Annotated in this window: 57 protein-coding genes and 1 pseudogene; 26 read left to right on the top strand and 32 right to left on the bottom strand. The window is 60.5% G+C overall.

All coding sequences use genetic code 11. The features are described 5' to 3' along the window. Positions 1–122 precede the first annotated feature (122 nt). From K3728_00290 to K3728_00270, 5 genes are all read right to left on the bottom strand, one after another. Positions 123–494 (bottom strand): hypothetical protein, encoded by a 372-nt coding sequence (locus K3728_00290; GenBank protein ID UWQ95720.1) that lies wholly within the window; start codon positions 492–494, stop codon positions 123–125. A 30-nt stretch (positions 495–524) separates the two neighbouring features. Beyond that, positions 525–1,298 (bottom strand): hypothetical protein, encoded by a 774-nt coding sequence (locus K3728_00285; GenBank protein UWQ95719.1) that lies wholly within the window; start codon positions 1,296–1,298, stop codon positions 525–527. Positions 1,299–1,364: 66 nt separating this feature from the next. Continuing rightward, positions 1,365–2,081 (bottom strand): hypothetical protein, encoded by a 717-nt coding sequence (locus K3728_00280; GenBank protein ID UWQ95718.1) that lies wholly within the window; start codon positions 2,079–2,081, stop codon positions 1,365–1,367. Further along, positions 2,068–3,801 (bottom strand): dihydroxy-acid dehydratase, encoded by a 1,734-nt coding sequence (gene ilvD, locus K3728_00275; protein UWQ95717.1) that lies wholly within the window; start codon positions 3,799–3,801, stop codon positions 2,068–2,070. The genes K3728_00280 and ilvD overlap by 14 nt, the downstream gene beginning before the upstream one ends. 123 nt (positions 3,802–3,924) lie before the next feature. Then, a complete protein-coding gene (locus K3728_00270) occupies positions 3,925–4,221 on the bottom strand; it encodes a hypothetical protein (GenBank protein ID UWQ95716.1) in 297 nt (98 codons plus the stop codon). A gap of 144 nt (positions 4,222–4,365) precedes the next feature. On the opposite strand from K3728_00270, the gene K3728_00265 reads away from it, so the two are divergent. From K3728_00265 to K3728_00245, 5 genes are all read left to right on the top strand, one after another. After that, entirely contained in the window at positions 4,366–5,247 is an 882-nt protein-coding gene (locus tag K3728_00265) for a CPBP family intramembrane metalloprotease (GenBank protein ID UWQ95715.1), read from the top strand. Between the two features lie 73 nt (positions 5,248–5,320). After that, entirely contained in the window at positions 5,321–6,295 is a 975-nt protein-coding gene (gene accD / locus K3728_00260; GenBank protein UWQ95714.1) for an acetyl-CoA carboxylase, carboxyltransferase subunit beta, read from the top strand. A gap of 121 nt (positions 6,296–6,416) precedes the next feature. Then, positions 6,417–7,682: a bifunctional folylpolyglutamate synthase/dihydrofolate synthase gene (locus K3728_00255; protein ID UWQ95713.1), complete on the top strand. Its 1,266-nt coding sequence runs from the start codon at positions 6,417–6,419 to the stop codon at positions 7,680–7,682. 44 nt (positions 7,683–7,726) lie between these two features. Continuing rightward, positions 7,727–8,242 (top strand): hypothetical protein, encoded by a 516-nt coding sequence (locus tag K3728_00250; protein UWQ95712.1) that lies wholly within the window; start codon positions 7,727–7,729, stop codon positions 8,240–8,242. Beyond that, a complete protein-coding gene (locus tag K3728_00245) occupies positions 8,242–8,868 on the top strand; it encodes a chloramphenicol acetyltransferase (GenBank protein ID UWQ95711.1) in 627 nt (208 codons plus the stop codon). Before K3728_00250 ends, K3728_00245 begins: the two co-directional genes overlap by 1 nt. Before the next feature lie 8 nt (positions 8,869–8,876). Here K3728_00245 and K3728_00240 read toward each other — a convergent pair whose 3' ends face one another. After that, positions 8,877–9,962, bottom strand: coding sequence for an AFG1 family ATPase (locus K3728_00240; protein UWQ95710.1), 1,086 nt, complete (start codon positions 9,960–9,962; stop codon positions 8,877–8,879). A 143-nt stretch (positions 9,963–10,105) separates the two neighbouring features. Here K3728_00240 and K3728_00235 point away from each other — a divergent pair, with 143 nt between their 5' ends. Further along, positions 10,106–11,353 (top strand): MFS transporter, encoded by a 1,248-nt coding sequence (locus K3728_00235; GenBank protein ID UWQ95709.1) that lies wholly within the window; start codon positions 10,106–10,108, stop codon positions 11,351–11,353. A gap of 108 nt (positions 11,354–11,461) precedes the next feature. On the opposite strand, the gene K3728_00230 is transcribed toward K3728_00235, so the two are convergent. The 4 genes from K3728_00230 to K3728_00215 form a co-directional block, all read right to left on the bottom strand. Continuing rightward, positions 11,462–12,370 carry an ornithine cyclodeaminase gene (locus K3728_00230; protein UWQ95708.1) on the bottom strand — a complete coding sequence of 303 codons (909 nt, stop codon included), beginning with the start codon at positions 12,368–12,370 and terminating at the stop codon, positions 11,462–11,464. Next, the gene (locus K3728_00225; GenBank protein UWQ95707.1) at positions 12,367–12,990 is read right to left on the bottom strand and encodes an HAD family phosphatase; all 624 of its coding nucleotides are present in this window, start codon (positions 12,988–12,990) and stop codon (positions 12,367–12,369) included. Before K3728_00225 ends, K3728_00230 begins: the two co-directional genes overlap by 4 nt. Next, complete coding sequence (gene fghA / locus K3728_00220) at positions 12,990–13,823, bottom strand: S-formylglutathione hydrolase (protein UWQ95706.1); 834 nt, start codon at positions 13,821–13,823, stop codon at positions 12,990–12,992. Before fghA ends, K3728_00225 begins: the two co-directional genes overlap by 1 nt. 103 nt (positions 13,824–13,926) lie before the next feature. After that, complete coding sequence (locus tag K3728_00215; protein ID UWQ95705.1) at positions 13,927–14,865, bottom strand: AEC family transporter; 939 nt, start codon at positions 14,863–14,865, stop codon at positions 13,927–13,929. Between the two features lie 141 nt (positions 14,866–15,006). On the opposite strand from K3728_00215, the gene K3728_00210 reads away from it, so the two are divergent. After that, entirely contained in the window at positions 15,007–15,627 is a 621-nt protein-coding gene (locus K3728_00210; protein UWQ95704.1) for a TetR/AcrR family transcriptional regulator, read from the top strand. 177 nt (positions 15,628–15,804) lie between these two features. Here the strand turns inward: K3728_00210 and K3728_00205 are convergent, their stop codons facing one another. The 3 genes from K3728_00205 to K3728_00195 all read right to left on the bottom strand — a co-directional run bounded on the left by K3728_00205 (position 15,805) and on the right by K3728_00195 (position 17,848). Continuing rightward, on the bottom strand, positions 15,805–16,524 hold the full coding sequence (locus tag K3728_00205) for an NYN domain-containing protein (protein UWQ95703.1): 720 nt from the start codon (positions 16,522–16,524) through the stop codon (positions 15,805–15,807). Positions 16,525–16,578: 54 nt separating this feature from the next. Further along, positions 16,579–17,349 carry a hypothetical protein gene (locus K3728_00200; GenBank protein ID UWQ95702.1) on the bottom strand — a complete coding sequence of 257 codons (771 nt, stop codon included), beginning with the start codon at positions 17,347–17,349 and terminating at the stop codon, positions 16,579–16,581. A gap of 70 nt (positions 17,350–17,419) precedes the next feature. Next, positions 17,420–17,848, bottom strand: coding sequence for a hypothetical protein (locus K3728_00195; GenBank protein ID UWQ95701.1), 429 nt, complete (start codon positions 17,846–17,848; stop codon positions 17,420–17,422). A 183-nt stretch (positions 17,849–18,031) separates the two neighbouring features. Here K3728_00195 and K3728_00190 point away from each other — a divergent pair, with 183 nt between their 5' ends. The 6 genes from K3728_00190 to infB all read left to right on the top strand — a co-directional run bounded on the left by K3728_00190 (position 18,032) and on the right by infB (position 24,476). Then, entirely contained in the window at positions 18,032–18,337 is a 306-nt protein-coding gene (locus K3728_00190) for a hypothetical protein (GenBank protein ID UWQ95700.1), read from the top strand. 96 nt (positions 18,338–18,433) lie between these two features. Beyond that, positions 18,434–18,808: a hypothetical protein gene (locus K3728_00185; protein ID UWQ95699.1), complete on the top strand. Its 375-nt coding sequence runs from the start codon at positions 18,434–18,436 to the stop codon at positions 18,806–18,808. 151 nt (positions 18,809–18,959) lie between these two features. Continuing rightward, complete coding sequence (gene rimP / locus K3728_00180) at positions 18,960–19,559, top strand: ribosome maturation factor RimP (protein ID UWQ95698.1); 600 nt, start codon at positions 18,960–18,962, stop codon at positions 19,557–19,559. Between the two features lie 3 nt (positions 19,560–19,562). Next, on the top strand, positions 19,563–21,335 hold the full coding sequence (gene nusA, locus K3728_00175; protein ID UWQ95697.1) for a transcription termination factor NusA: 1,773 nt from the start codon (positions 19,563–19,565) through the stop codon (positions 21,333–21,335). A 22-nt stretch (positions 21,336–21,357) separates the two neighbouring features. Beyond that, on the top strand, positions 21,358–21,990 hold the full coding sequence (locus K3728_00170) for an RNA-binding protein (GenBank protein UWQ95696.1): 633 nt from the start codon (positions 21,358–21,360) through the stop codon (positions 21,988–21,990). Then, the gene (gene infB / locus K3728_00165) at positions 21,987–24,476 is read left to right on the top strand and encodes a translation initiation factor IF-2 (GenBank protein UWQ95695.1); all 2,490 of its coding nucleotides are present in this window, start codon (positions 21,987–21,989) and stop codon (positions 24,474–24,476) included. The genes K3728_00170 and infB overlap by 4 nt, the downstream gene beginning before the upstream one ends. 144 nt (positions 24,477–24,620) lie before the next feature. Here the strand turns inward: infB and K3728_00160 are convergent, their stop codons facing one another. Both K3728_00160 and K3728_00155 read right to left on the bottom strand, forming a co-directional pair. After that, positions 24,621–24,947, bottom strand: coding sequence for a hypothetical protein (locus K3728_00160; GenBank protein UWQ95694.1), 327 nt, complete (start codon positions 24,945–24,947; stop codon positions 24,621–24,623). Between the two features lie 383 nt (positions 24,948–25,330). Next, entirely contained in the window at positions 25,331–27,274 is a 1,944-nt protein-coding gene (locus K3728_00155) for a lytic transglycosylase domain-containing protein (protein UWQ97395.1), read from the bottom strand. Positions 27,275–27,424: 150 nt separating this feature from the next. On the opposite strand from K3728_00155, the gene dapA reads away from it, so the two are divergent. From dapA to K3728_00110, 9 genes are all read left to right on the top strand, one after another. Beyond that, positions 27,425–28,297 carry a 4-hydroxy-tetrahydrodipicolinate synthase gene (dapA, locus tag K3728_00150; GenBank protein ID UWQ97394.1) on the top strand — a complete coding sequence of 291 codons (873 nt, stop codon included), beginning with the start codon at positions 27,425–27,427 and terminating at the stop codon, positions 28,295–28,297. A 59-nt stretch (positions 28,298–28,356) separates the two neighbouring features. Beyond that, positions 28,357–28,833 (top strand): SsrA-binding protein SmpB, encoded by a 477-nt coding sequence (smpB, locus tag K3728_00145; GenBank protein UWQ95693.1) that lies wholly within the window; start codon positions 28,357–28,359, stop codon positions 28,831–28,833. A 158-nt stretch (positions 28,834–28,991) separates the two neighbouring features. Further along, the gene (sseA, locus tag K3728_00140) at positions 28,992–29,855 is read left to right on the top strand and encodes a 3-mercaptopyruvate sulfurtransferase (GenBank protein UWQ95692.1); all 864 of its coding nucleotides are present in this window, start codon (positions 28,992–28,994) and stop codon (positions 29,853–29,855) included. Further along, positions 29,852–30,409: a GNAT family N-acetyltransferase gene (locus K3728_00135; protein ID UWQ95691.1), complete on the top strand. Its 558-nt coding sequence runs from the start codon at positions 29,852–29,854 to the stop codon at positions 30,407–30,409. The genes sseA and K3728_00135 overlap by 4 nt, the downstream gene beginning before the upstream one ends. Next, positions 30,409–31,593 carry an aspartate/tyrosine/aromatic aminotransferase gene (locus K3728_00130; protein ID UWQ97393.1) on the top strand — a complete coding sequence of 395 codons (1,185 nt, stop codon included), beginning with the start codon at positions 30,409–30,411 and terminating at the stop codon, positions 31,591–31,593. The genes K3728_00135 and K3728_00130 overlap by 1 nt, the downstream gene beginning before the upstream one ends. Positions 31,594–31,677: 84 nt before the next feature. Further along, positions 31,678–32,295, top strand: a complete 618-nt coding sequence (locus K3728_00125) for a queuosine precursor transporter (GenBank protein UWQ95690.1) — start codon at positions 31,678–31,680, stop codon at positions 32,293–32,295. Positions 32,296–32,593: 298 nt separating this feature from the next. Then, positions 32,594–33,013 (top strand): aminoacyl-tRNA hydrolase, encoded by a 420-nt coding sequence (arfB, locus tag K3728_00120; GenBank protein ID UWQ95689.1) that lies wholly within the window; start codon positions 32,594–32,596, stop codon positions 33,011–33,013. A 52-nt stretch (positions 33,014–33,065) separates the two neighbouring features. Further along, positions 33,066–33,311 (top strand): type II toxin-antitoxin system ParD family antitoxin, encoded by a 246-nt coding sequence (locus K3728_00115; GenBank protein ID UWQ95688.1) that lies wholly within the window; start codon positions 33,066–33,068, stop codon positions 33,309–33,311. Next, a complete protein-coding gene (locus K3728_00110; GenBank protein UWQ95687.1) occupies positions 33,308–33,595 on the top strand; it encodes a type II toxin-antitoxin system RelE/ParE family toxin in 288 nt (95 codons plus the stop codon). Before K3728_00115 ends, K3728_00110 begins: the two co-directional genes overlap by 4 nt. Positions 33,596–33,646: 51 nt before the next feature. Here K3728_00110 and K3728_00105 read toward each other — a convergent pair whose 3' ends face one another. The 4 genes from K3728_00105 to arsH all read right to left on the bottom strand — a co-directional run bounded on the left by K3728_00105 (position 33,647) and on the right by arsH (position 37,445). Continuing rightward, a complete protein-coding gene (locus tag K3728_00105; protein ID UWQ95686.1) occupies positions 33,647–34,489 on the bottom strand; it encodes a putative phage abortive infection protein in 843 nt (280 codons plus the stop codon). Beyond that, a complete protein-coding gene (pncB, locus tag K3728_00100) occupies positions 34,486–35,778 on the bottom strand; it encodes a nicotinate phosphoribosyltransferase (GenBank protein ID UWQ95685.1) in 1,293 nt (430 codons plus the stop codon). The genes K3728_00105 and pncB overlap by 4 nt, the downstream gene beginning before the upstream one ends. Before the next feature lie 61 nt (positions 35,779–35,839). After that, positions 35,840–36,559: an NAD(P)H-dependent oxidoreductase gene (locus K3728_00095; GenBank protein UWQ95684.1), complete on the bottom strand. Its 720-nt coding sequence runs from the start codon at positions 36,557–36,559 to the stop codon at positions 35,840–35,842. Between the two features lie 172 nt (positions 36,560–36,731). Further along, positions 36,732–37,445: an arsenical resistance protein ArsH gene (gene arsH / locus K3728_00090; GenBank protein ID UWQ95683.1), complete on the bottom strand. Its 714-nt coding sequence runs from the start codon at positions 37,443–37,445 to the stop codon at positions 36,732–36,734. 66 nt (positions 37,446–37,511) lie between these two features. Here arsH and K3728_00085 point away from each other — a divergent pair, with 66 nt between their 5' ends. Further along, on the top strand, positions 37,512–38,633 hold the full coding sequence (locus tag K3728_00085) for a class I SAM-dependent RNA methyltransferase (protein UWQ95682.1): 1,122 nt from the start codon (positions 37,512–37,514) through the stop codon (positions 38,631–38,633). A 59-nt stretch (positions 38,634–38,692) separates the two neighbouring features. Then, positions 38,693–39,125: pseudogene (locus K3728_00080) on the top strand (hypothetical protein). On the opposite strand, the gene K3728_00075 reads toward K3728_00080, so the two are convergent. After that, positions 39,126–39,650 (bottom strand): DUF421 domain-containing protein, encoded by a 525-nt coding sequence (locus K3728_00075; protein UWQ95681.1) that lies wholly within the window; start codon positions 39,648–39,650, stop codon positions 39,126–39,128. A 448-nt stretch (positions 39,651–40,098) separates the two neighbouring features. Here K3728_00075 and K3728_00070 point away from each other — a divergent pair, with 448 nt between their 5' ends. Further along, on the top strand, positions 40,099–40,752 hold the full coding sequence (locus tag K3728_00070; protein UWQ95680.1) for a MarC family protein: 654 nt from the start codon (positions 40,099–40,101) through the stop codon (positions 40,750–40,752). A 60-nt stretch (positions 40,753–40,812) separates the two neighbouring features. Here the strand turns inward: K3728_00070 and K3728_00065 are convergent, their stop codons facing one another. Genes K3728_00065 through pncA form a run of 3 tightly spaced genes read right to left on the bottom strand, consistent with a single transcriptional unit; the run spans position 40,813 to position 43,363 of the window. Continuing rightward, positions 40,813–41,922 (bottom strand): serine/threonine protein kinase, encoded by a 1,110-nt coding sequence (locus K3728_00065; GenBank protein UWQ95679.1) that lies wholly within the window; start codon positions 41,920–41,922, stop codon positions 40,813–40,815. Between the two features lie 14 nt (positions 41,923–41,936). Then, positions 41,937–42,764 carry a nucleotidyltransferase domain-containing protein gene (locus K3728_00060; GenBank protein UWQ95678.1) on the bottom strand — a complete coding sequence of 276 codons (828 nt, stop codon included), beginning with the start codon at positions 42,762–42,764 and terminating at the stop codon, positions 41,937–41,939. After that, entirely contained in the window at positions 42,761–43,363 is a 603-nt protein-coding gene (gene pncA / locus K3728_00055) for a bifunctional nicotinamidase/pyrazinamidase (protein UWQ95677.1), read from the bottom strand. The genes K3728_00060 and pncA overlap by 4 nt, the downstream gene beginning before the upstream one ends. Positions 43,364–43,443: 80 nt before the next feature. On the opposite strand from pncA, the gene K3728_00050 reads away from it, so the two are divergent. Continuing rightward, a complete protein-coding gene (locus tag K3728_00050) occupies positions 43,444–44,343 on the top strand; it encodes a rhodanese-related sulfurtransferase (GenBank protein UWQ95676.1) in 900 nt (299 codons plus the stop codon). Between the two features lie 75 nt (positions 44,344–44,418). On the opposite strand, the gene K3728_00045 is transcribed toward K3728_00050, so the two are convergent. The 9 genes from K3728_00045 to dnaA form a co-directional block, all read right to left on the bottom strand. After that, positions 44,419–45,597, bottom strand: a complete 1,179-nt coding sequence (locus K3728_00045) for an MFS transporter (protein UWQ95675.1) — start codon at positions 45,595–45,597, stop codon at positions 44,419–44,421. A gap of 229 nt (positions 45,598–45,826) precedes the next feature. Beyond that, on the bottom strand, positions 45,827–46,192 hold the full coding sequence (locus K3728_00040; protein ID UWQ95674.1) for a hypothetical protein: 366 nt from the start codon (positions 46,190–46,192) through the stop codon (positions 45,827–45,829). A gap of 83 nt (positions 46,193–46,275) precedes the next feature. Then, the gene (locus K3728_00035; GenBank protein ID UWQ95673.1) at positions 46,276–46,686 is read right to left on the bottom strand and encodes a hypothetical protein; all 411 of its coding nucleotides are present in this window, start codon (positions 46,684–46,686) and stop codon (positions 46,276–46,278) included. A 161-nt stretch (positions 46,687–46,847) separates the two neighbouring features. Then, positions 46,848–47,282 (bottom strand): hypothetical protein, encoded by a 435-nt coding sequence (locus tag K3728_00030; GenBank protein UWQ95672.1) that lies wholly within the window; start codon positions 47,280–47,282, stop codon positions 46,848–46,850. A 786-nt stretch (positions 47,283–48,068) separates the two neighbouring features. Further along, positions 48,069–50,486 (bottom strand): DNA topoisomerase (ATP-hydrolyzing) subunit B, encoded by a 2,418-nt coding sequence (gene gyrB / locus K3728_00025; GenBank protein ID UWQ95671.1) that lies wholly within the window; start codon positions 50,484–50,486, stop codon positions 48,069–48,071. A 73-nt stretch (positions 50,487–50,559) separates the two neighbouring features. Further along, positions 50,560–51,075 carry a DUF1697 domain-containing protein gene (locus K3728_00020; protein UWQ95670.1) on the bottom strand — a complete coding sequence of 172 codons (516 nt, stop codon included), beginning with the start codon at positions 51,073–51,075 and terminating at the stop codon, positions 50,560–50,562. Further along, positions 51,072–52,163 (bottom strand): DNA replication/repair protein RecF, encoded by a 1,092-nt coding sequence (gene recF / locus K3728_00015; protein ID UWQ95669.1) that lies wholly within the window; start codon positions 52,161–52,163, stop codon positions 51,072–51,074. Before recF ends, K3728_00020 begins: the two co-directional genes overlap by 4 nt. A 47-nt stretch (positions 52,164–52,210) precedes the next feature. Further along, positions 52,211–53,329, bottom strand: a complete 1,119-nt coding sequence (gene dnaN / locus K3728_00010) for a DNA polymerase III subunit beta (protein UWQ95668.1) — start codon at positions 53,327–53,329, stop codon at positions 52,211–52,213. A gap of 125 nt (positions 53,330–53,454) precedes the next feature. After that, positions 53,455–54,891 (bottom strand): chromosomal replication initiator protein DnaA, encoded by a 1,437-nt coding sequence (gene dnaA, locus K3728_00005; GenBank protein ID UWQ95667.1) that lies wholly within the window; start codon positions 54,889–54,891, stop codon positions 53,455–53,457.

Genomic DNA, 54,891 nt, shown 5'->3' with positions numbered 1-54,891 from the left:
ACACCTCCGGGGGTCTGCGCATCCCTTGGATGCGCAGAGGGGGCTGGCCCCCTTCCACAGAAAACCAAGCGCGCAAACGCCGCCAATATTCCCCAAGACGAAATGAAAGACGCCAGACAGGCCTAATCCTGCGCGGTATCCACGCAATGGCGGCGGAACGCGCGTTTGAGCATTTCCAACTCTTCGCGCAGCAAGGTCAACTCGCCTCGGATGTCGTCATCCATGGCCGAGCCGGACATCAGCGTCAGCCGGTCCAAAACTTCGCCCGTTGCCGTGGACCGCAGGCCCACCACTTGCACGCCGTCACTCAGCACATCGGTGGGCAGGTCCAGCGCGACATGCATCGCGCCCGCCTCACTGGGGTGCTCGGTAATCTGCGCCACACCCACGATGCGCCCCTTGTGGAGCGCTTCAATCTCTGTCTGTCCGGCACCCGTCAGCACGCCCTCATAGCGCCCTGCTTGCAGTGTCGTGCGCACCAATGCTTCTGCCATAATCCGTCAGTTCCTTAAGGTTCGGGCGTCCTAGAAATCGGCTCTGGGCGCGCGCAGCAGGACCATGTCCCAAAGGGCGATCCGGGTCATTTTGGGCCCTTCCACGATCAAATCCAACCAGGCTTTTTCAAGCCGTTTCTCGTTGATCTTGGTATAGGCGAGGTCAAATTCAGCCTGCCCCGTGGTCCCATCAAATTCAATCTGGCGGACCATTTGTTCCACATTCGGCCCGTGTTGAATGTTCAGGCGGGCGTAGATTTCCACCGGCTGTTCCCGGTCCGCCACAAGATTGACCGCGATGAAGTGGTTACGTGTCAGCCCCACCATCGCCTCAGGCGGGAGGTCTTGCACGAAGGAAACGAAGGACCCGTCCGAGCGATACACCTCTAGCACCAAACCGAAATTGGCCCCCCGCGCCCAATGGGGGGCGCGTTCCTGGCGAAGGCTCATCTCGGCGTGGTTGGCATCGTGGAAAACCGTCGCCCCCCCACTCAATGGCTGCGGAGAGTTCAGCCCGACAATGCCCTTCGGCCGCATTTCTTCGCGCCAAACGGCAGGTCTTGTGACCCAATCACATTGGTCCGGGCGGTCAATGCCATCATCGCCCACGGCGCGTGACAGAATGGCAGAACGCGATTGCGCTGCCATCGTGTCCAAACGATCGCGCATGCCCTGAATATCGCCATTCATGCGTTTGAGTTCCGCCAAGGACAGATCTTTTGGCGCGCGCAACGCGCGTTGCCAGCGCTTCAGGGTCTGACCAAGGCCAAACCCTCCAAAAATTCCGGGAAATTCCTGACCCATGACTGCTGTCCCTTGCACCCTCACCCCGCCGTGGCATCCTTGTAGCAGATGTCTCTTGGCAATCGGTTACCGGAATATCCGCTGAAAAAGGCCGGTACGGAAGGGGGTTGTTAACTCTTCGTTAACACCCTGTGGCACCTCTGCCGCGCCACTGGCGGTGTTGGCACTCTGCACGGCAGCGGCAAATTGTGTTAAAGTTGCAAGCGCTTGGGCGTCATCAACCTGGGCATCGTCCAAGGTAAGCACGGACAAGGTCGCCAAGCGGGGCCCGATGGCCATATAGGCACGCCAGTAGTCCGAAGCCGTGCCAACCATCTCTCCGGCGCTGCTGTCACGGGCGTGAAGTAGGAACATGCTCGATTGAATACGCGTATCCAAAATCTGTACCGATTCCGGATCTCCGGACCGGCTTAACAAGGCGCGCCCATCCTCGGACAGGAAGAACACCTCTAACGCGGCAAGGTTGGCGGTCAGGCTCGCGCCGGAAGAGGGCGCAGAAACCGCTGCTGTCAGAAGGGCAGGCACATCCGGTTGCGCCGCGCGGGCCGAGCCCGAGATGGCAGCACAATTACCCAGAAGCACAAAGCCTGTGTCATCGGTGTTGCGCGTCGCGGTTGGATCTACGCAGAAGCCAGCAGGCCCGGTGATCGTGACCGCATCCGCAGTGACCTGCACCTGACGGGGCGCGTTTTCATAGTCGCCGCCCCCGCCAAAACCCAATCCGCCGACACAGCCCGCCAGCGCCAGAGACGCCAGCGGGCTGAGCCATTTAGATATCCGCATAGACGTGCTTTTCCGCTTTGCCACCGGGATGGGTTACCGCGCCATAGCGGGCCTCGCCCACAAGCTGCGCGTATTTCCACAACGCGCCCGAGGCGTACATTGTCTCACGCGGGCCTTTCCAATTGGCGCGGCGGGTTGCCAGCTCATCATCGGACAGGGCCACAGACAGCTCGCCGGTCAGCGCGTTGATGGTGATGACATCGCCATCCTCCAGCAAGCCAATCGGTCCACCCACGGCGGCCTCTGGTCCTACGTGACCAACGCAGAAACCCCGCGTCGCACCCGAGAAACGGCCATCGGTAATCAGAGCCACCTTCTTGCCCATGCCTTGGCCGGACAGCGCCGCCGTCGTGGCCAGCATTTCGCGCATGCCGGGGCCGCCCTTGGGGCCCTCGTTGCGGATGACGATCACTTCGCCTTCCTCATAGCCCCGTGCCTTCACGGCCTCGAACGCATCTTCTTCGCATTCAAACACGCGCGCCGGACCCGTGAACACTTGCTGTTCCTCGTCCATGCCCGCGACCTTCACGATCGCGCCTTCTTCGGCAAGGTTGCCGCGCAGACCGACAACACCGCCCGTGGGCGTCAGGGGGTTGGCAACGGTGTGGATCACACGGCCATCGGCCTCGCCTTGGATGCGGTCCAACGCCTCGCCCATGCTTTCGCCATTGGCGGTCATGCAATCTTCGTGGATCAGGCCCGCTTTGCGCAGTTCCTTCATCACAACAGGCACACCGCCGACCTCGAACAGGTCTTTCGCCACGTATTGCCCGCCGGGCTTCATGTCGACGAAGTAGGGCGTATCCTTGAAGATTTCGCACACGTCAAAGAGGTCGAAGTCGATCCCCGCTTCGTGGGCAATCGCCGGAAGGTGCAGACCTGCGTTGGTGGAGCCACCGGTACAAGCCACAACGCGCGCGGCGTTCTCAAGGCTTTCGCGCGTCACGATATCACGGGCGCGAATGTTCTTTTCCAACAGAGTCATAACGGCGCGGCCTGCGGCCTCTCCGTATTCTTTGCGGCCCTCGTAGGGGGCGGGCATCCCGGAAGAGTTCATCAGCGCAAGGCCAATCGCCTCGGACACACAGGCCATCGTGTTGGCGGTAAACTGGCCGCCACAGGCACCGGCGCTTGGGCAGGCGACACGCTCCAGGATCGCCAATTCCGCGTCGGACATCTGGCCCGCTTGGTATTTGCCCACGGCCTCGAACATATCTTGAACTGTGATGTCCTTGCCTTCGTGCTGACCCGGCAGGATCGAGCCGCCGTACATGAACACGGAAGGCACGTTCAAACGCACCATCGCCATCATCATCCCGGGAAGGGATTTGTCGCAGCCCGCAAGGCCCACCAGCGCGTCATAGCAATGGCCGCGCATCGTCAGCTCCACCGTGTCGGTGATCGCATCGCGCGACGCGAGGGATGAACGCATGCCCTCGTGGCCCATCGCGATGCCGTCGGTGACGGTGATCGTGGTGAACTCGCGCGGGGTGCCGTTTGCTTCTTTCACGCCGCGCTTCACCGATTGCGCTTGCCAGTTCAGGGCGATGTTACAAGGCGCGGCCTCGTTCCAGCAGGTGGCGACGCCCACGAAAGGCTGGTCGATCTGCTCTTGCGTCAGGTCCATGGCGTAGAAGTAAGACCGATGCGGCGCGCGTTCGGGCCCCTCGGTCACATGGCGGCTTGGCAATTTGGATTTGTCTGGCCGATTGGCGGTCATGGCGCGTCTCCCTGAAACTTGGCTTTGGCTTGGGCCGAGATTTGGCTTTGCCATGGGATAGAGCGCTGCGCGAAAAGGGGCAAGAGAGGCAGGCACCGGTTCTTCGGACCCTGCCTGCGATGTTCAGGCCAAAGGCGATCCGTCCGAGCCCAGAAAGCTCACGTTCGTGACCTGCCCGGACGACGTGACCATGCAAGACCAAATGCCCGTGCCCCCGACTTGCAACGTGTAGTCCTGAACGCCGCCGCGCGGGTCGGACCCCAGAACCACAACGTCGTGGTTGTTAGTCTCGACCTCGACGGCCTGAATGCAGGCAGAAGACATGGTGGCTTCTGCATTTGCCACGGGCGCTTGCGTGGTGACGCATCCCGCTGCTGTGATGGTCAAAGCAGCTGCTCCGAGTATCTTGAATGATTTCATGAATTGTCCCCTCAATATTCTATAAATTCCCTTGGAATAGGCTGGCGTGTCTTTCTTGTTCGGTCAACCGCGTCTCCCGCTGATTGCGAAGCCGCCTAGGGCGCGATAGGCTAAGAATAACCGCCGAAACAACAAGGCACCCCGATGCAGTACCCCGCTCATATCGAGTTCGTTGCCCCGGCCCGAACCCACCCACAAATCTGGCGGCTCCTGCTTGGGCTGTTGCTGGCAATGGTCATCTATGGCCTCGGCATCGCCTTGGTCTTCGGCGTCATCTTCCTGGTGTCCGGCCCCCAAGGGATGGAGCAATGGGCCTCGGAAATGGTCGAGGCGACAGGCCCGACCGGCACGCTCTTGGTGATGGCCACTTTCGTCGGCATGGCGCTAGGCCCGATGATCGCGGTTCTGGTGCTGCACCGTCGCCGCGTCCGAAGCCTGTTCGGACCGCTGCCGAAAGTGTTTCGGCACTTTCTGATTGCCGCGGCTGTTTGTGCACTTGTCTATGGGGCGTCCTTCTTGATCCCCAATGACGTGGCCATAGAACCAGCGATGGAGAGGGCACTGTGGCTTTCCTTCCTGCCGATGGCCTTGGCGGGTGTCTTCATCCAGACCGGCGCGGAAGAGGTGCTATTTCGCGGCTACCTCCAGCAGCAATTGGCCGCGCGGTTCAAATCGCCGCTTTGGTGGATGGTTCTGCCGTCGATCCTGTTTGCCTCCCTGCATTATCAACCTTCTGTCATGGGCGATAACGCGCTCTATGTCGTGGCCGCCGCCGGGCTGTTCGGCCTTCTGGCGGCTGACCTGACCGCTAAGACAGGCTCTATCGGCGCGGCTTGGGGCTTCCATTTCGCGAATAATGTCGTGGCTATCCTGATTGTCGCCCTCGATGGCCCCCTCTCGGGTCTTGCGCTTTATGTGGCACCAATTTCAGCGGCGGCCGCCGAAATCAGGCCCCTGATCCTTCTGGATATGGGGACGACGGTGGTCACATGGATCATCATCCGCGCCGCCGTGGCCCGCACATGACCGATGGGTATTTGCAATTTGGCCAATTGCACAATATCTCGACTCCAAGCCCAATGACCGGATTTTTGCGACCATGAACTGGATTTCCAACTACGTCCGCCCTCGGATCAACTCCATCTTCTCCCGTCGTGAGACGCCCGAGAACCTGTGGTCGAAGTGCAGCGAATGCGGCACGATGCTGTTCCACCGGGAACTGTCGGACAATCTTAACGTCTGCACCAACTGCGATCACCACATGGCCCTGTCCCCGCGTGACCGCTTCACGGCGTTGTTCGACAACGGCATCTTCACCGAGATCTCCGTGCCCGAACCGGTCGCCGACCCGCTGAAGTTCCGTGACCAAAAGAAATACCCGGACCGCATGAAGGCCGCCCGCGCCAACACGGCCGAGGCCGAGGCGATGTTGGTTGCCGAAGGCGAAATGGGCCGCACACCTATTGTCGCTGCCGCACAGGATTTCTCTTTCATGGGCGGCTCCATGGGCATGTTCGTGGGCAACGCCATTATCGCCGCTGCCGAACGCGCGGTTGCCCTGAAACGCCCCCTCATCCTGTTCTCCGCCGCCGGCGGCGCTCGGATGCAGGAAGGCATCCTGTCGCTGATGCAGATGCCCCGTACAACCGTCGCGGTGCAGATGCTCAAGGAAGCGAACCTTCCCTACATCGTGGTCCTGACCCACCCCACAACGGGCGGCGTCACCGCGTCTTACGCGATGCTCGGTGATGTCCACATCGCCGAACCCAACGCGCTGATCTGCTTCGCAGGCCCCCGTGTGATCGAACAAACCATCCGTGAAAAACTGCCCGAGGGCTTTCAGCGCGCTGAATATCTCCTCGACCACGGCATGCTGGACCGTGTCACCCACCGGGCTCAGATGCGCGAAGAACTGATCACCATCACCCGGATGCTCATGGGCCATTCCCCCGCTGTCGTCGGTGACCTGCCCGCGCCCGACAAAACCCCGGCCGCAACCCCAGAGGCCGCGTCTGGCGCAGCGCCAGAAGACACCTCGTCACCCGGCCCTGACACGCCCCCTTCGGCCGATTAACACGCGCCGCTTCCCCTTCATCTTGGCCAATACAACTCATGCACCCCGCCTGAGCCCGGTATAACGCCAAAGGGGGAGCCTTTCGCCCCCTCCCATCGGTGCCTTGCCCGCAGGATTTGCCATGACGCCTCAATCGGATCACCTGCTCGCGCGCATGATGGCGCTGCACCCCAAGATCATCGACCTGACCCTCGATCGGATGTGGCGCATCCTCGCCGCGCTCGACCATCCCGAACGGCGCATCCCCCCCGTGATCCACGTGGCGGGCACCAACGGCAAAGGCTCCACCCAAGCGATGATTCGGGCGGGCCTCGAAGGCGCAGGCCTTACCGCCCACGCCTATACTTCGCCCCACCTGGCACGGTTCCACGAACGCATCCGCCTAGCCGGAACCCTGATCGACGAGGATCACCTCTCGACAACCCTCGACATCTGCCTCAGTGCCAACGGCCCCGATCCGATCACTTATTTTGAGATCACAACCGCCGCTGCTTTCCATGCCTTCGCAACCACGCCAGCCGATTACACGCTGCTGGAAGTGGGCCTCGGCGGCAGGCTCGACGCCACCAACGTGATCGACACGCCTGCCCTGTCCGTCATCACTCCCATTGATCTGGATCACCAACAGTTCCTTGGCGATACGCTGGCGGAAATCGCGACCGAAAAAGCGGGCATCATCAAACGTGGCGTGCCCGTTATCGTCGGGCCCCAGAAAGACGCCGCCCTAGAGGTGATCGAAGATAGAGCCGCCCGCCTTGGCGCGCCGGTCATCGCCCATGGTCAGCACTGGCATGTCTCCGCCGAACGTGGCCGCCTGATCTTCCAGGACGAAACCGGGCTGCTCGATCTGCCCATGCCCGCCCTCGCCGGGCCGCATCAAATCCAGAATGCGGGCACTGCTTTGGCGGCTCTGCGTACCCTAGGCGTCGGCAACCCCGATGCCGCGATGGAGAACGCCACCTGGCCCGCGCGGATGCAGAAACTCCGCTCCGGCCCCCTGGCGGACACGGCCCCCATGGCCGAGCTTTGGCTCGACGGCGGGCATAATCCCCATGCGTCCCGTGCCATTGCCGCCACGCTAGAGACTTTGCCGAAGCGCCCCACGTACCTGATCTGCGGGATGCTCAACACCAAAGACGTGACCGGCTACATGGCCCCCCTTCGCCCCTGGGCAAAATCCCTTACGGCGGTCTCCATTCCGGGCCAAACGGCAACGCTCAGCGCCGAAGACACCGCTTCGGCCGCCCAAGCCGCCGGGTTAGAAACCCACATCGCGCCGAGCGTGGATGAGGCGTTGGCCCAAATCATCGCCACCGACCCAACCGCCCGTGTCCTGATTTGTGGTTCTCTCTATCTGGCTGGTGAGATCCTCAAAACCAACGGCTGACGCCAATGGTTGACCTGCGCCGACGCGCACGCCACCTTTGCCCCATGGTTCACCGCGCCTCCTTCCTCACCGCCCTCCTCCTCACAACCGCGCCCCTGAATGCGGCGCAGTTTCAGTTCTGTTGGGTCGGGGCCAATGGATACACGATGGAAGGTCACATCGGCTTTCCTGATGCCCTTCTCGACAGCGGCCTTATCACCCAAGATCAAGTCACCGATTTCCAGATCATCGGCCACATAGACGGCGTCGCCATCGGCTCTTGGAACCTGACAGAGGTCACGACTGACACTTCTTGGTTACTGAGGTTCGATACCACCACCCTGCAATTCCCCACTGGCGGCATCAGGGCGGAGAATTCATATCAGGAATGGAACGCCAACGGCCAAGTGAACAACTGCGGTGCGCAGGCGGGTTTTGGCTGGAACGGCGGCAATTACGCCCAGGACGTGTGCATCAATAACCTCTGGATCGAAGACAGCTCGATCGACCCCAACACGCCGCTTTTCGTGCAACCGATGGATGTCGCGCTTATCTGCGAATCCACAATACCGGTAAGCTGATGGAACACCCCGTAGATCTTTCCACATGGCCCCGTGCCGCGCAGTATCACTTCTTTCGCACCTATGATCGCCCCCACTTTGCGGTCACCTCTCGGATCGACGTGACCGATCTAATGGTGCACCTGAAACCTTCTGGCGTGTCGCCCTATCGCGCTAGCCTCTTCGCCATAGGTGCTGGCATCCACGGGGTGCCTGAGTTGTTGATGCGGTTTCGCGGCGATCGTGTCATCCGCCACGATGCCGTGGAAATGTCGATGACCGTGCCCACGGATACAGGCAGTTTCACCTATGCCTATGTGCCCTTTGATCCCGATTTCTTCCGCTTCGACGCAACGGCCAAATCCCTGATCGACGCTGCGGCGAAGTCCGGCAACCTCGCGGCCAATTTTAACGAGCGCGATGACCTGTGCTATATGTCCTGCCTGCCTTGGCTGGATTACTCTTCAATCACCAATGCGATGCCCGGCCCTGATGACTGCATCCCCCGTGTCAGTTGGGGCAAGATAGTCGAGAACGGCGGGCGCTGGTCCATGGCCATGACCCTCGAGGTGCACCACGCCTTGGCCGATGGTGCCCATGTCGGGGCCTATTTCACAGCAGTGCAAGCGGCCTTGGACGGGCTGTAGAGCGGGGCCTATCCCGCTGCCAGCGCGCCCCATTCCGCACCCTGCATTTCGCGCAAACGGCTGGCGGTGCGTTCAAATTCAAAGACGCCCGCGCCTTCAACGTAAAGCGCCTCTGGCTCGGCCTCTGCGCTGGCGATCAGGCGCACATTGCCTTCGTATAGCGTGTCAATCAGCGTCACGAATCGCTTGGCTTCATTGGCATTGCCGGGGCCCATCTTTGGGATATCTTCCAGCACCAACACGTTGGCCGCCCCCACCAAGGCAAGGTAGTCAGCTGGCCCCAAAGCGGTGCCACAAAGCGCTGCAAAACTGGCCCTTGCCTGCCCCGCCCAGAACCTTGGGATCACCACATCGCGGCCTTTCACCTCTAGCGTCAACGGCTCATCCCGCCCGCCGGTCAGGTCGCGCCAAATGACATCAATCGCCCGCTTTGCATTGGCGTCGGCAGGGGTGAACCAAACCGGCTCTCCGGACAATCGGTCTTGGCGATAATCAGTCTCTGCATCGAGCTGATAGACCTCCATCCGATCTTCCAGAAGCTCGATGAAGGGCAGAAACAACTGCCGGTTCAACCCGTCCTTATAAAGGTCTGCTGGTGGCCTGTTCGAGGTCGTGACAACCACAACGCCCGCCTCAAACAACCTCTCGAACAAGCGCCCCACGATCATCGCATCGGCGATATCGGTGATCTGCATCTCATCGAAACACAGTAACTTCAGGTCGCGGGCGATATCTTCGGCCACCGGCTTGATCGCGTCGTCCACGCCGGTTTTTCGAGCTTCATGCAGCGCGGCCTGAACCTCTTGCATGAAGGCATGGAAATGGACCCGGCGCTTCTCGGCGATGCCCGCGTGCTGAAAGAACAAATCCATCAACATGGATTTTCCGCGTCCTACGCCGCCCCAAAGGTATAGCCCCCTCGAACCGGTCGGTTCTGCCTTCCGAAACCTTGCCAGAAAGCCCTTGGGCTGCGGCGCATCAAGGGTGGCACGCACCTCTTCCAAACGCGCCATAACGGCACGTTGCGCAGGGTCAGGGCGCAAAAGCCCCTCAGAGACACGGGTATCGTAAAGCAAGGTAAGCGGCTGAGACATGGCGTCGTTCTATCGGAAACCTAGGGCGTTTGCCCATAGAAATCAGCGCCTTCAAGGAATGTGAACCGATAGGTCACAAGCACTGATTTGACGCGCCACCTCCGGCCCGTCACAGTCGCCCTGAAACCCGGAAAGAGTCCCCAATGGATCGCCAAAACAACTTCTTCACCCCCGTCCTGATCGGCGGATGTGCCATCATCCTGATCAGCTTCGCGATCCGGGCCAGCTTCGGCGTGTTCCAGATCCCCATCGCAGCAGAATTCGGCTGGCTAAGGGCGGAATTCAGCATGGCGATTGCGGTGCAAAACCTTGCATGGGGCATCGGTCAGCCGGTCTTCGGCGCAATTGCCGAGAAGTTCGGCGACCGCAAAGCGATCTTCCTGGGTGTCGCGCTTTATGTGGTGGGCCTAGTGGTATCGGCCTATGCGATCACCCCCGGCCAGCACCAATTGCTGGAGGTGCTGGTGGGCTTTGGCATTGCGGGCACAGGTTTCGGCGTGATCCTCGCTATGGTCGCCCGTGCCGCGTCTGACAAAAACCGCTCCATGACACTGGGCGTGGCGACCGCCATGGGCTCTGCCGGGCAAATCATCGGCCCCCCCATCGCCGAGGCGCTTTTGGGCGCCTTCCCCTGGCAAACAGTGTTCCTGATCTTCGCGGCCCTGGTCTTCGCTTCGCTCCTGTTCCTGCCGCTCCTCCGCGCGCCAGAGCGCCCGTCCTCGCCGCAATTGGAAGAGACATTGGCGCAGATTCTCGGCAAAGCGATCCGCGATCCCTCTTTCACCCTGATCTTCATCGGGTTCTTCTCCTGTGGCTACCAACTGGGCTTCATCACAGCCCACTTCCCGGCCTTTATCACCGAATTCTGCGGCCCCATTGCCCCCGGCGGCGTCCTGCACTCGTTGGGTGTCACCACGACCTCTGCCCTTGGCGCCATGGCCATCGCGGTGATCGGCGCGGCTAACATCGGGGGCACACTCCTCGCGGCCTACCTCGGGAACACCTACTCGAAAAAGAACCTCCTAGCCGCCATCTACACAGGCCGCACCATCGCGGCCGCAGCCTTCATCCTGCTTCCGATGACACCCACCTCGGTCCTTGTCTTCTCTGCAGTGATGGGGTCCCTCTGGCTCGCGACTGTTCCCCTCACCAGCGGCCTTGTCGGCTACATCTACGGCCTCCGCTACATGGGCACGCTCTATGGCATCGTCTTCTTCAGCCACCAGTTGGGCAGCTTCATGGGCGTCTGGCTTGGCGGAGAACTCTTCGATGCCTACGGCGACTACACTGCCGTCTGGTGGGTCGGCGTCGGCGTCGGTGCCCTAAGCGCCATCATTCACCTGCCAATCAAGGAAACACCCCTCGGCCAACGCGCGGCCCTCTCGGCCTAGCTCCCCTTCATCTTGGCCTTACACCTCCGGGGGGTCTGGGGGGCAGCGCCCCCCAGTTGCCGGGTCTGCCCCCCCTAATTGGTCGTGCGCAACGCGCGCGAAATAAGCCTATCCGGCTCGCACCGCGTCCAGAATATAGCGGGCCACCATCAAATCCAGATGCGCCCCTCCGCCATTCTTGCACAGCGTAATTTCCGTGTCCGAGGCCCGTGTCACCGCTTCCATCTCGTAGAAATCCGCCACTACATCGCTCTCAAAGAAAACCCCTGCCTCCAAGGGTATCTTCAACTCTCCGATATGCCCCAGCGTTGTGGCCCGGCTGTCCACAAAAACCCGAGACCGCCTCAAGGCATCATCGTCGGCTTCCCGCATGTCTGGCCGATACGCCCCGATCAGGTCCAGGTGCGTGCCCGGTGCCAGCCACTTGCCCATAATCACAGGCTCCGTCGCCATTGTTCCGGTGCCGATGATATCGGCCTCGCCCACGGCGGTCTCCAGATCTCGGGCAATCTCCATGCCCTCATAGCGTGCTGCAAAGGCGGCGGCTTTGGCAAGGCTTCTGTTCCATATAGTGAACTGCGCGTCAGGGAATGCCGCCGAATAGGCATGATACAGCGACTCCGCCACGCTGCCCGCCCCCACAAGCAGGATGCGCTTCGCGTCCGGCCTCGCCAGCTTCCTCGCCGCCAAAAGACTGTCGCCCGCTGTCTTCCACTTGGTTAGCAAATGGAAATCTATGATCGCCTCCAGCGTGCCGTCCCGGTCCGAGAACAGACACACGCCGCCGTTGATCGCAGGCTTTCCCAGATCCTTGTTGCCCGGAAAGATCGTGGCGGTCTTCACCAATTGGCCCAACCCGTCGATCCACGCCGCGCGGCTAAGCAGTGTATCTTCGCCGCGATATAAGAATGTGTCGTCGATCTGCGCGCGCGGCATCCGGTGGCCCGCCTCTATGGCGTCACTCAAAGCGATCCAGTCGAGCGAGGCTTCCGCCTCAGGTCCGATAATCAGCGTCATAACCCTGCTTCCTCCTTGCTCAACAGCCCTTCTTGTACCAGCCGTTCGGCCCATCCTTTAGGGCCATCAAACAGATGCGTTTGCCATCCGCGCTTGGTGGCGGCTTCAATATTATCGACCCTGTCGTCGGCGAAAAGCAGGCTCTCAGGGGCTAGGCCACAATCCGCCTCCACCTGCGCATAAATCTGCGGATCGGGCTTTGTGATCCCCATATGGCCCGAGATATAGGACCGGTCGAATTCACCCAAAAACGGATATTCCGGCAGGGCGATGTCAAAGGTCTCCACCCCGAAATTTGACAGCGCAAACACGGCGACGCCACGACGACGCAATTGGCGGAGGAGTGCCACCGACTGCGGAATAGAAGGAGAGGCCATGTGCAGCCAATCGTCGTGCCACAGCATGATTTCATCGTGAAACGCGGGGTAGGCGGCGGCGCATTCCTGCACCATCTCCAAAAAGTTCTCTCCCTGATCCACGCGGTCGTTCATGGCGTGCAGGTCCACGGCGGCGAACATCTCGCGCCGCCGGACCTCTCCGATCACACGGTCATAATGGCGCTCGGGTTGCCACTCGATCAGCACATTGCCGATGTCAAAGATGACGGCCTGAACCGCCATCAGGCGGAATACAGGGCTTCGGCGTGGAAGGTGATGTGGTCTTCCATGAAGCTCGACACGAAGAAATAGGAATGGTCGTAACCCGGCTGCATCCGCAGTTGGATTTCCTGGCGGCGCAGGGCCGCGGCGTGGGCCAGTGCTTCGGTTTTCAGAAGATCGCCAAACTGGTCGTTTGTGCCCGTGTCGATCAGCATCGGCCCGTCAAAACCGGCGGCGTGCATCAATAGCGTGGCATCATGGGGCGCCCATATTTCTTGATCGTCGCCCAGATAGGCGGTTAGCTGTTTGCGGCCCCACTCACTTTCCGTCGGGTTACAGATCGGCGCAAAGGCAGAGACCGAGGCGAAGCGATCGGGGTGGCGCATGGCAATCGTCAACGCGCCGTGTCCGCCCATGGAATGTCCGGTAATCGCCTGGCGGTCCTGATCCAGCGCAAAATTCTTGAACACCAGCGAGGGCAAATCATCGACGATGTAATCCCACATGTTAAAATGCGGGGCCCAAGGTTTCTGGGTGGCGTTTACATAGAAGCCAGCGCCTTGCCCAAGGTCATAGGCCGGATCATCGGCCACATCTTCGCCGCGTGGCGAGGTGTCGGGGAAAATCACCGCGATGCCTTGTTCGGCGGCCCACCCTTGGGCGCCGGCTTTGCTCATGGCGTTCTCGTGGGTGCAGGTCAGGCCCGACAGATACCACAGGATTGGCACAGGGCCGTCTGCGGCTTCACCGGGCATGAACAAACCAAAGGTCATGTCCCCGCCTGTGGCGTCGGATTTATGGGTGTAGACGCCCTGCGTGCCGCCAAAGGCTTTGTTCTCAGAGATGGTTTCCATGGCTCGGTGCCCCCAGTTGTTTTGAATGGGTTAACGCGCCAGCGGGTTGTGGCGCAACGGTTTCATCGCGTTTGCCGCAGTTTACGTGCCCGTAACGCGGGGATCACACACCGGAGATCGGCGCCAACCAAGCGATGACGGCAGACACGGTCAGGATAGACAGCGCGGTAGACACAAGGATCGCGGCAGATACCCGTTGCGGGGCCACGCCATAGTGCTGCGCGAGGATATAGACGTTCCCCGCCACGGGCAAAGAGGCCGCGGCGATCATCACGGCGGCGTCGTAGGGCGGCACATCGAAGATCAACAGAGCGGCGACCGCCACGGCTGCCGGGTGCAGCACCAGTTTGCAGAATGTGAGCCACCCCGCGACAGACATCCGCTCGGCTGACTTTCCGGCCAGCGATGCGCCAATGGCGAACAAGGCGCCCGGCGTCGCGGCAGCGCCCAGAATCGCGGTGAACTCATTCACCGGGCCGGGCAATGTCCAACCGGTACTGGACCACGCCAGCCCCAAAACGATCGACACGATCATCGGGTTCTTCAGCAGGCCGATCCCCACCGTGCGCAGCACCCCAAGCGACATGCGCCCATCGCGGCTTCCCGTCACGATAATCACGATCAGGCTGGAGAACACGATCAGATCCAGGGACAACACCAGCAACACCGGCCCCGCCGAAGCCTCGCCCAACAGCACAACCAGCATCGGCACGCCGAGGAAACCGACATTGCCGATCACGGCGCATTGGGCCTCGAACGCGGCCTCTGTCACGGGGCGTTTGCGCACCATCGCGACGGCGGTGGCAATGAAATAGACCACGAAACAGCCCGTCAAATAGGCACCCACGAACTGCCAATCAAAGATTTCGGCCAGCGAAAGATTTGCCGCGAACCGAAACAGCATCGCCGAGAGGGCAAAGTAGAAGACGAACTTGGTCAGGTAAGCTGCGGCCTCCGAGGTGAAGAACCCCGTCCGACAGGCTTGGAAACCCAGAGCGATGAGGGCAAAAAACGGGAGCGTCTTCAGGAAAATTTCAAGCATGGCAAAGGGCTAAGCCAAGCGCTTGGAACTGTCCAGACGCCGGGCGCGGGTGGCCCTTTCCCTCAGGTCCAACTTGCCGAAACTAAACTATTCAGTTTACAATATCTGTCAGGAGAGGGACGCCACCCCCATGCAAAAATCATGAACGCTGAGATGCAGATCAAGAAGGGTCGCAAGTACGACCAAGTGATTGGCGGCGCCCGCGCTGTCTTCATGCGTGAGGGTTTTGAAGGCGCGTCCGTGGATGAAATCGCCCGCGATGCCGGCGTGTCGAAGGCGACGCTTTACAGCTATTTTCCCGATAAGCAGCATCTGTTTTTGGCTGTCCTGAAGATGGAATGCACCGCCCAATCCGAGGTGGAAGTGTTGTTCGAGCAATCGGGCCTGAGCGTCGAAGAAAAGCTGGTCGTGATCTGCAAAAAACTAGTCACGTTTTTCCTGAGCGATTTTGGTCAAGACATGTTCCGCGTCTGCGTGGCCGAGGCCAAGCGCTTCCCGGAATTGGGCGTGACCTTCTATGCCAGCGGCCCCAAGAACTGGGGCGAAAAGATCGCGGGTTTCCTGTGCACCGAAAAGGCCCGTACGGTGTTGGACATCGAAGACCCGCTCCTTGCCGCTGACCAATTGGCGCAGCTTTGCCGCTCGGACCTGATGCTTAAGGTCATGTTTGGCATCGAAAAAGACCCCTCCGAGGATGAGCTTTCCCGCGTCGCGCATGAGGCAGTGCGGACTTTCCTTGCCCGTTATCGCCGCGTTTCCTAGGCCACGCTAAAGCGGTAATCGCGGGCCACGTCATCGTCCTGATAGCGTAACTTTGCGCCCCCATGCAGATCGCGGCGGTTCCCAGACCTTGCCCCCTGAAAGTGGGATAGACCCAGCACCCTGCCATCTCAAATTCCAGATCGGGGTCTTCAAGGGCCCGCCAGACCCGCAGACCCATTAATCCAGCCTGCGCACCAGAAGCTGGTTGCCCTGCCCACGAGTGACTTCCAGCATCTTCAGGCTCTCCACCAAATCGCTCAGCTTGCGGGCGCCATAGGTGCGGGTGTCAAAGTCTGGATTGGCGGTGGTCATGTATTGGCCCAGTTGCCCCAGAGAATACCAGTCGTCGTCCTGCTCAATCGCCTCCATCGCACGGAAAATCAGGTCGCGGGCCTCGTTGATAGGCCGGGCTTCAGGCTTGGGGTCTGCCTTGGTGGCGGGGGTGTCTTTGGGCTGCTCGGGCAGGATGTTCTCGATAAAGATGAACCGCTTGCAGGCCTTGCGGAACGCCTCGGGGGTTTTTTGCTGGCCGATGCCGTAGACGTCCAGACCCTGTTCGCGGATACGGCTGGCCAACCGCGTGAAGTCACTGTCTGACGACACCAGCACAAAACCATCAAAGCGGCCCGAATGCAGCACATCCATCGCGTCAATCACCAGCGCGATGTCGCTGGCGTTCTTGCCCACGGTATTGGCGGGTTGGTGAAATGGGACGATCCCGTATTCCGCCTGAACCCCGGACCAGCCCTTCATGTGGGTGGAGCTGAAATCCCCGTAAATCCGCCGGACAGAGGCTTCGCCAAAGCGCGCAATCTCATCAAAGATCGCTTTGGCATGCTTGTGGGATGTGTTGTCGGCATCAATCAGGACGGCAAGAAGTGGCGTATCATTAGCCATGGCGTTTCCCCTTTTTTCCTTGTGTGGCACATCGAGGCAGGAAGGGGAACGCCGCTAATCCTCACAAGGGATATCGCCCCGAATACGGGCGGCCAAGGTCTCGGCCTCGGCCATGTTGTAAGAGCCGCTGATGGAGATCGTGCCGCCGGTAATGGGTTCCATCACCCGTGGGGCGGTGATGACCTCTTGGCAGATGGAAAGCTCAATCTGCTCTCCGATATGTTCGCCCGTTTCCGTCGCCAACCATGCGGCAAGGCCGGGGCCGAAGGTGAGGTTAATCGCGATGGAGCCGGTTTCTGGAACCGTTGCAGCACGAGCCTCCATGATTTCCTCGGCCAGCGCTTCGTAAGTGTCCGACGGGCTGCGCAGAACGGGGCCGTGGATCGGTGCAAGGGTCGGCGAGAGAGATGGCAGCAGACTTGTGTCGCCAGCGTCCTGCGTGGGGCCTTCAAAGCTGTCGCAAGTGGCTCGCCCAGTCAGCACGTCTGCTGCAAGCGTTGCTACCGCAGGGTCACCAAAGGGGATGACAAGGCGGCCCGTGGCCATGGAAGATGTGGGATAGAAGTTGGCAAATTCCATGCCGCAAAACGACAGGCTTAGTCCCTGCGGTGGCGAGTTCTCCACGTAGTAGGCCAGGTCTGGCCAGGCCTCTGTGTAGGTAGTTAACACAAGGTTTGCGCCGTTGGTCGAAATCTCCGCAAAGGCGTCAGCTTCGAAAATGAAGACCTCCCAAGGCAGGCCAATGTGCAAAGGCCCATTTAGTTGCGCCGCGGCGGCCGACGGGACACCTGCGAGGAGCGCAGCGAGGAGGGGGTGGAGCCGCAAATTGATCTCTCCGAGTCAAAGGAAAGGGCCACCCGCAAGGGTGACCCGGATCGCTGCAAAGCGGGGTGGCTTATTTGGTGCCGCCGGGCGTGGGTACAGGCTGTGGCACAGACGCGCCGGGCACGCCGTTGCCTTCCACGACTTCGTCCCAGATATCGCCTAGGCGATCCGCAATCGTTTCACGCGCATCGCTGTCGTCATCAACGTTATAGACCACCAGGAACGGCGCCACGAGGCCCGATTCGTCGGCGCAGATGAACAACCCGTCCACCACTTCGCCACGCAGGTCATAGCCGCCAATGGTCCAGTTCGACCGTCCGGTAAAGCCGTCACCGCCAAAGCGCGCGCGGTAGGTATCAAATGTCGTTTCCGCGTAGTTCATGCAGGTGTCACGGTCCGAGATCGAGGAGAAATCCGTCACGGTCCATCCCTCGGCCTGCGCCGCGCCTGCGGCCGCAAGCGTCATGGCTGCGGCTGTCATAATAGGTGTGAGTTTCATGTGGGGGTCCTTCCTTTGATCATTCGCGGGCAATCTCGGATCATTCAAATAACGCCTGATCGGATCATCCTCTTGTATTTCTGGGGCGACATCGCGCCGATACGCCTTGCTTGTTGTTTCCAGCCAACTTGGCTTCTCGGTAGAGATTGTGCCAATCTCGGATACAAAGCAACGGAGGATACCATGACCTTCCGAACCGATATCGGACCCACAACATGCCGTGTGTTCGCCGTGGCTCTCGCCTTTGGGATGGCGCCTCTTGCCGTTCACGCGCAGGCACCCGACACCTGTAACCGAACGCCGATGGAAGAGGTGATCGGCCAAACAACCTTCTTCGCCATGAACGTTGTCTACGAGATCGCGGCATACGCCCCGGAGCAAATCGTTCGCATTTTGCGGCCCGGCGAAGATCCGGGGTTCGCACGGCCCACGCGAATGACCATTTACCTCGACAGCGACGGCCGCGTCCGCGAAGTGCGTTGCGATTAAGGCCGACCTACGGGAATCCTACAGTGAGGGCACGGGCGCTTTGGGGTAAGGTAGCGGCCATTATCTAACGCTCTTTTCCCCTTCGGAGTAATTTTCATGTCCCTTACGACCAAGGCAATTTTCGCCGCCCTCACCCTGTCCCTCGCGCCTGCAATGGCGTCTGCGCAAAGCTTTTCCTTCACCAGCCCCGGTGGCGGTTACGGGATCAATCTTGGCATCAACCCCTATGCCGGCATCCCCGGCGTGCCGATGCGCCCGCATCTTCCGGTGCGGCCCGTTCAGGCCCAGGATTGTGGCGCGCAACAGTATCAGAGCCTTGTGGGCCACCATGTGTCCGTGGCCCATAGCTATGGCGTTCAGGCCCGGTATTTCACGCCCGACAGCCCCTATGGCACGATGGATTACCAACCCCATCGCCTGAATGTCAGCACCGATGGCAGCTATATCATCGACCGGGTTTATTGCGGGTAATCGCCGCTGCGGGCGGGCGGCCTTGCGTCGTCGCCCGATTCCCCCTATATCCCCCTCAACAGCGGCGCCGACACGATGGCACCACCGACATTCTCAGCGGGCCGCACGGCCCGCTTTTTTGTTTCTCGGGTCCATTTTCTTGAGGGGACGCATGTCTGATCTGATCGCCAAGACCTCCATGGACCGCCGGATGGCGGAAATCGTCTCGCCCTCGATCGAGGCGCTGGGGTTCGAGGTTGTGCGCATCCGTGTGATGGGCGGCAAAACCAACACCCTGCAAATCATGGCCGAACGCCCCGATGGCGGCATCGACGTGGATGAATGCGCCCAGATTTCCAACGCGATCTCTGTGTTGCTGGATGTCGAAGACCCGCTTGAAGAAGCCTACGCCCTGGAAGTTTCCAGCCCCGGCATCGACCGCCCCCTGACGCGCCTCAAGGATTTTGAGACGTTTGAAGGGTATGAAGCCAAGCTGGAAACGACCGAGATGATCGGCGGTCAGCGTCGCTTTAAAGGTGTGCTTGCTGGCGTGGAAGATGGCGAAGTTCTGGTCAATCTGGAACAGGGCAATGAAACGGTGACCGTCGGCCTCAACTTCGAATGGTTGAGCGACGCCAAGCTGGTCCTGACGGACGAGCTGATCAAAGAAATGCTGAAACAACGCAAAGATGCGGGCCTCATCAACGAGGCCGACTTTGACGACATTGAAGAAGAGCCCGGCGACGATGACGCCGCTGGCGCGAAGGAGTAAGACATGGCCATTACATCAGCCAACCAGCTGGAATTGCTGCAAACCGCGGAAGCCGTGGCGCGCGAAAAGATGATCGACCCCGGTCTTGTGGTCGAGGCGATGGAAGAATCCCTCGCACGGGCGGCAAAGTCCCGCTACGGCTCCGAAGTCGATATCCGAGTCTCCATCGACCGGAAGACAGGTCGCGCCACCTTTACCCGTGTGCGCACCGTCACCGACTCTGACCTGATCGAGAACGAAAAGGCCGAGCTTTCCTTGCGCGAAGGTATCTCGACCGTAAAGCTGGAGCGCCCGAATGTTGTGGTCTTGAACGCCAAGGCCCACACCTACGACGAAGAAGGCGAGATCGTGGAAACCCGCGACGTGCGCCGTTTTGTGTTGCGTAAGCCCAACGACAACGACCGCATCATGATGGAAGGTGTCGATCAAACGACAGACCCCGTTGTGGGCGACCTGATCGCTGACGAAGTGCCGCCCGTTGAAATGGGCCGGATCGCTGCGCAATCGGCCAAGCAGGTGATCTTGCAGAAGGTCCGCGAAGCCGAGCGGGATCGTCAATACGCCGAGTTCAAGGACCGCGTGGGCGAGATCATCAACGGCGTCGTCAAGCGCGAAGAATACGGCAACATCATCGTCGATGTGGGTGCCGGCGAAGCGCAACTGCGTCGCAACGAAAAGATCGGCCGCGAAGCCTATCGCAACGGCGACCGCATCCGCTGCTACATCAAAGATGTGCGCCGCGAGAATCGCGGTCACCAGATCTTCCTGTCGCGCACCGCGCCAGAGTTCATGCGTGAGCTGTTCAAAATGGAAGTGCCAGAAATCTACGATGGCATCATCGAGATCAAGGCCGTTGCCCGTGATCCCGGCTCCCGCGCCAAGATCGCCGTTATCTCCTACGATAACGGCATCGACCCCGTGGGTGCCTGCGTTGGTATGCGCGGCTCGCGCGTGCAGGCCGTTGTGAACGAGTTGCAGGGCGAAAAGATCGACATCATCCCGTGGAACGAAGACGCGCCGACCTTCCTGGTGAACGCACTTCAGCCAGCGGAAGTCTCCAAGGTTGTTCTGGACGAAGACGCCGGCAAGATCGAAGTCGTGGTTCCCGATGAGCAATTGAGCCTTGCCATTGGCCGCCGGGGTCAAAACGTGCGCTTGGCCAGCCAGCTGACCAACCTCGATATCGACATCCTCACCGAGGAGGAAGAATCCAAACGCCGTCAGGCCGAGTTCGAAGAGCGTACGAAGCTGTTCATGGACAGCCTCGATCTGGACGAATTCTTCGCACAGCTTCTGGTTTCCGAAGGCTTCACTGCCTTGGAAGAAGTCGCCTACGTCGAAGCGGACGAACTTTTGGTCATCGACGGCGTGGACGAAGCCACAGCCGAGGAGTTGCAGGCCCGTGCCCGCGACTACCTGGAGGCCCAGAACAAAAAGGCGCTGGAAACCGCAAAAGAACTGGGTGTGGATGAGACCCTCATTGCATTTGACGGCCTGACACCCCAAATGTTGGTGGCTCTTGGTGAAGATGGCGTGAAAACGCTGGAAGACTTCGCCACCTGCGCCGATTGGGAACTGGCCGGTGGCTGGACGACCGATGGCGGAGAGCGCATCAAAGACGACGGTGTTCTAGAGCCCTTCGAGGTCTCGCTTGAGGAAGCGCAAAACATGGTAATGACGGCACGCCTGCAACTGGGTTGGGTCACAATCGAGGAACTGGAAGCCGACGCCGCCGCCGAATCTGAAGCAGCCGCTGAGGAGGGGGCAGAGGGCTAAGGCCCTCGGCCCGGATCCGCGAATGTCTCGTGGTGGCCAACATAAGGACCGAAGTGACGGTCCCGAGCGGAAGTGCATCGCAACCGGGGAAATCGCGCCAAAGCGCGGTTTCATCCGCTTTGTGGTGTCTCCCGATGGGCAGGTTGCAGCGGACACGCTGGAAAAGCTGCCCGGCCGTGGCATGTGGGTCAGTGCGGATCGTGCCGCGCTGGAACTCGCGGTGAAGAAGAACCTGTTCTCGCGCGCCGCAAAGCAGCCTGTGCAAGTGTCCCCGGACCTTGTGGAGCTGGTTGAAAAGCAATTGACGCGCCGCGTGACCGATCTGATCGCGCTGGCTCGCAAGAGCGGAAAAGCGGTCGCGGGATTTGAGAAAGTGAAAGACTGGCTGGCGAATGAAAACGTCGGCGTGCTGCTTCAGGCCTCCGATGGGTCGGAACGTGGCAAATCGAAACTGTGGACCCCGGAAGGGGCCAGATACTTCGGCATCCTGACCGCCCAGGAATTGGGTTTGGCTTTCGGACGCCAAAGTGTGATACATGGCGCGCTTGCCGCTGGTGGATTGGCCCCTCGTGTTGTAGAGGAAGCCCGGAAACTCCAGGGACTGCGCATCGCAGACGGTGGCCAGACCACCGAGAAGGACAGACGGAACGCATGAGCGACGAAGACGGAAAAAAACCCCTTGGCCTCTCCGGTGGGGCGCGGTCAGGCCGCGTAAACCAGAGCTTTTCACGGGGTCGCACCAAATCTGTGGTGGTCGAAACCAAACGCAAGCGCGTGATGGTGCCCAAACCCGGTGCGCCCTCTGCTGCGATGCAAAACGCCGAAGGCGGCAAACGCGACAAGTCGGTGCCAGACGCCGAGATGGAGCGGCGCCTGAAGGCGTTGCAGGCCGCCAAGGCCCGCGAAAGCCAGGAAGCCGAAGAGCGTGTCAAAGCCGAGCGGGAGCGTGAAGAAGAACGCAACCGCCGCCGCGCCGATGCCGAAGCCAAAGAGCGTGAAGAACGCGAGCGTGTAGAAGCGCTGAAGGCCAAGGAAGAAGAAGACGCCCGCCGCAAGGCCGAAGAAGAAGCCCGCCGCAACGCGCCGCCCGAAGCGGCTGCACCTGCTGCGGCTGCCGCTGATCCAGCGGCTGCGCCTTCCGGTCCCCGTGGTGGTGGCAAAGCCGCCCCCGCCCGCCGCGAGCCCGAGCGTGACAACAAGCGTAACGACCGTGGTAACCGCGGCAATGACGCCGGTGGCCGTCGTTCCGGCAAGCTGACCGTAAACCAGGCGATGTCTGGTGGCGAAGGTGGCCGTCAGCGCTCCATGGCCGCGATGAAGCGGAAACAAGAACGTCAGCGTCAAAAGGCGATGGGCGGCTCAGTTGATCGTGAAAAGGTTATTCGCGACGTGCAGATTCCAGAGACGATCATCGTCTCGGAACTCGCCAACCGGATGTCTGAGCGTGTGGCCGATGTTGTCAAATCGCTGATGAACAACGGCATGATGATCACGCAGAACCAACCGATTGACGCGGATACTGCGGAATTGATCGTGGAAGAATTCGGCCACCGCGTACAGCGTGTGTCCGATGCCGACGTGGAACAGGTCATCGACACGGTCGAAGATGATGAAGGCAAGATGCAGCCGCGTCCCCCGGTCATCACGATCATGGGTCACGTCGACCACGGCAAAACATCGCTTCTTGACCGTATCCGTCAGGCCAACGTGGTCTCTGGCGAAGCGGGCGGGATCACGCAGCACATCGGGGCCTATCAGGTCACAACCGAATCCGGTGCGGTTCTGTCGTTCCTTGATACTCCCGGCCACGCGGCGTTCACGTCGATGCGGGCGCGCGGTGCTCAGGTAACGGATATCGTAGTGCTGGTTGTTGCGGCGGACGATGCCGTGATGCCGCAGACGATTGAGGCGATTGCCCACGCCAAAGCGGCAGAAGTGCCGATGATCGTGGCGATCAACAAGATTGACCGTCCCGCCGCTGATCCGATGAAAGTGCGTACAGACCTTCTGCAACACGAAGTCATCGTGGAAGCGATGTCTGGCGACGTGCAGGATGTTGAGGTATCGGCCATGACCGGCCAAGGCCTGCCAGAACTGCTGGAAGCCATCGCGCTTCAGGCGGAACTTCTGGAGCTGAAAGCCAACCCTGATCGCGCCGCCCAAGGTGCCGTGATCGAGGCGCAGCTTGACGTGGGTCGCGGTCCTGTCGCCACCGTTCTGGTGGAAAAAGGCACACTGCGCCAAGGCGATATCTTCGTCGTGGGTGAGCAGTGGGGTAAAGTTCGCGCGCTGGTCAACGATCAGGGCGAACGCGTAAAGGAAGCCGGTCCTTCGGTTCCGGTTGAGGTTCTTGGCCTCAACGGTACGCCCGAAGCGGGTGACGTCCTAAACGTCGTCGATACCGAAGCCCAAGCCCGCGAGATCGCTGAGTATCGCGAGCAAGCCGCCAAAGATAAACGCGCTGCCGCCGGTGCCGCCACAACCCTCGATCAGCTGCTGGCAAACGCCAAGGCAGACGAGAACGTGCGCGAATTGCAGGTGGTGATGAAGGCCGACGTGCAGGGTTCTGCCGAGGCCATCGTTCAGGCGCTTGAGAAGATCGGCAACGACGAAGTTCGCGTCCGCGTGCTGCACTACGGTGTCGGCGCGATCACGGAATCGGATATCGGTTTGGCCGAAGCCTCTGGCACCCCGGTTATCGGCTTCAACGTTCGGGCCAACGCGCCTGCGCGGAACGCTGCGAACCAAAAGGGCGTAGAGATCCGGTATTACTCGGTGATCTATGACCTCGTAGACGACGTGAAAGCGGCAGCTTCCGGCCTTCTGGGCGCGGAGATCCGCGAGAACTTCATCGGCTATGCCAACATCAAAGAGGTCTTCAAGGTCTCCGGTGTTGGCAACGTCGCAGGTTGTCTTGTCACCGAAGGCGTCGCCCGACGCTCTGCCGGTGTGCGCCTGCTGCGCGACGATGTGGTCATCCACGAAGGTACGCTCAAGACGCTCAAGCGCTTCAAGGACGAGGTCAAAGAAGTCCAGTCTGGGCAAGAATGCGGTATGGCGTTCGAGAACTACGAAGATATCCGTCCGGGCGACGTGATCGAAATCTTCGAGCGGGAAGAGGTTGAGCGGTCGCTCACCTAATCCCAGCACTTAGTTAGGAAAAAGGGCGCCCTTGCGGCGCCCTTTTTTGTTTGTCGGTCTCATAGCACGGCCCGGTTCCCCGCATACGAAAAGGGCGCCCCAATGGGACGCCCCTGATCTGGGAGAGATCAATTTCGCTACGACTTAGTTGTCGTCGTCAGCCGCGGCCAGACGGTCGAAGATGTCCGAACCGTAGGAAGGCGTGCCGGAAACAACAGTGGCGCCGTTTTGGCCAGTCAGCTCATCCGCGGAGTCTGCGGATTGGTTGAAGATTGCGAAGGCTTCGGCCAGTGCGGAAGTCCCTTCGGTGGAGACGCGAGTGCTGTCGTTGCCGCGGAAGTCTACAACATCAGAAGCAGCGTCTGCCGACTGGTTGAAGTGGGCGATTGCGAAGGCAGTAGAGGTCGACTGCGCAACAGCAGGGGCGGCGATGGAAGCGGCGAGAGCGGCGATGATTGCGATATTTTTCATAACGTTAGTCCTTTGTGTGTCTTGGATAGGTCGCGTTTTTTCGCGGCCCTTGGGTTGGTTTGTTTTAGGGGAGCGAAGCGTTGTGCTCCGTTCCGATGACACAGATATGGACCTTTCCATCACGTGTTTCCATACACGTAATCGGGAGATTCGTGAAATATTGGTGCGTAAATGCACGATACTGCGCGTGCGCCGCACCAAGCCCACGGCCCCGTGAAGCTTCGTCTCGCGACCGTGAAAATCAGGGCGAATTCTGCAACATTTCCCCCCGGTAGCGACCAGATTGGGGATTCGGACAAAGGCAACAAAAAACAAAAAAAGGGGACACCTCACGGCATCCCCTCAAATATTTCGTCACTTCACTGCCCTTACGTGGGCGTGGCCTATTGAAGGAGCCGCTCGCTCAACCCCAGGGTCGGAAGCTCTCCGGTCAATTGCGCTTCATAGATCGGCAGGCTCTCGATCACGCGCATGATGTAGTTGCGGGTTTCCGTGAATGGCACGTCTTCAATCCAGTCTAGGATATCGTCGGCCTCCCTTGGGTCGCCGAACCGCTCCACCCACTGCCGCACCCGACCGGGGCCCGCGTTGTACCCGATTGAAACGAGCACGGGGTTGCCGTCATAGGCCTCCAACAACCCGGCGATATAGTTCGATCCAAGCAGCACATTATATGCGGGGTCGTTACGCAAGCGCGTTTCCGAGAAGTCGATGCCCAGTTCACCGGCCGAATCGCGCCCTGTGCCGGGCATGACCTGCATCAGGCCCATCGCCCCGGCACCCGAGACGACCACGGGATCAAACTCGCTCTCGCGCCGGGCGATGGCCAAGGCAAAGGCCCGGGGGATCGGCAGAGAGACATCCTCCAGATCCGCAAGGGGATAGTAGGCGGGGAAAATCTCGTGCCCCGATTGCGCGGCCCGTTTAGCGACCAGAAGCGCGTAGTGCGGCTCCCCCAGTTCCAACATCAGGCTGCCCATCATTCCGGCTTCGGTTTCGTCCAACCGTTCAGTGATGTGGGTAAAGAAGCGTTCGGCCAAGTTGATCTCTCCGGCTTCATGCAGAAGCATGGCGGCGTGGAAAACATCGAGGTCGGCAAAGCTGGAGTTCCGCCAATCGCCGTAATCGCGCGTGCCAAGGAACTCCGGATCTACGGGAAGCCCGCCACGTTCCTGCGCCAACTGGCCGTAGAAACTGGACTGATACTCTGCTCCTAGTGCGTAGCCCGCTGCGGCGGCCTCGGCATTGCCTGCGGCTTCATGGGCGCGCCCCAGCCAATAGCCTGCCCGCCCGACCGAGATCGGAGAGAACACAACCTCACGGAACTGCTGGAAGTGCATCGCGGCAATTTCCGCCCGGTCCAGTTGCAGCGCGCAATAACCCGCTATCCATTCCAGATCAGAGTAGCGGATATAATCTTCATCGGGATCAATATGGTGATTGGCGGCATAGGTATAGCAAGTCTCGTGATCGCCTTCACGCATCACGTCACGGGCCAGATCGGCGCGACGGCGGCCCCATTCGGCGGGGCGTCCCAAGCTGGCCGCAGAGGTGGAGCGTTCGACCATCAGCTCTCCGGCGGTGTCCCAATAGCCTTCGCGCATGCGCCAGATGAAGCGTTCATAGGCAAGGCCCGGGTCCCCTTGAAGGGCGGCAGGTATCGCGTCGATCAAGGCGTTCACGCCGGGGGCTTGGTCGCGCAGAGCCAGACGGGCCTCGGCCAAGGGAATGTAATCTTCGGGGACAAGGCCAAACATGGCGCGGGCGCGGGTTTCAGAATTTTCCCACAGCAGATTGTCGAGCCGTGCAATGTGGTGTTCTTCGGTCAGCCAATCGCCGAACGCCCCGTTTAGCGCTTGCGCATTGGTGCCCGTCATTACGAGAGAGGTCCAGGCGTTGACCACCACGGCCTCGGCCACCACGGGGTTGCCGGTATCCGTCAAGGCCTGCGCCAAGGCCAATGCGCCTGCGCCCGTTTGGGGCAAGACATCAGCGAAGTAATCTAGCACGGCAGCCGCTTCGCTACCCACGGGGATAGAAGGCTCCCCCTGTCGGCGTAGATAGGGCAGGCCGGGCCAATCGGGGTTCCGGTCAAGGAACGAGATATATTCCTCGAAACTGCCTTCCCCGCGGCGCAGGCGCGTCCATGCCAGAATATCCAGCGCCACGGGATCGGTCAGCCTGTGGGCCGCCTCGGACCCGGCGGCGAGATCACCGGCGCTATAAGCCGCAAGGGCCTGAGAGAGCGCCTCTGGGGCGGATTGGGCGAGGGGGGCGGTCGTGCTCGCGAAAGAACACAGGACAAGGCTCGAAATCAGGCGTCGCATGGTCACGCGGCGTCTCCTACTTAAGTTGTCCCCAGAGCACCAAGATAGGGCAGTTGCACAAAGACGCAACTCACGAACTTGGCAATCGGGCGCGTGGCTTGTATTGGAGCGGGAAATTGCCACTCCAACCCTTATGTAAGGACGCGAATGATGTTCTATGGCTCGATGCCCGCTCTGGTCACTCCGATGACAAATGGTGCTGTGGACTTTGACGCGTTGAAACGTCTGGTGGACTGGCACATTGCCGAGGGGTCCAACGGGCTGGTTCCTGTGGGCACGACCGGCGAAAGCCCCACCCTGACCCATGAAGAGCACGAGCAGGTGATCGAGACGGTGGTGAAGGCCGCCGGGGGCCGTGTGCCCGTGATTGCCGGCGCCGGGTCCAACAACACCGCCGAGGCGATGCGCCACGTGGAACACGCCAAGGCCGTAGGGGCCGATGCGACGCTGGTGGTGACGCCCTATTACAACAAGCCAACACAACGCGGTCTGATCGCCCATTACGCTGCCTTGGCGGAAGTCGGCATCCCGATCTTCATCTACAACATCCCGCCGCGTTCCGTCATCGACATGACGCCCGAGACGATGGGTGAATTGGCAAAGCTGCCGATGATCGTCGGCGTGAAAGACGCGACCGCCGATTTGGCGCGGGTGTCCAAGCAGCGGGCAAGCTGCGGCACAGACTTCATCCAGATGTCCGCCGAGGACGCCAGTGCCCTGGGCTTCAACGCCCATGGTGGCGTTGGCTGTATCAGCGTGACGGCCAACGTGGCCCCGAAACTCTGCGCCGAGTTCCAAGCCGCCATGCGCGCGGGCGATTTCGCCACGGCCTTGCAGTATCAGGACCGTTTGATGCCCCTGCACGAAGCGATTTTTGCAGAGCCCGGCGTCTGCGGCGTGAAATACGCCATGTCGGTTCTGGGGCTGTGCTCGGACGAGGTGCGCTTGCCGCTGGTGGGTGTGGAAGACAGCACCAAGGCCGCGATTGAGGCCGCGTTGCGCCACGCAGGGCTGGTTAACTAAGCCCTCCACCGTCGCGACGGGCCTAGCAACGGGGCGCGGGAACACCTATATCCCGCCCCATGGCCAAGAAACCCGAGAACCCGAATTACAAAGTCATCGCCGAGAACCGGCGTGCCCGCTTCGATTATGCAATCGACAGCGATCTTGAGGTTGGGATCATCCTTGAGGGGTCTGAGGTCAAGAGCCTCCGCCAAGGCCAGTCCAACATCGCCGAGAGCTATGCCGAGGTGAAGGAGGGCGAGTTGTGGTTGGTGAACTCCTACATCGCGCCCTACGTGCAGGCGAAGACCTTTGGTCACGAGGAAAAGCGACGCCGCAAGTTGCTGGCCTCGAAAAAAGAGCTGTCCAAGATGTGGAACGCCACCCAACGGGACGGCATGACGCTGGTGCCGATCGTGATGTATTTCAATCACAAGGGTTTGGTGAAGCTGAAGATCGGCATCGCCAAGGGTAAGAAGGCGCAAGACAAGCGCGAAACCTCGGCCAAGCGCGATTGGGATCGCCAGAAAGCGCGGCTGTTGAAGCACAACGGGTGACGCTGGCCGGGCGTGGTCTGCCGAGGGGGCAGCGCGGGCGTCGGGTGAGGGATTGAGTTGTATTTGCCAAGATGAAGGGGAACGGTGCGCCCCCAAGGCTTGCGTGGCTTTTTGGGGCGGCGTAGGAAACTTGGAGTCTATGAATAGGAGTGCGCGACATGGCCGGAGTGATTAAAGGCGACGACCCCAAAACGCTGGTCTCGACCGAGTGGCTGGCGGCGCATTTGAATGATCCCGATCTGCGGATCATCGACGCCTCGTATTACCTTGCAGACATGGGGCGCGATGCCCGGGCCGAATATGATGCGGGTCACATTCCCGGTGCCCGGTTCTTCGACATCGATGAGATTTCCGACGCGAGATCAGACCTGCCGCATATGCTGGCTCCGGTGGAGAAGTTCATGTCGCGGATGCGGGCGATGGGCATTGGAGACGGGCATCAGGTTGTTGTCTACGACGGGATGGGACTGTTTTCGGCGGCACGGGTTTGGTGGAACTTCCGGCTGATGGGGAAGACGGACATTGCGGTTCTGGATGGCGGATTGCCCAAGTGGGTTGCCGAGGGCAGAGAGCTGGAAGACATGGCGCCGATCGTGCGGGATCGTCATATGACGGTGCAGCGCCAGGCGCATTTGGTGAAGGATGTCACGCAGGTCGCCTCGGCCAGTAAGCTGGGGGATTGGCAGATTGTGGACGCCCGCGCGCCCGCGCGGTTCCGAGGTGAGGAGCCAGAGGCGCGTCCCGGTTTGCGGGCGGGGCGGATTCCGAACTCCAAGAACGTGCATTATGCGACGTTGTTCAACGCTGATGGCACGATGAAAGAGGGCGCGGAACTGCGCGCGGCATTCGAGGCCGGCGGCGTGGATGTCGATAAGCGGATCATCACCACCTGCGGGTCAGGGGTGACGGCGGCGATCTTGATGCTGGGGCTGATGCGGTTGGGCCAAGAGGATGTGTCGCTCTATGATGGATCCTGGGCTGAGTGGGGTCAGTTTGAGCAGCTGAGGGTTGAAACCGGATGAGCCGTGTGATCCCGGCAGGAACCACTGTCCCGTTCACCATCACCTATCTGGAAATGTCCGAGAGGCCGACCTATGGCCCCGCGCAACTGCCCGGCGATATTCGGCTGGAGCGGGCGATTGACCCGCCGGTTTGGTATTTCCTATCGCTCTATGATGCGGTGGGGCGAGAGTACGAGTGGCAGGACCGGTTTGAACAAGCCGAGCAAGACCCAGAGGCGTTGCAAGCTTTCGTGAGAAGCCCCGACGTGGTGATCTGGACCGCCATCAAGAATGGTTGGCCGCACGGGTTCTTCATGCTCGATTGGCGCGAGCCGGGGGAATGTGACCTCGCGTATTTCGGATTGGTGCCGCAGGCTGTTGGCGGCGGCCTTGGGCCCTTGCTGTTGCAAACCGCGATTGCCACGGGATGGGCGAGAGAGGGTGTTGAGAAGATGACAATCAACACCTGTACCCTGGACCATCCGGCGGCCCTGCGTCTGTATCAAAAGATGGGGTTTGAGCCGGTCCGCCGGGAAGAGCGCCAGCGCGTTTTGTCCTTTGATCGGATCGAATGATGTTTGAGAACCTGACTGCTCCGGAGGCGGACAAGATCCTGCGTCTGATGGCGATGTTTGCGGCTGACACGCGGCCCGGCAAGGTAGATCTTGGCGTGGGCGTGTACCGGGACCCTCAGGGGGTTACGCCGGTGATGGATGCGGTGCGCCAGGCCGAGGTTATGATCGCCGCACGGCAGCGGACGAAGTCTTACGTCGGTCTTGCCGGTGACCCGGCTTTCGCGAAATCCTTGGGTGGCCTTATTCTGGGCGACACGGTGCCAGCGGATCGGTTGGCCACCTGTGCCACCCCGGGCGGTACCGGGGCCGTGCGGCAGGTGTTAGAGATGACCCGCCGCATTGCGCCCGATGCGGTAATCTGGGTGCCTTCGCCCACATGGGTGAACCACAACGCGATCATTGGCCATCTGGGGCAGACCGCGCGAAACTACCGCTACTATGATGCGGCCACGGGTGGGCTGGATCGAGAGGGGATGCTGGCCGATATGGCGCAAGCGAAGGCGGGCGATCTAGTGCTGCTGCACGGCTGCTGCCATAATCCCACGGGCGCTGACCTGTTGCCCGACGATTGGCGCGCCGTTGCCGATGTGCTGGAGAAAACCGGCGCCATTCCCTTTATCGATATCGCCTACCTCGGCTTTGCGGAGGGGTTGGAGGAAGATGCCTTTGGCACCCGCCACCTTGCCGCCCGTCTGCCCGAGGTGCTGATCGCGGCCAGTTGTTCCAAGAATTTCGGCCTCTACCGAGAGCGTGTGGGCCTTTGCATGGCGGTAACCACAGGCCCCGCCCCGAAAGAGGCAGCCGCCGGGATCATGGCGCATCTTAATCGGCAATCCTACGCCTTCCCGCCGGATCATGGCGCGCGGGTGGTTCAAGTGATCTTGGACGATCCAGAGCTTCGGGAAATGTGGTCGGATGAGCTGATGCTAATGCGTGAAACGATGAACATTAACAGGGCTGCTTTGGCCAAGGCTTTGCGGGAGCAGACGGGATCGGACCGGTTCGACTTCCTTGGAACGCAGCGGGGCATGTTCTCTCTCATCGGGGCGACGCCGGATCAGGTTGAGGTACTGCGCAACGATCACGGCATCTATGTTGTGGGCGATGGTCGTATGAACGTGGCCGGGCTGACGGCGGATACCATTCCGAAGGTGGCCCGTGCCGTGGCGCAAGTGCTGGCTTGACCCAAAGCCCATAGCAGCGTAGCCAGCGCGCCTGCCCAGAATGGGCCAAGTCTCCGACTACCTTGTTAAAACGGAAATAAAATTATGACCAAGCTTCTGCCCGGCATCCTTGCCATGGCGGCCATCGTGGTGGCTTCCAACATCCTAGTGCAATTCCTGTTCGGCCAATGGCTGACCTGGGGCGCATTTACTTACCCTCTCGCCTTTCTTGTCACCGATGTGATGAACCGTGTTTATGGCGCCACTACTGCCCGTAGGGTGGTTTTCGTGGGTTTCGCCGTGGGCGTTGTCTGCTCTCTGATCGGGACGCAGATCATGGGTGAGTTCGGCCCGCTTGTGACCCTTCGCATTGCTCTGGGCTCTGGCATCGCCTTCCTGACGGCTCAGCTTCTGGACGTGGCGATCTTTGACCGTCTGCGCGGCGGGGTATGGTGGCAAGCCCCTGTAATCTCTAGCCTAATCGGGTCCAGCATCGATACGGCCTTGTTCTTCTTCATCGCCTTCTCTGCCGCCCTTTCCCCGCTTCTTCCCGGAGACGTGGCTTGGGCGAATGAGGTGCTTCCGATCCTTGGCGTCGGCCCTGAAGCCCCGCTTTGGGCCTCTCTCGCGATCGCGGATTGGGGTGTTAAACTTGCCCTCGCTTTAATCGCTTTGCTGCCTTTCCGACTCATCACACGGAAAATTATCGCACATCCTGCGTAAAAAGTTTTGACATCCACCAGATGTGTGCCAACCTGTGGATAGTTGAAACAAAATCGGAAGGAGGTGATCCAGTGTCTAGAGGATTATTGGAGAATGGTGTCGGGACAACTTGGGGGGCGCGCCGTTAGGCAATCCTAGGGCCAACGCCCACCCAGGTGAGCCGCAGGTTCTAACCGCGCCCACCTCCTGATTTCTCGAAAGGGCTGCTCACCTTGGGCAGCCCTTTTTAGTGCTAAAAACGCGGGTCACACCCTGTACACTGGGGCGTACACACCCCGTACATACGAAGATGAGGCCGATGCTGCGGATCACGGACGACATCACCATCGAAGATTGGGAGATCACCGAAAGCTTCGTGCGTGCCAGCGGGCCGGGCGGGCAGAACGTCAACAAGGTGTCTTCGGCGGTCGAGCTGCGTTTCGAGGCGGCGCGGTCCCCGGCGTTATCGGAGGCCGTGAAACGGCGGCTGCAACGGCTGGCGGGCAGGCGCTGGACGAAAGAGGGCGCATTGGTGCTGTTCGTAGCAGAGGAGCGGTCACAGGCCCGCAACCGAGAAGTGGCCCGTGAGCGTCTGGCCGAGCTGATCCGCAAAGCCCTTGTCGCGCCAAAACGCCGGGTGAAGACACGGGTGTCGCTGAACCAGAAGCGGAAGCGGGTGGAGGCGAAGAAGCGGCGCGGGGAGATTAAGGCGCTGCGAGGTGGGCCGGACTTGGATTGACAAACGCCGCGCCGATACCAAATATTGGTACAGGCTAGTTTGGAGATCACAGATGGCACGCAATACCTCCGTTTCCCTTGGCGACCACTTCGGTGAGTTCATCGACGAGAAGGTGAAAGAAGGCCGCTACGGCTCCGCCAGCGACGTGATCCGCGCGGGCCTGCGCCTGTTGGAAGAAGAAGAAACCAAGCTGACACTTCTGCGCGCCGAAATCGACAAGGGCGACGCGAGTGGGATTGCGGAAGGCTTCGATTGGGATACCTTCCTTGCCGACATGAACGCAAAGCACGGTCAATGAAGCGACTTGAGATTGCGCGGGACGCTGAGGGCGATCTGCGCGAAATCTGGCTCTATTCGCAAGAGCGCTACGGCACGCAGCAGGCCAATCACTACCTTCATAGTATTCGAACCCGCATGGATGGCCTTTTGTCTGGTGTCACCGTTTCTCGCCCGGCGTTTGAACTACGGCCCGGTTTGCGCCGAGCTTTGGCAGGGCAGCATGTGGTGTTCTTTCGGGAAGACGCGGAGACCGTGGCGGTGGTGCGGGTGCTCCATCAGCGGATGGATGTGGGGCGGGTTTGAGGGGTGGTGGGGTCTGCCGGCCCTACGGTTGCTCAATCTATGCTCGTTCAATTAAGGCTTCGCTGGTCGCATATCTTTTGGCGATTTCATTGGATTTGATCCGTAAACCTCTGACGGGAGAAACTTTGTATGCTCAAACTTCAATAGACGTTCAGTAGGAAGATTGTCGAAAAGTTCGAAACGTTTCGCGTAAATGGTGAAATTCCGCCCCTCATCTGAAATGCAATTATAAAAGATGATCAGAAGTTCTTGGTTCGAAAGTAGCGACCTTAAGATCTTTCGGTGATGGGATTGGCAATGCGGGCTTTCATCGACGAATCTCATGAAATTGAAAAGGAACCTAAAGTAGTGCCCCAATTCAAGTTGTTGATCGCGCCAAAATGACTTGTAGGAGAACTCAAGGGTATATTCATCAGACCAAGAGGAGTTTTTCGCTTGGTGCTTTTTGTAGGTTCTGGATAGTTTTGTATAGAAGGTGTTGAAGCAATCTCTGCCCGAAGTTACGAACCCACTGCTCGTATTCCGAAGGTCAATAGATGAAAGGATATTCTCGTACGTTGACACTAAACCAAAAAAGGCAGCATCGAACCTTTGAGCGTCCAGTCCATCGGATTGTTTCTCCAGAGCTTCGGCTGACCTACTCAGTTCCTGTCGAGATAAACCGAGCTCGGTGGCCTGTAAGGAGATAGTGTAGAGCACTCCGATAAAGGTGAAAAAGGTAAGTATTGGGTTAAGAACGCCCGCGACAAAATCGCCCCAAGGGCCAAAACGAACGTATGCCTCCGCTTGGTTATAGCCCACGATGTATACGCATAGCATGGTAAAAATTGCGATTAGTGCAACAGCAATGAGCGCTACAGTTAACCCCTTTGACTGTTTATCACCTTCATTCATACCACAACCTCAACCCGTTCCTGTTCCCCAACCCCAAACACCCGCTTGTAGCGCTCAATCTCCTCGACTGGCCCCATGGCCTTCTCGGGGTTGTCGCTCAGTTTGACCGTGGGGCGTCCGTTCGCTGATACAGCTTTGCAGACCAAGCTGAACGGGGCGAGGGCGTCGTCTTTGACCAAGCCGCGGAAGTCGTTTGTTAAAAGCGTGCCCCAGCCGAAGGACACGCGGACGCGGCCGGCGAATTGTTTGTGGAGGGTCTCGATCTTGTCCACGTCGAGGCCGTCGGAGAAGATGATGAGTTTTTCGCGAGGGTCTTCGCCACGGCTTTTCCACCAAGCGATGGCGTTTTCGGCGCCTGTGGCCGGGTCGCCTGAGTCGATGCGGATGCCTGTCCAGCCCGCCAGCCAATCCGGCGCGTTATCGAGGAAGCCCTGGGTGCCGTAGGTGTCGGGCAGGATGATGCGGAGGTTGCCGGAATGCTCCTCATGCCAATCAGAGAGCACGTCATAGGGGGCATTGGCCAGCGCGGTGTCGCCCTCGGCCAGAGCGGCGTAGACCATGGGCAGTTCGTGGGCGTTGGTGCCGATGGCTTCCAGATCCCGGTTCTTGGCGATGAGGCAGTTGGACGTGCCGGCAAAGCTTTCACCCAGACCTTCGCGCATGGCTTGAACGGCCCAATCCTGCCAGAGGAAGGAATGGCGGCGCCGCGTGCCGAAATCGGCGATGCGAAGGGTGGGGTCGCCTTTGAGGCGTTCGATCTTTTCCCAGAGTTTGGTCATGGCGCGGGCGTAGAGGACCTGGAGTTCGAACCGGCCCATGGTGTCCAGAACGGCACGGCCCCGCAGCTCCATCAGGATCGACAGAGCGGGGATTTCCCAGAGCATGACCTCGGGCCAGGAGCCTTCAAACGTCAGCTCGTACTGATCGCCGACGCGCTCAAGGTGGTAGGCGGGGAGTTGCAGGTTCTCGAACCACTCCATGAAATCGGGGGAGAACATGGAGCGTTTGCCGTAGAAGGTGTTGCCGCGCATCCACGTCGACTCGCCCCGGGTCAGGCGAAGGGAGCGGACGTGGTCGAGTTGTTCACGAAGCTCCCCCTCGTCGATCAGGTTAGCGAGGGGAATGCGCGTGGTGCGGTTGATGAGAGAGAAGCGGACCTGGGTGTCGGGCTTGTTACGGAACACCGACTGACACATCAGCAGCTTGTAGAAGTCGGTATCAATCAGGGAGCGGACGATCGGGTCGATCTTCCATTTGTGATTCCAGACGCGGGTGGCGATATCGACCATGGCTCTCTCTCCGTTTGCGGGTTGGTTAGAGCAAGCCGAAGGCCGGGGCGCAAGGTGAAGCTCAACTGCGGTATTCGGGGTTCTCAAAGCCGAAGCGGGCCCCGGCGTCCCAAGCGGTGCGGTCGTTGCCCTCATTCGGGTAACCGCCGGCGGACTTGAGTATCCGCGCGAGGTGGATGAGGTTCCACGTCATGATGGTGGTGTTGCGCTTGGTGAAGTCGTTGTCGAAGCCCACACGGGAGCCGTCGTCTTTCTCGTCACCATAAGAGGGGCCGGGTCCGGCCTCGCCGATCCAGCCGCAATCGGCTTGGGGCGGGGTCGTGTAGCCCAGATGGTTCATGGCGTAGCCGAGTGTCATGGCGGCGTGTTTGATCCCGTCTTCGTTGCCGGTAATCACCGAGCCCGCGACTTTGTTGTAGAACACTGACTGGCCCTTGTCGTTCAGCTCACCGGACATGCCGTAGAGACGTTCGATGAGGATGCGGCAGACGGAGGATTCCTCGCCCAGCCAAAGGGGGGTTCCGATGACAAGAATGTCGGCAGCCAGCACCTTTTGCCAAAGCGCGGGCCAATCATCGCGGTCCCAGCCATGATCGGTCATGTCGGGGTAGATGCCGGGAGGGACCTGGTGGCTGAGCAGGTGCAGATGTTCGATAGCGACGCCTTGGGATTCCATGATGTGAGCGGAGGCATTGAGCAGGAGTTTTGTGTGGCTCTCACTTGGGGTGCGTTTGAGGGTCGTGTTGATGAACAGGGCACGGAGGCTCGGCGTGTCGGTCATGAAGAATCCTTTGGGCGGGCTTTGGTGGGGTCCTATCAAGGCCATCGTGGGGCGCGGCCCGGAGGTTCCCTGCCGTTTATTGCGCTCGGCTATGAGGGGCGTGACCATCGCGACGGCGGCGCAATGGGGAGCCGTTGGGGAGAGTTGTATTTACCAAGATGAAGGAGCGGGCCTAGCGCTCGTCCGGGGTGTTGACGCGTTTAGAGAGTTCGGCGTGGGTTTCGACGCGCTCGGAGTAGCGGTCCAGCAGGTAGGCGCGGTTGTTGCGGGTGAGGTGGGTGAATTTGACCAATTCCTCCATCACGTCGACGACGCGGTTGTAGAGGGGGGAGGGTTTCATGCGACCGTCCTCGAACTGCTGCCAAGCCATGGGGACAGAGGATTGGTTGGGGATCGTGACGAGGCGCATCCAGCGGCCCAAGATGCGCAATTGGTTGACGGTGTTGAAGCTTTGGGAGCCACCGCTGACCTGAAGGACGGCGAGGGTTTTGCCCTGGGTTGGGCGGACGCCGCCGAGGGAGAGGGGAATCCAGTCGATTTGTGATTTCATGATCCCGGTCATTGCCCCATGGCGTTCGGGAGAGACCCAGACGAAGCCGTCGCACCATTCGGCGGCATCGCGGAGTTCAGCCACTTTGGGGTGGGAGGCCGGTTCGGCATCGGGTTGCGGCAGTCCGGTGGGATCGAAGAGGCGAACCTCGGCCCCGAAGCGGGTGAGCAGGCGGGCGCATTCTTCGGCCAAGGAGCGGGAGTAAGAGACCTGTCGCAGGGAGCCGTAGAGGATCAGGATGCGGATGGGCGTTTGGGTTTGGGCCGGAAAGAGGGCATCGGCATCGATTTCTGGGAGGAGATCGGTGTCGAGGGCGGGGAAAGTCGTGTCGGTCATGGGCGCTGCGGTTTTGGCGAGAACGGGCCTCTCGCAATGGGGAGGGATACGGGGTAGGTCAGCGGGATGCAAAACGAAGATATCTTTCTGGTAGCGGTGCCCGGTTTGGAGGCGCCTTTGGCGGTTGAGGCGGAGGCCTTGGGCTTTGAGGGTGTGAAGCCCGTGCCCGGCGGGGTGATCTGCGGCGGCGGGTTAGAGGCGGCGGCGCGGGCGAATGTGCAATTGCGCTGTGCGGTGCGGGTGCTTTTGCGCGTGGCCGAGTTTCGGGCGATGCATCTGGCGCAGCTTGATAAGCGATCCAAAAAGGTGCCGTGGACAGATTGGTTGCAGCCGGGCGTGTCGGTGCGCGTGGAGGCGGTGTGCCGACGGTCGAAGATCTACGTGAACAAGGCGGCGGTTCAGAGAGTCTCGGGCGGGTTGGAGGCGGCGGGCATTCCGGTGGCCAAGGATGGCGCGATCAGCGTGAAGGTGCGGATCGACGATGATCTGTGCACCATATCGCTTGATACCACGGGAGAGGCGCTGCACCGGAGGGGACATAAGGAGTTTGTCGGCAAGGCGCCGATGCGCGAGACCATGGCGGCCGCGTTTTTGGCGGAGATGGGTTTTGATGGAACGCAGGCGGTCGTGGACCCGATGTGCGGGTCGGGGACGTTCGTGTTGGAAGCCGCAGAACTGGCGCTGGGATTGATGCCGGGGCGGTCGCGGGGATTTGCGTTTGAGCAGATGGTCGGCGGCAGCGCGCTGGGCGGGGACAGGAGCCTCCGGCGGGGATATTTGAAGAACGAGGAATTGGGGGGCGGTGGTACTTTGGCGCCCGCGTTCTTTGGGTTTGACCGCAATGATGGCGCGATCCGGGGCGCGGTGGCCAATGCGGGGCGGTCCGGCGTTGCCGATGTCGTGAGATTCGAGCGCGGCGCGATCAGCGATCTGGAGCCGCCCGAGGGCGTGGCGCCGGGGATCGTTATTGTGAACCCGCCATATGGGGGCCGTATCGGGGAGCGAAAGTTGCTATTTGGCCTGTACGGGGCGCTGGGTGCGGTTTTGGCGGAGAAGTTTGTCGGTTGGCGCGTAGGGATTGTGACAAGCGACGGCGGGCTGGCGAAGGCCACGGGGCTGGCGCTGGAGGGGGGCGGGCCGGTCGACCATTCAGGAACCAAGGTGCAGCTGTGGCAGGCCGCGCTCTGACGGGAACCATTGCGACATCCACGCGTTAACAAGCGATTGCTTACGAAGGATGATCCCCGATGGAAGAAGTGGACGCGAACCCCGGTCTGATTTTTGACCGCATTGACGCTTGGCTTGACGGGTTGTTCCGGCTGTTGCCCAATATTGCCGTCGCCGCATTGCTGTTGGTCGTGTTCTGGTTCATCGCCAAGGGTGTCGGATCGCTGGTGGACCCAGTCGGATCGCGCGACACAGATCCACACCCACGGCAGGGTGTTGCAAGCCGTCTATAAGGCGCTGGACGACGATGGGATCGACATGCCGTATCCCACGCAGGTGCATCTGTTTCACGATCAGACCGAGGAAACCGACGGCGACCGGGCCAAGCAACGCGAAGGCTGGCCCGCGACGGGCGACGACCCGCGGCCGGCAAGAGAGAAGGACCGAGAGGCGCGGAAGTCGAAAGGCGACGGCGACGGGCGGGATCAATCCGAGAACCGATCAGAGGCGTGATCAGCGCGGGTCGATCCGGGTGACGCCCAAAAGCAACTCGGGGTTCAGCGTTTCGCCGTGCAGGACGGAGATGTCGCCCGTCGTCTCCAATACCACGGCGCGCACCTCGGCGGTGTCCATCACGTTGGCCTCGCGCAGTTTGGCAAAAAGGTCTTTTCGGGTGACACGGGAGGACTTGAGGGCGGCTTCGTTGACGACGCCGTCCTCCATCAAGATGACAGGTGTATTCTGCATGAAAGCCATCGCCTGAGCCGTGGAAAAGCGCAGTTTGGCGATCAGGTACTGGCATCCAAGCAGTGCTGAGGTCGCAAAAATCGCCTGCCAGAAGGCCGACCACTCTGTTGCCTGAGTGGCGCCTGCAAGAAGCGAACCGGTCGCAACGGTGGCGACAAAATCAAAGGCGGTCATCTTCGAGAACGTGCGCAGGCCGATTACCCGTACCACGAGAATTACCCAAGCGAGGCCGATGGCCGACAGGATTACGGAGCGGGCAATGACGTCGAGCGCCGTTTGGTCGTAGAACATTGAGCCAGCCTTCTCCACGGTTCGGTTAGCACGACTCTAGAGCGTGGGTTTGGCGAAGTCACGGCGCCGACTCAGTACACTCACGGCTGTGTTCACATGGGTCTGTTCGGTGCTTTTGTTCGCTGGGGCGCATCGGGGTTCAGCATAGCTGGCAGCCGGAGATCGCCTGCACCGGATAGTTCAATTGCAAAGTGGCCAGCGTGAGATGTTCACGCCCGGTCATGCCCGATGTGAGCGCCTAAAACGCCAGCAGCGCCGAAGGGGCCGGCAGGCGTAAGGGCCAAGCGGCGAGGAAGTCGGCCAACAGCCCAATATAGTCAGCCACCATATTTCACATGTGGCGGCCGGAGACGTCACAATTGGGGCAAAAGGCCTCGTTGTTTCAAAGGGTTCATGCTGTTAGCTGATCGATGAGTGACTGCGGTAATTCTACAGAGAAAGAGGGTACGTGACGTTAGATTGGCCAACGCTATTTCGGGAATTCATCACGCTGATTGTGGTGGTCGATCCAATCGGTTCCCTTCCGGTTTTTCTGTTTGCGACGGCCTCAGTTCCAGTGGCGTTGCATCGGCAATACGCGATCCGCGCCGTTTTGGTGGCGGGCGTCGTGCTATATGGGTTCCTGATCGGCGGGCAGGTCTTATTGGAGGCGATTGGCCTGAGGCTGGGATCGTTTCAGATTGCGGGCGGGGTGATCTTGTTCCTGTTTGCCCTGACGATGATTTTCGGGGAGCCCAAGGCCGCGCGGGAAATCGAGGAGGCCGAGAGGGATCATTTGGCGGGCGCCGTGTTCCCGTTGGCGATGCCCTCCATCGCGTCGCCGGGGGCGATGTTGGCGATTGTCATTCTGACCGATAACCACACCAATCCCGTGTCCGATCAGGCGGTGACGGCGGGCTTGTTGTTCGTGGTGTTGCTGATCACCCTTGGGGTTTTGTTGATGGCAGGCCGGTTAAGCCGGGTGATCGGGTCTTCCGGGTCCAGCGTGGTGAGCCGGGTCATGGGGATCATTCTGGCTACTGTCGCGGTGGACGCCACGTTGGGCGGCTTGGAGGCCTTGGGGCTGTTGCAACTGGCCCCTGTGCCAGAGGTGTTGGGCTAGCTTCGGCAAGCACCCGCGCCCTGTGACAGGCGCGGGACGTTTGCTTTCGGGCTTTGGGCCCTACTGCTTAGGGAAGTAATCCTCGCAGGTGCCTTCACGGTACACATCCGCCGTGCAGCAATGCAGCCCGCCGCCGAAAGCGTAGGCGTCGCGCAACTCCACGGGGACGACCTCTAGGCCGAGCTTGTCCATCTGCTCCATCTGGTAGACCTCGGAGGCTTCGACGCAGACGGTTTTGGGGTCAAGAACCAGCACATTCATCGACAGCCAAGTGGAGGAATAGCACAGCGGCGGAGGGGCGTTGTGGGCTGGTTGCGCGGCATCGACGATTTCCCAGCCGTTCTTTTCATACATCGCGCGTTGATCGGCGGGCAGGCGACGTTGCGGGTTGTTGAGGATCAGGCCGGGGCGCAGCGGCGTGAAGGTTGCGTCGATATGGATCGGGTAGGGGTCGCCGGGAAAGTTCACGGTGTGGACGCGATGGTCGGGGAAGTGACGGCGCAGCCATTCGATGCCTTTGAGGTTCGTGGTGAAGCCGTGTTGCACCACCAGATCGCGGCCAAAGCGCAGGACATCGGCCGCATCGAACAGGGGTTCTTCCTCGGTCGTGACAAAGAACTTCTCTTCCGCCCATTTCAAACGCTGAGCATTGCCGATTTTGTCGGAGAGGTAGTCGGGGTGGTAGTCGGCATCGGTGAGGCGCGGTTTGGGGGCGGCCTCGTGCCGGAAGTTCGGGTCCTCCTCCCAATACTTCTGAAGGAGGGGCCGGTAGTTGAGGTATTCGAACCAGCGGCAGCGATAGGACATTGTCGCCTCTAGCATCTCAGCGCCGACAGTCAGAAGCACGTCACGGGGCGGCATGCAGCCGAATTGTGATGCGGTGTGGAAATCGGGGGTGGTGGCGGGTTTGGAATGGTCGATGGAGGTCGGACGATCGACACGGATGCCACGGTCCTGCAACTGCTTGGCGAAATTGTCCAACAGCTCATTGGCGCGATCAATGGTTTCTTGCGGGCGGCGGCCCCATTGGCCGCGCATGTCGCTATCTTCGGGCACCTTCGCGTCCAACGCGGGTTCCTCGGGCGGGATGTGGCAATCATCGGCGCGGCCCACGATGACGTGACGAAGGGGATCCCATTCGTTCCAGCTGTTGACGATAGTGTTAGTCATGGGCGGTTCTTCTTTCAGGTATCGGTAAGGGGCCGCACCCCTAGGGGAGTGCGGAGGATTTCAATGTCTAGGGATTGGCCGATCTGGGTCAACGTCACGTCTTCAAACCGATCAGGCCAAGGGATGTCATGGAGGTTTGCGTAGGCGCGGGCGCGATGCAGGTAGGCCGCTGCATAGGCGCGGTAAGTGTCGAGCAAGCTTTCGGGGGAGGCCAAGGGCTGCGGTAAGGAATTTAGGAGGTCTTGCTGCTCGACCGAAAGCAGGCGGTTCATGTGCAACGCGCCGCCGCGGTGCGGGGCATTTGTTTCAGCGATCAGAAGATCAATCAGCAGGTTGCGCAGATGAAAGATGCCCGTGACGCCGTTGATATATTCTCCCCGGCCCATCGCGACGGGAAGTAGGCCGAGGATGCGGATGAATTCCTCAAACTGGTAGGCCATGCGTCTTGGATCGGGGCGGTTGTGAGCTTTCTGGGCGGGCAGGCTGAAGTACAGGCCATCGTGGTCCAGCAGGGGGCGGAGGCTGTCCTGGGCGTGGCCTTGCAGCTGCGCGGGCGTCAGCATCAGCACATCAATGCGAGTATCGGGCGCAGTGATCGCGTTGATAAGGACCGGGGCGACAGTGCGGTCCCGCCAAAGAATGACCTCTCCCACGCAGGCCACTGCCTGCCGCCAAAGCGCGGCAAGGGCATCTGTGGCACCTTCATCGCTAACCATGATAAAATCGAGGTCGCTATAGGCATCGGCCAGACCGTTACCGTAGCTGCCACTGAGGTACAGGCCGCGCAGGGAAGGCGCGGAGCGCAGGGCGTCTGTAATCTGTTCAGCGGCAGGTGGGATCATGTAAGCGTCACGCCCGCCGCTTGCATGGCGCTGCGGGCCGCTTCCAGCGAGCCGTCAAAGTCAATCGCCCGGCAGAGGTCTTCACGGACAGTCACGGCAAAGCCCAGTTTCGCCGCGTCCACCGCCGAGTAATTCACACAGAAATCCGTGGCGAGGCCCACCAGCGTCAGATCGGTGATGCCCCGCGTGCGCAGGTAGCCTTCAAGACCTGTGGGGGTTGTATGGTCATTTTCAAAGAACGCGGAATAGCTGTCGATCGCGGGGTTGAAGCCTTTGCGGATAATCAGATCGGCACGGTCGGTTGTCAGGTCGGCGTGGAACTGCGCCCCGATGGAGCCTTGGATGCAATGGTCGGGCCAAAGCACCTGCGGGCCATAGGGCATCTGCATCAGGCTCATCGGGGCGGCATCATGGGACGAGGCGAAAGAGGAATGGCCCGCCGGGTGCCAGTCTTGGGTCAGAATTACCGAGGGGAATTCGGCCATGAGCGCGTTGATACCGGGCACGATGGTGTCGCCACCAGATACCGCCAGTGCGCCGCCGGGGCAGAAATCATTCTGAACATCAATGACAAGAAGGGCGTGGTGGGCAGGCTGCATTGGGGGTGCTCCGCAGGGTCAGGGGTAAAAGACCACCCTACGGCTTGAGGCGGCGCACGCAACGGCGTATCTGAACGCCCATGTTTACCATTGCCGCCCTATATCATTTCACTCGGTTCGATGATCCCGACGCCTTGCGCCTGCCGTTGCAGGATGTGGCGCAAAGGGCCGGCGTGACCGGTTCCCTGTTGCTGGCCCCGGAAGGGATCAACGGCACCATCGCTGGGACGCGAGAGGGGATTGATACGGTTCTGGCCCATGTGCGTGCCTTGCCGGGTTGCGCCGGGTTGGAGTGGAAAGAGAGCTTTGCGTCAGAGCCGCCGTTCGGTCGCCTGAAAGTGCGCCTGAAGAAAGAGATCGTGTCCATGGGCGCACCGGGGCTGGACCCTGCCCGCGTGGGAACGCACGTCGATGCCGCCGAGTGGAACGCCCTGATCCAGGCGCCCGACGTGGCGGTGATCGACACGCGCAACGCCTATGAGGTGGAGATCGGCACGTTTGAGGGGGCCGTGGACCCGGAGACCGAGACCTTCCGCGACTTCCCCGCCTGGTGGGAGGCCAACAAAGACCGTTTCGCCAACCAGCGCATCGCGATGTTCTGCACCGGAGGCATCCGCTGCGAGAAATCCACCGCCTACTTGAAAGAGCAGGGCGTAGAGGATGTGTTCCACCTGAAAGGGGGCATCCTGAAGTATCTGGAAGAGGTGCCGGAGGAAGAGAGCCTTTGGCAAGGCGGATGTTTCGTTTTTGATGAGCGTGTGGCCGTGGGCCATGGTTTGGAAGAAATGCCCTATGAGCTGTGCCGCGCGTGCCGTCACCCGATCAGCTGCGAGGAGAAGGCGGATATAGCCTTCGAGGAGGGGGTCTCGTGTCCTCGGTGCATTGATGTCCACACCGATGCGGATCGGGAGAGGTTCCGGGAGCGGCAGAAACAGATTGCGCTGTCCAAGGCCCGTGGGGAAGTTCATTTCCGCGGATAAACTGCGCTTCGGTGGGGAGGGCAGCGGTTGGGGCCGCTGTGGGATTCGATATTTGTAAAAAGGTGAAAGGGCGGGTTAGCGCGCCCCGCGACGGGCGTGGAGGATGCCTGCCGCGAGCACCAGTGCCGCAATCGCCGCGCCGATGGACGAGATCTGGATCACGGTCTGGAAGCTGGTGGCTTGGGCGATGAGCCCCACGGCGGGGCCGGAGAGGAGCCCGGAGATCATCAGCGTGTTCCAGTAGATGGCGGTGGCTTGGGCGGGGCGATCCTGGGCGAAGCTTTGCACATAGCTGATCCCGAGGCTGGCGAAGAGCCCGTAGTAGAGCCCTTCGAGGGCCGAGCCGAGCATCATTTGCGGAAGAGTTGTGACGGTAGACAGCAAGAGAATTGCGCCGATGGCGATGCAGCTTGTCACGAGGAGGGGGCCACGCAGGCCGAAGCGGGCCATGAGGAAGGGCGTGGAGAAGATCGCGAAGACCTCCACAAAGGTTTTGACGGTGAAGGCGAAGCCGGGGGCGAAGCCGGGCAGGCCGACCTCGGTCACGAAGAACAGCGGCAGGGCGGTGAAGGTGAGGCCGTGGGCCACGGACATGGCGAAGATGAAGCCCGCCGCCAGCCAGAGGCCGGTGTTTTGTGGCACGGGGTGTGGTGCGGCGGCGGCGGGCGCGGGCGCTTTGGCCTGCACGTCTCGGGGCAGGGTGACGTACCACATGGCCAGCCAAGTGGCGCCCAGGACGGCGGCGCCTTTGAACACCACCTCATTGCCGAAGTGTCCGGCGGCCAGAAAACTGAGGGCGGGGCCGATCATCCAGGCGGTTGAAGTAGTCGCGCGCATGATGGCGTTGAAACGGGTACGTTCGACGCCGTGACGCTCGGCCATATGACCGCCGAGGCTGAACATGGTGGAGATCGCAGAGGCACTGCACCCGTAGCCGATTACGCCGATGGTCAGCATCACCGGAAGCGTCGGAGACACGGCCATCGACAGCGACGCCAGCGCATAGCCCGAAGCGGCAAAGCCGATCAGCGGAAACACCGCGACGCCCGCGTCGATGCGCCGGCCAAAGGCGCGGTTCGCGGTGACGGTCAGCGTGATGGCGAGAAAGGAATAGACGCTAAGCATCCAGTTTGGCTGCCCCAGCCCATCAATCAGGAAGAACCCCATGAACGGCACCACGGCGGAATTGCTGAGGGTTCCGGTGAACAGCAACAGCAAGAACGGGACGAAGCGGCGGGTAGATGTGGGGGCCATGGCAGAGATCTCGCACGGGGGACGAGGGAGGCCAACACGAAAAAGCCCCCGGCCGGAGCCGAGGGAGTTTGGGACACGCCTGAGTGATATGTTCGTGTCGGGACTAGGAGACGAAAGGAGAGAAGTGCCGGACACCCAACCCATCAGGGGAAACGGGGGCTAGGGAAGGGTTGAGTGTCCGGGATCTCGGCCAGCGGACTGGCCGATCCGGGGAGGCTGGTTTCAGGGATTACCAGCCGAATACGAAGACGAGGTCACCGTCGTTGCCGTTCTGGGCAAGGTGGGCGTCGGTGTTTTCACCGAACTGGAAGACGCCGCCGGCATTGCCGCCGCCACCTTGGGCGAGGGAACCGTTGTGGCCGTTGCCTTCCTGGTGGATGACGCCAACGGAGCCGCCCTGGGCTGCTTGGGTCAGAACCTCGACCGGGTCACCACCGTTGGCGATTTGGTACAATACGAGGGCTCCGGCGATGGCATCACGTTCCTGCTGGTTGCCAGCGGTGATGCCGAAGCTGATCTGTTGAGCGGCAACCGGAACAGCGGTGGCAGCAGTGGCAAGAACGAGGGCGGCGGCGGTAAAGGTTTTCTTAAACATGGCAGTGTTCCTTGAGAAAATGGGTTTTGAAAAAGGGTCGGATAAAAGAGGTGTTTGAAAAGGTCTTGGTCTTGAAAAGGGTCTTAGGAAGCGGTCGGGCAGCTATAGGTGCGGCCGTCGATTGTGAGGGTCATTTCAGCATCGAGGCTGGAGGCGGAGCCGCTGGTCATCATGCGACCCAGCTCTAGCGTTTGACCGGCACGAAGCGAGAAGGGCCCGCCTTGGTTCATCCGGGTGCCGGGGCCTTCGACGCGCAGTTGGTAGATGCCAGAGGTCGCCTCGGTTGCTTGGATCACCGGTTCCAACTGGAGAAGCCCGTTGTTGGTGCCGATGGAAAGGGCGCAGGCCACGGGGGCTACGGATTGGGCGTGGGCTTCGCGGGTTACATCTGCGGTTTCGGCAGAGATCGCGGTGCAGCCCAGGACGGCCGTGGAGATCGCAACAACGGTTGCGGCGACTTTGGGGGCCGTGTGGATTTTGGAAAACTTGGTCATTGGCCTGTCCTTTGAATGAATGGGATCGAGTGGGTGGTTGAAAATCGGTCTTGGAGAAAAGGTCTTTGGGTAGGTTACTCCGGGAGCGGGGCGAAGGGGGAGAAGGGGAATCCCGCCCCCGGAGGGGTCCGGGCTGAAGGGGCAGCCCGGATATTTGCGGCTTAGTTGGCCTGGATGATCAGGGCCGTGTTGCCGACGCCGTTCTGGTTCAGAACACCGGTGTTACCAACGCCGGACTGGATCACTGCGCCAGTCTGGAAAGCGCCGTTCTGGACAACTTCACCGTAGTTGAAGGCACCGGACTGCTGAACTGCGCCAGCGTTGAAAGAACCGTTCTGACCGACAACACCGGTGTTGAATGCGCCGTCCTGGCCAACAACAACCGTGTTGAAGTCGCCGTTGGAGATGGCTGCGGCGGTGTTGTTCCAGCCGGCCTGACCGATGGCAGTGTTGTTGCAGTTACCGAACTGCTGAACGCCTGCCTGATTGTCCCAGCCGAACTGAGTGGCTGTTGCGAGGTTACAAGCGGAGGCGGCGCCAACAGTTGCGATCAGAGCGATGGAAGCGGCGGCGGTTTTGATGATTGCGAGTTTCATTGTGTGAATTCCTATAAATATAAAGTTTTGGTTTAGGTGTGTGTTTCAGGTTCGTGTTGTGCAGCTCGTATTTGGGTAATGCCCTGTGAGCCGATGACCAACTTTTGGCGCATTCCGCCGCTGTCAGACAATTTCCAAGAAAAGAAAGGTCATAACAGGGCGATGTTATCCAATGTCATCGGGTTAACTTATTGATTTATTGTGGTTTTGAGGCGCGGTACCCAAAGGTGACGCAACGTCCGAAAACGATGCGATAGCAGTCTGACCAAGCCATGCAGAGGCCGTGTTATCGGGTGTCAGAGCAGCAGGTAAGGTTTCCCCGCAGTTTTCCGAGAGGGGCCGAGAAACAGGATTCGGCGAAAGTTCTGCTTAAGGTAAGGCTGCCCTTACCCTTGGCGTCGTGATTCGAATCAATCAGGGCGCAAGGGGTGTGCCGGGAAACGATTCATCCCAGTTTTCCTAAACTGGAACGAGGGGGAGAATCATCTGGTTGAGGGGTTTGAAGCTGCCTGACGTTTGCGCGCCTTATGGAGCAAGGTGGCAGCGGAGAGGGTAAAGGGGGGCCAGCCCCCCACGAGATTTTTCCCGAAGGGAAAAGATCCCGTTCCCCCCGGAGGTGTATGGGCCAAGATGAAGGGGAGGCCGAGGGCACGGTTTCGGAGTGCGAGAGAGGTCGTGGGGATTTGGGGGGGGGGGGAAGCCGGGGCGGGCGTTTGGGGCAAATCGGCGGGCGCGGCGAGGGGTGGCCTAGGCCCATGCGGGTAGCATGGGCCGAAGGGTTGGTGATTAGAAGTCCAGGTTCTCGACGCTGAGGGCGTTGTTCTGGATGAACTCCCTACGGGGTTCGACGACATCGCCCATGAGTTTGGTGAAGATATCGTCGGCGTCGGCCAGATCGGAGACTTTGACCTGCAAGAGCGTACGGGCGTCTGGGTCCAGGGTGGTTTCCCAGAGCTGGTCGGGGTTCATTTCGCCCAAGCCCTTGTAGCGCTGCATTTGCTGACCCCGGGCGCCTTCTTCGAGAATCGCGTTCAGAAGCTCGGTCGGACCGTGGATCAGCTGATCGCGATCCTTGCGGGAAAGCGTCGCCGGATCTTGGTAGATCGTGCGGCTGTCTTGGGAGACCTCGGACAGTTTGCGGGCCTCGCCCGAGCGCAGGACGGCCCCATCGAGGGTGCGAATTTCCTCGACCCCGCGCAGGACGCGGGAGAGGCGGATGCCGTGATCTTGGGTGATGCGTCCGTTCCAGCCGCGTTCATATTCCACCGCCACCAGATCCAGCCGTTTGGCCACGGTGTCGGCCACGCCTTGCAGGTCGGCGTCCGCTTTGCCTGCATCGAACGCGCCCGCAAGCGCGGCTTGCTCCACGATGTGGCGCGGGTAGTGAGTGGGGAAGGCATCGAGGATACGTTTGAAGTTCCGCGCCCCGGTGACGACGCGGGCAAGGTCTTGCCCGGCGATTTCCTCGCCCGAGGGTAGGCGCAGCGTCGCGCCTTCGATGCCTTGGGCGATCAGGTAATCTTCGAAAGCCGGTTCGTCCTTCAGGTAAACCTCGGACTTGCCCCGGCTGACCTTATAAAGCGGCGGTTGCGCGATATAGAGGTAGCCGCCTTCGATCAGCTCCGGCATCTGGCGGAAGAAGAACGTCAGCAGAAGCGTACGGATGTGGGCGCCGTCGACATCGGCGTCGGTCATGATGACGACCTTGTGGTAGCGCAGTTTGTCGATGTTGAATTCATCGCGGCCAATGCCAGTGCCCAGTGCCGTAATCAGCGTGCCGATTTCCTGGCTGCCCAACATCCGGTCAAAACGCGCCCGTTCGACGTTAAGGATTTTACCCTTCAGAGGCAGGATCGCCTGATTATGGCGCGAGCGCCCCTGTTTGGCGGAACCGCCAGCGGAGTCACCCTCCACCAGAAAGATTTCAGACTTGGAGGGGTCTTTTTCTTGGCAATCGGCCAGTTTGCCGGGCAGCGAGGCGATATCCATCGCCGTTTTGCGCCGGGTCAGTTCACGCGCTTTGCGGGCTGCTTCGCGGGCCAAAGCGGCCTCGATAATCTTGCCGACGATCTGCTTGGCCTCGTTCGGGTGTTCCTCGAACCATTCCTGGAGCTTTTCGTTCACCAAGCCTTCGACGGCGGGGCGCACTTCGGACGAGACCAGCTTGTCCTTGGTCTGAGAGCTGAACTTCGGGTCCGGCACTTTTACCGACAACACGCAAGTCAGACCTTCGCGCGCGTCGTCTCCGGTGAAGTTCACCTTCTCGCGCTTGGCGATGCCGCTGGACTGGGCATAGAGGTTGATCGTTCGCGTCAACGCGCCCCGGAAGCCCGCTAGGTGCGTGCCGCCGTCGCGTTGAGGGATGTTGTTGGTGAAGGGCAGCACGTTCTCGTGGTAGCTGTCGTTCCACCACATGGCGACTTCGACGCCGATGTCGTCCCTCTCGCCGGTTATGAAGATCGGCTCTTCCATGGCAGAGGTTTTGGAGCGGTCGAGGTAACGCACGAATTCGCGCACGCCGCCCTCATAGAACAGCTCGGACTCCAGCGCTTCCGCAGGGCGTTCATCACGCAGGATGATGCGCACGCCGGAGTTCAGAAAGGCCAGTTCCCGCAGGCGGTTTTCCAGCGTGGTGAACACATATTCGAGGTTCGAGAACGTATCGGTCGAGGCCATGAACCGCACTTCGGTGCCCGTCTTGCCTTCGGCGTCGCCCACCACTTCCAGATGTTTCGCAGTATCGCCACGCTCAAACCGGGCGATATGTTCCTTGCCGTCGCGCCAGATGCGCAGTTCCAGCCAATCGGACAGCGCGTTCACAACCGAAACGCCAACCCCGTGCAGACCGCCGGACACCTTGTAGGAGTTGCTGTCGAACTTACCGCCCGCGTGCAGTTGGGTCATGATGACCTCGGCCGCGGACACGCCTTCTTCCTCGTGGATACCCACCGGAATGCCGCGCCCGTTGTCGTGCACGGAAACGCTGCTGTCGGCGTGAATTGTGACGGTTACGGCGTCTGCATGGCCGGCCAAGGCTTCGTCGATGCCATTGTCCACGACCTCATAGACCATGTGGTGCAGGCCCGAGCCATCGTCGGTATCGCCGATATACATGCCGGGGCGTTTGCGAACAGCCTCCAAGCCCTTGAGAACCTTAATAGAATCGGCGCCATAGTCTTCGCCGTTTGCGGGTGTATCGCTCATGTCTTTTTTATCCCGTTCTGTTGCTCAAGATATACGCATTTGGGCGCGCATTGTCACGGGATGAACACAAGATTTAGGGGCTTTGCAGGGTGTCGAGCAACGCAGTGATCGCGCTGACGGTATTCCAGTTCCGTGCCGTCACCGGGCGACCTGCCAAATGCTCAAATCTGGAGGCGATTTTGGAGCGTCCAAAGCCGTCAGGCGTGTGCAGCCACGTGACGCCGGGCGCGGCGTGGAGCCTCTCGTTCGGGGTAAGGTGCTGCTGCATCGGCGTGTGGTCGAGAGGTGGGCCCGCGTGGAAATACCCGTGCACAACCTTCGGCGTGTCGGTTGGGAAAGGGTTGGTAGCGGCGCGGTTTTGCCAGTCAGACACAGACAGGATCATCGGCCGAAACCCATGTGCCGCCTCGATCGCATCGGCCAAGGCTTCCGTATCCACGGGGGTCAGGCAAACCGCATTGCCCGATTGCAGATGGGTCTTCGCGCCACCAGCCCCCAGATCATCCAACAGCCCGCGCAAATCCGCCATCGGTAGCTTTCCGTGGCCGCCCACGTTGATCCCGCGCAGCAAGATCACCTGCGCGCTCATGCCACCACGCTTTCGCCGTTGGCTTCCGTCACCTCGAAATGCTGTGCCCTCTCGCCCAGTTCCGTGAACAACTCAGGCCCCGTGCCGGTCATCCAGGCCTGCGCCTCCAACGCGCAGATTTCATCAAACAATGCGGCGCGGCGGCCTGCGTCCAGATGCGCGGCCACCTCGTCCAACAACACCAAAGGGGCGGCCCCGGTTTCCGCCTTCAACGCCCTCGCATTTGCAAGGATCAAGGAGATCAGCAACGCCTTCTGCTCTCCGGTCGAACATTGTTTCGCCGGCACAGCCTTGTCTCGATAGATCGCTGACATATCCGCCCGATGCGGCCCCACCAACGTGCGCCCCGCCGCCAAATCCCTTGGGCGACTATCAGCGAACGCCATGGAAAAGTCCTCGACACTCTCACAGGACCCCTCAGCCTCGATACCCAGATCAGCCGCCGGAAAAGCCGTCGCCGCCCCCTCCTGCGCCGCACTGATCCGTTGCAATGCTTCTTCCCGGCCCGCCACAATCCGTGCGCCTGCCTCCGCCATCTGTGCCTCTAACGCGCGATACCAAGCGGGATCGCGCACATCATCGCGCAATAGGCGATTCCTTTCCCGCATCGCCTTCTCGTAACTCAGCACGGCTTCCGCGTGATCAGGCAGAAAACTCAACGTGATCCGGTCCAAAAACCGCCGCCGCCCCTCTGCCCCCTCACTCCACAACCTGTCTTGGGATGGCACCAGCCAAACAATCCGCAACAGTTTCGCCAAAGCCACCTGTGGGGCGCTCTTGCCATCGACTTGGGTTGTCCTCGGCTGCCCCGGCTCTGCGGTCAGCGCGATCTCGTGGCCGACCCCCGGTCCCGCGACCTCCGCTGCCACCTTCCAACCAATCGCCTCAGGCCTGCGAATAATCTCTTCCGCCTGCGCCCGTCTTAACCCGCGCCCCGGCGACAGCAGCGATACAGCTTCCATCAGGTTGGTCTTGCCCGCGCCATTGGGCCCGAACAACGCCACCGGACGCCCGTCCAGTGCCATGCGTGCGCGCCGGTGCGACCGGAAATGCGACAACGCCAAAGACGAGACAAACACGCGGCTCATCTCGCTCCCTCATTCATCTTGGCAAATACAACTCAATCCGACCGATGTTACACGCGCATCGGCATGACGACGTAGATCGCGCTGTCATCATTACCTTCGCGCATCAGCGTCGGTTCGGCAGGGCTGGAGAACATGAAAACCGCGTTCTCCCGGTCCACTTGGCTGGCGATTTCCAGCAGGTACTTGGCGTTAAAACCAATCTCCAGCTTCTCGTCGGCATAGGCCACAACCAGCTCCGCCTCGGCATTGCCGCTATCAGGAGCGTTCACGGACAAAACCAATCGGTCCTCATCCAAGGCCATTTTCACCGCCCGGGACCGCTCCGATGATACCGTGGCCACCAGATCAACCGCCTTGGCAAAATCGCCTGCGTCCACTTCCATGCGGCGGGTATTCCCAGTGGGGATTACCCGCGTGTAGTCGGGGAAGGTGCCGTCGATAACCTTGGATGTCAGGGTGATTTCGGGCGTAGCAAAGCGGATTTTCGTCTCTGACACAGACACGGCGATCTGGGCGTCGTCATCATCCAGAAGCTTGCGCAACTCACCCACGGTTTTGCGGGGTACGATCACGCCGGGCATCTCTTGTGCTCCGTCGGGCAGCGCGGAATCGATCCGCGCCAAGCGGTGTCCATCGGTGGCAACGGCCCGCAAAGCCTTGCCGTTGTCGCCGTCGGCGATGTGGAAATAGACGCCGTTCAGGTAGTAGCGTGTCTCTTCCGTGGAAATCGCGAACTTGGACTTGTCGAACAACCGGCGCAGCTCGGGCGCTTTGGCCGAGAAGTTGGCGGTGTAATCGGTCGATGCCATCACCGGGAAATCTTCGCGCGGCAAGGTCGCCAGCTGGAACGAGGAACGCCCCGCCTCAATCGTTAACCGAGCGGCGGTTGTGTCTTCTGTCAGCGACACCAATGCGCCGTCGGGCAATTTCCGTACAATCTCGTGCAGGGTCACAGCGGAAACCGTGGTGGCACCGGCGCGTTCCACTTGCGCGGGGGCTTTATCGACAACCTCGATATCAAGGTCCGTGGCGCGGAAGCTGACGGTGTCGCCTTCGGCCTCGATCAGCACGTTGGCAAGGATCGGAATGGTGTTCCGACGCTCCACCACGGATTGCGCCTGAGAGACAGCGCGCAGCAGAGTGGCGCGTTCGATGGAGAGTTTCATAGCTTCGCTCCGACAGAGTGTGGGGCCACGAGATTACTCGGACCCCAGATATTCACAAGTTGAATAGGATACTGCGCCCTCGCTTGCCAGCGTCAAGTGGCAAGCGAGTAGTATAAAGCGAAACCTTAGGCTTCCAGCGTGCGGCGCAACAGTTCTGCATCTTCTGCAATTTGGCTGTCGGCCTGCATCAGTTCTTCAATCTTGCGCACACCATAAAGGATCGTGGTGTGGTCGCGTCCGCCAAATTTCTTGCCGATTTCCGGCAACGACCGCGTCGTCAGTCTTTTGCAGAGGTACATCGCCATTTGCCGCGGCCTGGCGATCACCCGCTGACGATTCTGGCTGATCATATCGACCTGGCGGATTTTGTAGTATTCGCAGGTCTTTTTCAGGATCTCGTCCATCGTGACTTTCTTGTCGGTCGCCCGCAGAACGTCGGTCAGACATTCCTTTGCCAGATCAACTGTCACTTCGCGGCGCACCAGATCGGCAAAGGCATAAAGCCGCGTCAGAGCGCCTTCCAGAACCCTAACGTTCGACGAGATTTTCTGGGCCAAATACTCCAGCACGCCATCGGCAAAATTGATGTGCTGATACTTCGCGCCCATCATCTCGGCCTTGTGCTGCAAAACGCTCAGGCGGAGTTCATAGTCGGTGGGGTGGATGTCCACGACAAGGCCACATTGCAGGCGCGATGCGATCCGGTTGTCCAACTCTTCCATATCCACGGGCGCGCGGTCGCCCGAGATGACGATCTGTTTGCCCATTTCGACAAGGGCGTTGAACGTGTGGAAGAATTCCTGCTGGGTCGAGGTTTTGCCAGCGATGAACTGAACGTCATCGACCATTAGAATATCGACCGAGCGGAAGGTCTCTTTAAAATTGAATGTATCTTGCTCGCGCAGGGCGCGCACGAAACGGTGCATGAACTGCTCTGCCGAAAGATACAGGATTTTCGCATCGGGGAATCGCGACTGAAGATCCCAGGCGATGGCGTGCATCAGGTGCGTTTTACCAAGGCCAACGCCGCCATAAAGGAACAGCGGGTTGAATGTGACGTCCAGGGTTTCGGCGACACGACGGGCGGCGGCATGGGCCAGCTCGTTCGGTTTGCCGACAACGAAGTTAGCGAAGGTGAAGTTCGGGTTCAGATTGGTGCCGGAAATCTCGCGCGCGGCGGTGGTGGCCGGGGCCGGGGCTGGCGCCGCCGCAGGTGCAGGAGCCGCGACGGGTGCGGGGGCTGCAACAGGGGGGGCCGCGACGGGTTCTGCCGGTGCGGGGGCTGGCGTGTTTGCCGGTGCCACTGCCGCAGCCGAGCCACGGGGTGCAACGGTAAACACGACACGATCGGCCGAGGCGCCATGGGCGGACAGATGGCGAAGAATCAGGTCGCCAAAGTTGTTCGTGACCCAAGAGCCAATGAAATTCGTGGGAACGTGGAAGTGTGCCGTCCGCTCATCAACGCGATCGAATGCGATCGGTTCAATCCATGCCGAGAAGTTGTTCTTACCGACAACCTTCAACAGCTCTTGGCGCACATTATTCCATGTGTCGTTCGTCAT

It is taken from the genome of Rhodobacteraceae bacterium M385, from assembly GCA_025141835.1.
Taxonomy (GTDB): domain Bacteria; phylum Pseudomonadota; class Alphaproteobacteria; order Rhodobacterales; family Rhodobacteraceae; genus Gymnodinialimonas.
This window is presented reverse-complemented; position numbering and strand designations above follow the sequence as displayed.

What these genes read in the sequence shown, in the direction of transcription:
- K3728_00290 (UWQ95720.1), bottom strand. Translation starts at nt 494, where the DNA reads ATGGCAGAAGCATTGGTGCGCACGACACTGCAAGCAGGGCGCTATGAG.
- K3728_00285 (UWQ95719.1), bottom strand. Translation starts at nt 1,298, where the DNA reads ATGGGTCAGGAATTTCCCGGAATTTTTGGAGGGTTTGGCCTTGGTCAG.
- K3728_00280 (UWQ95718.1), bottom strand. Translation starts at nt 2,081, where the DNA reads ATGCGGATATCTAAATGGCTCAGCCCGCTGGCGTCTCTGGCGCTGGCG.
- ilvD (UWQ95717.1), bottom strand. Translation starts at nt 3,801, where the DNA reads ATGACCGCCAATCGGCCAGACAAATCCAAATTGCCAAGCCGCCATGTG.
- K3728_00270 (UWQ95716.1), bottom strand. Translation starts at nt 4,221, where the DNA reads ATGAAATCATTCAAGATACTCGGAGCAGCTGCTTTGACCATCACAGCA.
- K3728_00265 (UWQ95715.1), top strand. Translation starts at nt 4,366, where the DNA reads ATGCAGTACCCCGCTCATATCGAGTTCGTTGCCCCGGCCCGAACCCAC.
- accD (UWQ95714.1), top strand. Translation starts at nt 5,321, where the DNA reads ATGAACTGGATTTCCAACTACGTCCGCCCTCGGATCAACTCCATCTTC.
- K3728_00255 (UWQ95713.1), top strand. Translation starts at nt 6,417, where the DNA reads ATGACGCCTCAATCGGATCACCTGCTCGCGCGCATGATGGCGCTGCAC.
- K3728_00250 (UWQ95712.1), top strand. Translation starts at nt 7,727, where the DNA reads ATGGTTCACCGCGCCTCCTTCCTCACCGCCCTCCTCCTCACAACCGCG.
- K3728_00245 (UWQ95711.1), top strand. Translation starts at nt 8,242, where the DNA reads ATGGAACACCCCGTAGATCTTTCCACATGGCCCCGTGCCGCGCAGTAT.
- K3728_00240 (UWQ95710.1), bottom strand. Translation starts at nt 9,962, where the DNA reads ATGTCTCAGCCGCTTACCTTGCTTTACGATACCCGTGTCTCTGAGGGG.
- K3728_00235 (UWQ95709.1), top strand. Translation starts at nt 10,106, where the DNA reads ATGGATCGCCAAAACAACTTCTTCACCCCCGTCCTGATCGGCGGATGT.
- K3728_00230 (UWQ95708.1), bottom strand. Translation starts at nt 12,370, where the DNA reads ATGACGCTGATTATCGGACCTGAGGCGGAAGCCTCGCTCGACTGGATC.
- K3728_00225 (UWQ95707.1), bottom strand. Translation starts at nt 12,990, where the DNA reads ATGGCGGTTCAGGCCGTCATCTTTGACATCGGCAATGTGCTGATCGAG.
- fghA (UWQ95706.1), bottom strand. Translation starts at nt 13,823, where the DNA reads ATGGAAACCATCTCTGAGAACAAAGCCTTTGGCGGCACGCAGGGCGTC.
- K3728_00215 (UWQ95705.1), bottom strand. Translation starts at nt 14,865, where the DNA reads ATGCTTGAAATTTTCCTGAAGACGCTCCCGTTTTTTGCCCTCATCGCT.
- K3728_00210 (UWQ95704.1), top strand. Translation starts at nt 15,007, where the DNA reads ATGAACGCTGAGATGCAGATCAAGAAGGGTCGCAAGTACGACCAAGTG.
- K3728_00205 (UWQ95703.1), bottom strand. Translation starts at nt 16,524, where the DNA reads ATGGCTAATGATACGCCACTTCTTGCCGTCCTGATTGATGCCGACAAC.
- K3728_00195 (UWQ95701.1), bottom strand. Translation starts at nt 17,848, where the DNA reads ATGAAACTCACACCTATTATGACAGCCGCAGCCATGACGCTTGCGGCC.
- K3728_00190 (UWQ95700.1), top strand. Translation starts at nt 18,032, where the DNA reads ATGACCTTCCGAACCGATATCGGACCCACAACATGCCGTGTGTTCGCC.
- K3728_00185 (UWQ95699.1), top strand. Translation starts at nt 18,434, where the DNA reads ATGTCCCTTACGACCAAGGCAATTTTCGCCGCCCTCACCCTGTCCCTC.
- rimP (UWQ95698.1), top strand. Translation starts at nt 18,960, where the DNA reads ATGTCTGATCTGATCGCCAAGACCTCCATGGACCGCCGGATGGCGGAA.
- nusA (UWQ95697.1), top strand. Translation starts at nt 19,563, where the DNA reads ATGGCCATTACATCAGCCAACCAGCTGGAATTGCTGCAAACCGCGGAA.
- K3728_00170 (UWQ95696.1), top strand. Translation starts at nt 21,358, where the DNA reads ATGTCTCGTGGTGGCCAACATAAGGACCGAAGTGACGGTCCCGAGCGG.
- infB (UWQ95695.1), top strand. Translation starts at nt 21,987, where the DNA reads ATGAGCGACGAAGACGGAAAAAAACCCCTTGGCCTCTCCGGTGGGGCG.
- K3728_00160 (UWQ95694.1), bottom strand. Translation starts at nt 24,947, where the DNA reads ATGAAAAATATCGCAATCATCGCCGCTCTCGCCGCTTCCATCGCCGCC.
- K3728_00155 (UWQ97395.1), bottom strand. Translation starts at nt 27,274, where the DNA reads ATGCGACGCCTGATTTCGAGCCTTGTCCTGTGTTCTTTCGCGAGCACG.
- dapA (UWQ97394.1), top strand. Translation starts at nt 27,425, where the DNA reads ATGTTCTATGGCTCGATGCCCGCTCTGGTCACTCCGATGACAAATGGT.
- smpB (UWQ95693.1), top strand. Translation starts at nt 28,357, where the DNA reads ATGGCCAAGAAACCCGAGAACCCGAATTACAAAGTCATCGCCGAGAAC.
- sseA (UWQ95692.1), top strand. Translation starts at nt 28,992, where the DNA reads ATGGCCGGAGTGATTAAAGGCGACGACCCCAAAACGCTGGTCTCGACC.
- K3728_00135 (UWQ95691.1), top strand. Translation starts at nt 29,852, where the DNA reads ATGAGCCGTGTGATCCCGGCAGGAACCACTGTCCCGTTCACCATCACC.
- K3728_00130 (UWQ97393.1), top strand. Translation starts at nt 30,409, where the DNA reads ATGTTTGAGAACCTGACTGCTCCGGAGGCGGACAAGATCCTGCGTCTG.
- K3728_00125 (UWQ95690.1), top strand. Translation starts at nt 31,678, where the DNA reads ATGACCAAGCTTCTGCCCGGCATCCTTGCCATGGCGGCCATCGTGGTG.
- arfB (UWQ95689.1), top strand. Translation starts at nt 32,594, where the DNA reads ATGCTGCGGATCACGGACGACATCACCATCGAAGATTGGGAGATCACC.
- K3728_00115 (UWQ95688.1), top strand. Translation starts at nt 33,066, where the DNA reads ATGGCACGCAATACCTCCGTTTCCCTTGGCGACCACTTCGGTGAGTTC.
- K3728_00110 (UWQ95687.1), top strand. Translation starts at nt 33,308, where the DNA reads ATGAAGCGACTTGAGATTGCGCGGGACGCTGAGGGCGATCTGCGCGAA.
- K3728_00105 (UWQ95686.1), bottom strand. Translation starts at nt 34,489, where the DNA reads ATGAATGAAGGTGATAAACAGTCAAAGGGGTTAACTGTAGCGCTCATT.
- pncB (UWQ95685.1), bottom strand. Translation starts at nt 35,778, where the DNA reads ATGGTCGATATCGCCACCCGCGTCTGGAATCACAAATGGAAGATCGAC.
- K3728_00095 (UWQ95684.1), bottom strand. Translation starts at nt 36,559, where the DNA reads ATGACCGACACGCCGAGCCTCCGTGCCCTGTTCATCAACACGACCCTC.
- arsH (UWQ95683.1), bottom strand. Translation starts at nt 37,445, where the DNA reads ATGACCGACACGACTTTCCCCGCCCTCGACACCGATCTCCTCCCAGAA.
- K3728_00085 (UWQ95682.1), top strand. Translation starts at nt 37,512, where the DNA reads ATGCAAAACGAAGATATCTTTCTGGTAGCGGTGCCCGGTTTGGAGGCG.
- K3728_00075 (UWQ95681.1), bottom strand. Translation starts at nt 39,650, where the DNA reads ATGTTCTACGACCAAACGGCGCTCGACGTCATTGCCCGCTCCGTAATC.
- K3728_00065 (UWQ95679.1), bottom strand. Translation starts at nt 41,922, where the DNA reads ATGACTAACACTATCGTCAACAGCTGGAACGAATGGGATCCCCTTCGT.
- K3728_00060 (UWQ95678.1), bottom strand. Translation starts at nt 42,764, where the DNA reads ATGATCCCACCTGCCGCTGAACAGATTACAGACGCCCTGCGCTCCGCG.
- pncA (UWQ95677.1), bottom strand. Translation starts at nt 43,363, where the DNA reads ATGCAGCCTGCCCACCACGCCCTTCTTGTCATTGATGTTCAGAATGAT.
- K3728_00050 (UWQ95676.1), top strand. Translation starts at nt 43,444, where the DNA reads ATGTTTACCATTGCCGCCCTATATCATTTCACTCGGTTCGATGATCCC.
- K3728_00045 (UWQ95675.1), bottom strand. Translation starts at nt 45,597, where the DNA reads ATGGCCCCCACATCTACCCGCCGCTTCGTCCCGTTCTTGCTGTTGCTG.
- K3728_00040 (UWQ95674.1), bottom strand. Translation starts at nt 46,192, where the DNA reads ATGTTTAAGAAAACCTTTACCGCCGCCGCCCTCGTTCTTGCCACTGCT.
- K3728_00035 (UWQ95673.1), bottom strand. Translation starts at nt 46,686, where the DNA reads ATGACCAAGTTTTCCAAAATCCACACGGCCCCCAAAGTCGCCGCAACC.
- K3728_00030 (UWQ95672.1), bottom strand. Translation starts at nt 47,282, where the DNA reads ATGAAACTCGCAATCATCAAAACCGCCGCCGCTTCCATCGCTCTGATC.
- gyrB (UWQ95671.1), bottom strand. Translation starts at nt 50,486, where the DNA reads ATGAGCGATACACCCGCAAACGGCGAAGACTATGGCGCCGATTCTATT.
- K3728_00020 (UWQ95670.1), bottom strand. Translation starts at nt 51,075, where the DNA reads ATGAGCGCGCAGGTGATCTTGCTGCGCGGGATCAACGTGGGCGGCCAC.
- recF (UWQ95669.1), bottom strand. Translation starts at nt 52,163, where the DNA reads ATGAGCCGCGTGTTTGTCTCGTCTTTGGCGTTGTCGCATTTCCGGTCG.
- dnaN (UWQ95668.1), bottom strand. Translation starts at nt 53,329, where the DNA reads ATGAAACTCTCCATCGAACGCGCCACTCTGCTGCGCGCTGTCTCTCAG.
- dnaA (UWQ95667.1), bottom strand. Translation starts at nt 54,891, where the DNA reads ATGACGAACGACACATGGAATAATGTGCGCCAAGAGCTGTTGAAGGTT.